The following is a 57,671-nucleotide window of genomic DNA, read 5'->3' on the forward strand; positions in this document are numbered from 1 at the left end:
CTTATTTTCTCATGCATGAATCTAAAAAAATTAGCTAATTGGATGTGGAAAGATACATCCAATAATCTAAGGCTTACGCCTATTTTTAGTATATTATCACTAAAAATCTTTGTAAAAAAGAAAATAGCCATTTTATATAAGTTAAAAATGGCTATTTTGTCTACAATCTGAGAGGCTTTAAAAGCCTCTATAAACTGTAATTTCTATTTTTATTTTTTCGTTTATTCATATGATAATGAGTATGTATTGTAAACAATCCACAAACTACGACTAAAAAATAATAAACATAAATACTATATAAAAATACAGAATATCCTATTATCTTTCCAGGAAATACATTGGAAAATATGGTAAGAAATGCAACTTCATTTGCCCCAACATTTCCAGGTGTCGGAATAGGAGAAACTGACATATATAAAAACACTTGAAGTGCTAAAACATCAAAAAGACTTAATCCATTTAAATTAAATGCTTTATAAACACAATAAGATATACTAAAAAATACTGTAAGTTGTATTATTGTAAGTATTATACTCAAAAATAGTGCTTTTTTATTTTTAATAAATAATTTTATTGAATAACTATATTCATCAATAAATTTATTTATAGTATGTATTTTTTTATTTAGTGATTTAAATATATTTAATCTATATAGTATATTAACTATAACTTTAACTATTATTTTCATAGTATTAGGAGTTAGTAGTATTAACATACCTCCTAATAAAGAAACTATATTCATTATCATACCTATACTCATTAATACTAACATAGAAGGTAATTCATTTTTAAGTACTTCTATATTTAAAAATATTATAACCGCACTATATATTGTTACTACAGTTTGAAATAATACTGTTTTATTTGTAACTATAGCTATAGATTTACTAAGATTTATATCATATTTATTTAATGCGTAAATTTGCATCGGTTGACTACCCGAAGCAAATGGTGTTACTAAGTTATAATAAAATCCCATCATAGCTATTTTAACAGCTAAAAATCTTACTTTTGTTTTTTGTATAGTTTTTATTAATATATTTATTATTGTACATTCTAATATAATATAAAGTACCATTATTAAAAAACCAATAAATATAAACTTTTTATTAACTAACTTCATAATCATAGGTATTAATGTAATATCTAGCGTTGTCGATACTAAATAAACCGTCATACATATTAAAAGTAGTAAAAAACCATACTGTATACATATTTTTTGAGTTTTAGTTAAATTTAGCATACTCTTTCTCCTATTATTTATTAGATACTTAATTATAATATACTAAACTTATAACTTTCGGCAACATATTCACTTCAATGCTATATTTTGTCATATTAATATATTATTTAATATAAATTTCTAAAATAAATTGTTTAATTTTTATGTTCTACTAAATCATTAATTTTTAATTTAGTTTTAGATACTATTTAAAAATTATATCATAGTTAATATATATTTTCCATAATATAGAATATAGATGCTTTTATAAACATTGTGCTATAATACTCTATAATATTTATATATATTTAGAGCTTTAAAAGAAAGGATGTTAAAAATGAAAAAAGTATCACTATTTATAGTTATCAATGCTATATCTTTGTATGTAGTATCAAACTTAATGGATAGTATGTATATAGGGTCTTTTAAATCACTATTAATTCTTACAATAATATTAGGTTTACTTAATTCAACAGTTAAACCAATACTAAAATTCTTATCTTTTCCCATAACATTTTTAACTTTAGGTTTATTTTCTTTAGTTATTAATGCATTAGTTTTAAAACTATCTTTTATGATGGTTTCTAATGTTGCTCTTTATGGATTCTTTAGTGCCATATGGGCATCTATATTACTATCAATAGTTAATGCAGTTCTATATAGTATACTAGATTAAAAAAATACTTGCTCAAATTATAAATTTGAGCAAGTATTTTTTCTATTTATATGATAAACCTTCTTCTATGTTTATTATTTTACTTTCAGTATGAAGTAATTTTTCACATGTCAGATTTATACCGATAGCACCTATAGGTGCTGTAATTAATACACTAAGTATAGCAATAGCTTGCATTACATCTCCTCCTGCTATTCCCATTTGAAGTGGTATAGATGCTTTTGCAGATTGAACCGTTGCCTTTGGAAGATATGCTATAACACAAAATAATTTTTCTTTTTTGCTTAAATTTGTGCCAGTTAATGCCATAATTACTCCTATAGAACGTATAAATAAAGAACATGTTAGTATAACCACACCTATAAAGAAATATTTTCCTACTAATGTTGGATTAACTGCCATTCCAACAAATGTAAATAAATATAATTTACCATATTTCCATATATTATTCATGTTACCTAATATATATTTAGCATCTTCTTTTATATAGTTTCTTATAAAAAATCCATATACCATGATGCTAAGTAGTGAGTTAAGTATCTCTATTTCTAAGTTTTTTTCTATAAATCTTATTGATAAACATATAAAAAAAGCTATCATAGTTTTTAAATGCTTATTATCTGTATTTTGTATTATACTCTTACTTAATTTAAATGCTATAAATCCAAACAATATACTTATTAAAACAGTTATAGGTATTGATATAATATTTGTGGCTATAGAAATATTTTCTCCACTATTACTTTGAATATATATACCTAAAAATGTTGTAAATAATGTTATAGCTATCGTATCATCAGCACTCGCTCCAACTAATAACATTTGTGGTATAGCTTTATCTTGACCAATTTTTCTTTCTATTAAAGATACCATTGATGGTATAAGTACTGCAGGTGATACTGCTGCTATTATAAAGCCTAGTATTGAACCTTGAATAAATGTAAACCCTAAAAACTTCATAGATAAAAATGCTATTGCAAAACCTTCAAGTGTTGCTGGAAGTATACTTAAAAGTATTGCTGGCCTTCCTATTTGTTTTATATTAGATAAGCTAATTCCTAGTCCTGCTATAAATAATACAGTAACTAAAGCTATATCTTTTATAATTGATGCTATTTCTAAAGTGTTATTAGGAACTACATTTAAAAATGAAGGCCCTATAATAATTCCAAGTACCATCATACCTATAAGTGCTGGTAACTTAAACTTTTCTGCTATTTTTCCACTATATGTTGCTATAATCCCTATTATTAATAGGCTTACTAATAAAATCATAATCTCCTCCTTTTTTGCAAATAAATAGACTCCTACCCTTAAATTTAAGAGTAGGAGTCATTAGCTTTCGCATTTAATGGCGAACTCCATCGCCTTTTTATTTATACTTAAATATTACCATGTGCCAATATATTTTGTAAACTTAAAATTTATTATATACTTATATAATTATTTAATATAAAACTATGATATTATTCTATTGTTATATTTTTTTGTGATGTATATATTACACTTTTCCCAGAAAATACATAGCTTATAACACATGCCACAAATATATATTTTATATTTCCTCCTCCAAATATCTCAAGTCCCATAACAAATGATGCCAAAGGTGTTTTTGTTCCACCACAAAACACACCTATCATTCCAATTCCTGCTAAAAATGATATGGGTAGCCCAACTATATTAGCTAAAAAATTACCTAATGTTGCTCCTATTACAAACAATGGAGTTACTTCACCGCCCTGAAATCCCGTAGCAAGTGTAATTGATGTTAATAGTAGCTTTATTATAAATGCATATGGTATAACAGGACTTTCAAATGATTTTTCTAACAATTCTAAGCTAAGACCTAAATACATCCTATTTCCTATTAATAATATTAAAATTATAATTATAATTCCACCAATAAAACTCTTTACAGATGTGTTTTGTATTTTATCTGAGAATACTTTTTTTAAAAAATGAGTAAACTCTGCAAATACTTTACTAACTAATCCAAATAATATAGCACATAATATTACTTTATAAAATATAACTGGATCTTTACTAGATACATCTACCATATGATAATGACTGTGCTGTACATTAAATAAAGTAGCAATATAATTACCTATATAACTAGATATAAGACATGGAATAATAGCTTCATATCTCATTTTACCTACAGAGCTTACCTCTAACCCAAATATAGTTCCTGCAATCGGCGTTCCAAATACAACACCAAAGCCACTACTTACACCACTAGTAATAATAATTGTTAAGTCTAATTTGTTTAATTTTAGTATCTCTCCTATCCTAGCACAAATACTTGCTCCTATTTGTACTCCTGTACCTTCTCGTCCAGCTGAGCCTCCAAATAAATGTGTTATAAATGTTCCAAAGAATACTAAAGGTGCCATTCTAAATGGTATATGTCCCTTACCTTCATTAATTCTTTCTATTATTAAATTATTTCCTTTTGATGAATCTTTTCCATATTTAAAGTATAAATAACTTACTAAAGCGCCTCCAAAAGGGAGTAAATACAACATCCATTCATTATTTTCTCTAACATTAGTTGCATATTGAAGGCTTTTTAAAAATAATGTAATTACAGTTCCAACTCCTATACCTGATATTAATGATAAAACAAACCATTTTAAGAAATTTCTAAATACTAATTTTATATCATTTAAGTTTTCATAAAGTAAATTCATATTTACACCTCATCATATATTATTACGAAATTAGTCTATTTATTTACATCTATAGGTGAATCTAATCAACTATTCTATGTAATTTATGTGATGAATGGAGTTTAACGCAAGACACCCTGAGTAAAAGTTAGGTGCTCTACCTACTAAACTAATTGATAAAAATAAATTAAAACAGTTTAAATCATTATTATAATTATCTTTAATTATATATATTTTATGCGTAGGTATTTTTACTTATATTTTCTCTTTGTAACACCCTTAACTATTTTTCATATTATAAAAATAGTAGTTCTATTATAAATTTTTTATGAGGTGACAATATAATGACTTGGTTTTTATCTCTTAATCCTATACTGCAAGGCCTTTTGGCAACTTTATTTACTTGGTCCATTACTGCATTAGGTGCTAGTGTTGTATTTTTCTTTAAAGATGTAAAAAAAAGTATATTAAATTCTATGTTAGGATTTGGTGCAGGTGTTATGATTGCAGCTAGCTTTTGGTCTTTACTCAGTCCTGCAATAGATCTTTGCGATGATTTAGGGTATAATTCTTGGTTAATACCTTCATTAGGATTTATTCTAGGTGGATTTTTTATAGTTTTATCAGATAAATTTTTAGATAAGTTTACTTTTAAAGATTTAAAGGTAGAAGATGGTATGAGATTTAAGTCTTATAAAAAGAGTATTTTATTAGTTTTAGCAGTTACACTTCACAATATCCCAGAAGGATTAGCTGTTGGAGTAGCTTTTGGTGGTGCTGCACTTGGAATTCCTGGGTGTACAGTTGCCAGTGCAATCCTTTTAGCTATAGGTATAGGTCTTCAAAACTTTCCTGAAGGTGCTGCCGTATCACTACCTTTAAGACGTGAAGGTTTTCCAGTTGTAAAGAGTTTCTTTTACGGTCAAGCATCAGGACTTGTTGAACCTATATCTGGTGTTTTAGGTGTTTTTATGGCTATAGCTATGAGGGCTGTATTACCTATACTTTTAGCATTTTCTGCTGGTGCTATGATTGGCGTTGTTTCATCTGAGCTAATACCTGAAGCCTGCTTAGAAAATAAAAATTTAACAACAGTAGGTATAATAATAGGATTTACACTTATGATGATTTTAGATGTTGCTCTTGGATAAAATAAATAATGGCATAAATTCTATTTATGCCATTATTTATTAATTATCAAATCTATCTACTTTAAATAGTCTCATATCTTTATCTTTTTCTCCATGATATAACTTACTTAACATCATTCCTCCAAGTATTGCAAATAGTATTCCATTTGCACCATAACCTAAATTATACCATAAATTATTATGCTTAGTATCTTCTCCTATAAACCCTAAATTATCTAAAGTTGATGCGAATGTTCCACAATATTTATAATCAACTTCTATATCTTTTATATTTTTAAACATATTTTTTAATCTATTTTCTAGTATATCATACTTTTTATTTGCAAGTTTTTCATCAAATATATCTGGTACAAAGTCTACATCTTCTCCACCAATAATAATTCTATTATCAGATGTTGTTCTTAAATAGTTGTAAGGATCACAATTATCTCTTATTAGTACCTTTTCATACCATCCATCAAAGTTTTTAACTGGCTTTGTAGCTATATTAAATGTTGTTGTTTTAGTTGCAAAATTTCTATTTGTAAATAGCTTTGTGTTATATCCAGTTGCCACTATCACTTTTTTAGCTTTTACGATATTTCCAAATTCAGTTATTACCTCTATATAATCTTTATAGTACTTTAAATCTATTACTTCTGTATTTTCATATACTTTTAGTCCATTATTTTGTGATATATTTAATAATTCATGTGTAAATTTATATGGATCAATTTCTGCTCCACCATTTTTAGATAATATTCCTGCTTTTAAGTCAAAACTGAACTTATTATTATCTTCATTTATGTATTCAACATCAAAATTATTATTCTTTCTATAATCATACTCTATTTTTATAGCATTTATTTCATCTTTTTTTGCTGTATACAATAAAGTATCTCTTTTTTTATAATCACAATTATTTCCATATTCTTTTATAAACTTATCTATCTCATCTAACGCTATAAGCCCTAAATTATATGCTCTTATAGCATCTTCTAAATCAATATATTCTGTCAAATCAGATAAATTATCATCTAATTCATATTGTAATAATGATGTTGTAACACTTGTGCTCAAATGAGCAATTCTTCTTTTTTCTAATAATACACAACTTATATTCTCTTTTGAAAAATAATATGACGTTATAGCACCTGTAATACCTCCTCCTATTATACACACATCTGTATCTATATTTTTTGTAAGATACGGATACTGATTTTTATGTTCATTTATATTAGTAAATATAGGTCTACCCTGTACGTACTGAAGTTTAGCATTTCCCATATATTCTCTCCTTTTTTATTTTATAAATTTATTATTTACATTATTATTTTTGATATACAAAATAGAGGATAACAATATTATTATCCTCTATTTTATATACAATATATTACTCAAATTCTTCTAATTTACTACAAAATTGTCTAAACTCTTCAATACTCCTTATTTCTCTTAAACTTCTAATATCAATAAAGTTTTTGCTTGGTTTATGAAATAAAAATTCCATATCATATATATCACATTTAGAAAATCCGTTTTTAAAAATATATTTATATGATTCATATTTATAAAAATTTTCTTCAAAATACTTAATTTTAGCATAACATAATCTATTTATATAAAAAACTAAAGCCAATGTAGAATGCTTTTTTGCAAACTTATGAGAGAAATATTTTACTGTATGATATTTGCTATGCCTAAACTCCCATATATAATCTTCTGAACAAGTTAAGTTATATTTATTTAAAAGTTTTCTTTTATCTAAACTTAACTCATTTTTTAATATTTCATCATCCATAGTATCCCCCTATAATAATATAAATCTATATATTTATATTATTATAGGTACTTAGTAATCTCTAAAATAGATTTTTTTAATATTAACTAAAATAAATATAGATAATTTTACTATATTAAATTTTATTTTTTTAATTTATTGTATCTATTAATATAAAGTATTTCTTTATCTTTATTTAAACATTTATACTTACACAAATCTATCTAGTTATTGTATATAGATTAGTTCTTTCATTTAAGTAATATTTTTATTTAATTATCAAAAAATATAAATGACATCTAAAAATTCAAATAAATATTAATAATCCTACATATAATAAAAATACCATTAATTTTTATGAATTTTTAATTTATTGCATAAAATATATTTAATTAAATAAATAAAGAGGTTGGTATAATATGAGGTTAAAAAAAATAAATTATTTTGATACAGCTATCTGTATAATATATCTAGCTTCCATAGGATATTTTTTATTTAATAAAGATTATAAAAATGCAGCTCTACCTACAGTTGCATTTATCATCAATTTAATTCTTAGATGGGCTTATTCTAAAAACTTACTTATATTGGATAATAGTCTATATATAGTTGGAAGTTTATTCATACTATTTTGCTTAGTTTTTGGATCTTCATTTAGACTTTACGATAGTATAAAACACTATGATGATTTTTTGCACTTTTGGTCTGGATTTATAACTGTTAAGATTGGCTTTAATATTATTAAAACCATTGAAATAAGTAATTTTAATAGTAAATTATTAGTAATAATTCTACTATTCTTTTTTGCAATGGGATTTGCATCTATTTGTGAAATTGTCGAATATTCATTAGATACAATCTTCAAAATGAATACTCAACAAGGAGGACTTACCGACACTATGAATGATATGATAGATGCTTTATTTGGAAGCATTATCATGATTGTATATTATATAAAAAAAATATAAATATATAATAACCCTATATAGCTTATATATAACTATTATCTATATAGGGTATTTTATACTTATAAATTTATATTTTAATCTCTTATCCCTATCATCGAGAAGATAACGTCTTCCTTATCTGCTAAAAATTCCTTAAATATAACACATCTACCCCCACATTCAAGACATGTATAATCTGGTTCACTATTTTCTGTTATTTGAACTGATACAGATTCACAATTTTTACATTTTAATCTGTATACACTCCCACCATTTAACAATGAGCCTATTAAGCTCTCCTTATTTCCTATCATTTTAGTTCCCCACCTTTTATTATTGTATATTTTACCTTGATAATTATATCAAAATTAGAAAATATAGGCAATTTTGGTATCGTTTTCATAGAGCAAGATATTTTCGACATAAAAATAATCTAGTAATATATCTACTTTTAATTAATATATATTTAAATTAATAGTTTTTATAATTATAATAAAAATAAGAAGTTGAGAATATCTCAACTTCTTATTTTTATTATATATCTAACTTATTTATATTTTCTTTCATTATCTCAATAGATTTATCTAATTTTTCTTTCTCTTCAATATCTAGCGGAAGATGAATAACTTCTCTTACACCATCTTCATTAACTATACTTGGTACGGCAATATATACATCATCATGACCATACTCTCCATTTAAATATGATGATACTGTAAGCACACTATTTTCATTTTCAAGTATTGCCTTAGTTATTCTTGTTAAAGCCATACCTATACCATAATATGTTGATTTTTTACATTCTATTATTTTATAAGCTATATTTCTAACTTCATCTTCAATATTTTCTAAATCTTCAAATTTTATTTTACTATCTTTTCTTGATGCTATTTGATATATTGGTTGAACTCCACATAATGCATAACTCCATGCTACAAATTGAGAATCACCATGCTCTCCCATAACATATGCATTTATATCTTTTGGATTTACATCTAATCGTTCACCTAATGTATATCTAAGTCTTGCTGAGTCTAATGTAGTTCCTGAACCAATTACCTTTGATTTATCATATCCTGATAATTTCCAGCAAACATAAGTCATTATATCAACTGGATTTGAAGCAACTAATATTATACCATCAAATCCTGATTTTTTTATTTCACTCATAATAGATTTCATTATCTTAGTGTTTTTATGAAGTAGATCTAGTCTAGTTTCACCTTCTAGCTGTATAGCTCCTGCTGTTATACATATTAGATATGCATCCTTACAATCACTATAATCTCCAGCATATATATTCATTTTTCTAGGTGCAAAACTAAGACCATGATTTAAGTCTATTGCTTCTCCTTCTGCACGCTTTTTATCTATATCTATTAAAACTAATTCTTCACATGTACCTTGATTTACCATAGAGTAAGCATAACTCATACCTACCATACCTGTTCCAACTATTACAACTTTATTCTTTTTCATTATTGTCCTCCCTATAAAGTGTATTTGAATTAATAATTGTATACATTGTACATTTTACCATATTTTATGAAATTTTTTTATACCTTGTGATATTTTTAATTAAATTTTATCTAAAATTTAATTAAATAATGATATTTAGCCTTTATAGTATTTTGTACAAATTTAAGTTTAATTATTAATAATAATATTAACTATGTACAAAATACTATAGTTAATACTAAGTATAACTTTTCTACATTAAAGATTATTTTTATAATAACTTACTATTATAAAATATTATTTTATCTTTTATTTAGTGTAATTTTTGATGTAATATGTGTATAATTAGATATATATAAATAATTAAGGAGAAATATATGACTACATTTAAAGAATTAAACTTAAATAATAATTTAATTGATGGCTTAAAAAAACAAAATATAACAGAGCCTACTAAGGTTCAAAGCCTTACTATAAACAAAATACTTGATAATAAAGATTTAATAGTAAATGCACAAACTGGAAGTGGTAAAACTCTATCATATTTACTTCCAATGTTTGAAAAAATAGATTCTACAAAAAGAGAAACTCAAGTTTTAATACTTGCTCCAACTCATGAATTAGTTATGCAAATAACAGAGCAAGCAAAACTTTTATCATCTAATTCTAAATTGGACATTACTGCATTTTCCTTAATAGGAGAAGTAAATATTCAAAAGCAAATAAAAAATATAAAAGCTATAAAGCCTCATATAGTAATTGGTACTTCTGGTAGAGTTTTAGATTTAATAAAGCAAAAAAAATTAAAAGCACACACTATAAAAACTATAATACTTGATGAAGTTGATAGCTTACTTAGCGGAAATAATGTATCAGTTGTAAAGGACATAATTAAAACTACATTAAGAGATAGACAGCTTCTAGGATTTTCAGCTAGTTTAAATGAAACCGCTTTAGATATATTAAACAATGTAATGAAAGAGCCTGAAGTTATAAAAATAGATGAAGAGCCTATAAATCCAAATATAAATCATATGTATTTACATGGAGATAGACGTAATAAGTTTACATTACTTAGAAAAGCTATAGCCGCTACTAATCCAAAACGTGCAATAGTTTTTGTTAATGACGAAGATAGTATAGAGGTTATAACTGCAAAATTAAACTATCATAGCTACAAAGCTGTTGGTATATATGGTAGAATGACTAAAGAAGATAGAAAAAATGCTTTAAATAGCTTTAAAATAGGAAAATCTAAAATATTAGTTTCTTCAGATTTATCTGCTCGTGGTCTTGATATAGTTGATGTTACTCATGTATTTAACTTAGATTTCCCACCAGGAAAAAATGAATATGTTCACAGATGTGGTAGAACTGCTAGAGGAAATAGAAAAGGTGATGCTATATCAATCGTTACTAATCAAAATCTATCTACTATAAGAGATTACAAGAGAAACTTTAATATAGATATAAAGAAAAAAGATTTAAGAGAAGGTAAACTTGTTGATGCTGCATTTAAACAAACTAGAAAACCTAAAGATTCTAAAGAAAGTAAATCTGTTAAGAAAGATATAAAAAATAAATCTAATAAAACTAAAAAATCAAACAAGAAGTAATGTTAAAAATCTAATGATACATTAATATATAGAAAGGAACTCTGAATTATTATCAAGAGTTCCTTTTCTTATTATTCTCCTTTACTATTTGTTATAGCTTGTTTAAGTTTTTCACCTTTTTCTTTAGTTATTACATTATCTTTAACCATTTGTTCAACTTGTTCAATAGATTTTTCTTTTTCTTTCTTAATCATCTGTTCTTTACAATACTCTTTTATACTTTTTATATCATCTTGAGTAAGAACACCTTCTACTTCTAATTTTTCTACACTTTCCTCAAATATGCTCCTTCTATGCATCATCTTACCATTTGGATGTTGTTGCTCATATGAATTTTTTGGTTCTGTGCTTAACTCTTGTGCATTGGATAAATTAAAATTAGAGCTTATTAATGTTAATCCTAATATTGATGCTAATATTATGTTTTTCTTATTTAGTTTCATATTGTCCTCCTTAAATTATTTTGTTTATATTAGTATTAGCTTTAACCTTAACTTAACCTTAACTTTTATAATTTTTTTATAAATACAAAATACGCTTAGATTAAGCGATGTATTAGCAAATAATTTCAGATAAATCCATTGCTTAAAATATAATTTTTTACACTTATAAAACTATTGATATATCTATTATACAGAGTCTTTCCATATGTATTTTTATAATATAATTGCCTTGTATATAAAAAACCTATGGGGTAAATTTTCCCCATAGGTTTTAAGTATCTCTTTTAATTAAATGATTATTCAGTACTATACTCTTGCTATATTTATTATTATTTTCTATTTTTTCATTTAATAATATAGCTGAGTTTTTACCTAGTAAAAACATATTTTGATCTATTGTTGTTAATTTTGGCTCTATCATTTCACTAAGTTCAATATTATCATATCCAACTATAGACAGATCTTTTGGAATATTTATATTAAGCTTTTTACATGCATTCATAATACCTATAGCCATAAGATCATTACAAGCAAATACTCCCGTTACATCTTTATTTAAACTTAATAACTTTAAACCCTTTTCCATAGTTTTATTAACTGTTTGTATACTATTTCCATGACCTATATTTACTATAAACTCTTCTTTGAAATTGTTTATATCTTTCATCATTTCTTTATATACTTTTTCTTTTATATCATAAGAATAACTGTTATCTCCACGAATAAATGCAATATTTTTATGACTTTTAGATAGAAGGTAATCAATAGCAAGCCTTGATCCATTTTCCTGATCATTATATACTGATGATATATGTGAACTTTCTGAATATCTATTTACAAATACCATTGGTATGAATCTTGCTATTTTATCAAAATATTTCGATTCTACATTATCTATACCTGGGTCAACAACTATTATACCCGCTACATTTCTTGATATAAGCTCATTTATTCTTGATATTTCTTTATCTTTATCATGTTCAGTTATACATAAAAATATTGAGTAGTCTGATTTTTCAAAATAACTCTCTATTCCATTTATAACATTAGTAAAGAACATATTACTAATACTAGGAACTACTACACCTATAGTACTAGATTGCTTTTTTATTAAATCTCTAGCTTGTGTGTTAGGTTGATATTGTAGTTCTTCAATTACTTTTAATACTTTTTCTTTTGTTTCTTCTTTTACAGGATAATTTCCATTTATAACCCTTGACACTGTGGCTACAGAAACATTACAAGCTTTTGCTACATCTACTATAGTTGTTTTCATAATTAAAATTTCCTTATAATGAGTTTATAAATTTATTAAATGCTTTTATACCTTCTTCATCACGCTTAAATACTCCAGCATGCTCAAGTACTATAGAGAATTTTTTACCAACTTCATCTCTAAGTATTTTATCAACGTTTTCTTTATTTATATTGTCATAATTTTCTACTATATGTTTATACCAATCGCTATGATGATTTAACTCTTTGTTTTCATCTATATCTTTAACTCCTGCAGCTAAAAGTTCACTTAAAGTATTTAATTCTTCCTTAAGTCTAGCAGGAAGTACAGCAAGTCCCATAACTTCTATTAAACCTATATTTTCTTTCTTTATATGATGAACTTCACTATGTGGATGGAATATTCCCATAGGATGAGCTTCATTTGTGCGATTATTTCTAAGTACTAAATCAAGTTCATATTTACCATTTTTCATTCTTGCTATAGGAGTTATAGTATTATGTGGCTCCCCATCTGTTTCATGTAGTATTTCAACACTTTCATCAGAGTAATTTTTCCATTTATCTAATATATGCTCTGCTAAATCTATGATTTCTTCTTTATTTTCTCCATTAAGTCTTATAACAGACATTGGCCATTTAACACGATAAACTTTAGTATTTTCATATCCTTTAACTTCAAAAGTTTCTTCAATTGGTGCAACTTCCATTGCAAATGTGTAGTGTCCACCTTGGTAATGATCATGAGAAAGTATTGATCCTCCAACTATTGGTAAATCTGCATTAGAACCTGCAAAGTAGTGTGGTAATTTTTCTACAAATCCTAATAAGTTTTCAAATGTCTTTCTATATATTTTCATAGGAGTATGTTTTGCATTAAGTATTATACAGTGTTCATTGTAATATACATATGGAGAGTATTGTAAAAACCAATTTTCTCCTGCAAATTCCATAGGTATTATTCTATGATTTTGTCTAGCTGGATGATTTATATTTCCTCTAAATCCTTCATTCTGTTTACATAATAAACATTTAGGATATGAAGTAGATTTCATAAGTTTTGCTTTTGCTATATCTCTTGGATCTTTTTCAGGCTTAGATAAGTTTATAGTTATATCTAAATCACCATATTCTGTTGGAGTTTTCCAAACTATATTTTTATCAGTTCTATCTTTTCTTATATAATTTGAAGCTATACTCATTTTATAGTAGTAATCCGTTGCTTCTTCTTTATTGTTTTTATACTTTTCATTAAAAGTTTTTATTACTTCTGATGGTCTAGGCATTAAAGCATTCATTATTTTTGTATCAAATAAATCTCTTTCAGTTGTTGTATCTTCTATCATACCTTTTTCAACTGCATAGTCTAACATATTTTCAAGTATTGGTGTTGCTGTTTGAAGTTTTTCATCAACTTCAACTTCTTCAAATTCATCTAAGTTTAATACTTCTAGTAATAAGTTAGATGCATAAACTGCATCTAACTCATCTATTAAATTATTTTGAACTGCAAAATTTATTAATCTATTAACTTCGTAATTTATATTCATAATATCCCCCTAGTTGTTAAATCCATTTGGATGGTTTTTGTGCCAATTCCAAGCATCCCCTATCATTTTCTTAACATCATCAAATTCTGGAGTCCATCCAAGTATTTCTTTTGCCTTTTTGCTTGATGCAACAAGTTTTGCTGGATCTCCTAAACGTCTTTCTCCTATAACAACCTTTATTTCTTCACCTGTAGCTTCTTTAGCAGCTTCTATCATTTCTTTTACAGTGAATCCATTTCCACTACCTAAATTAAATATGTTACTTTCATTTCCTTCTCTTAAATAGTTAAGTGCTTTTATATGAGCATTAGCTAGGTCTATAACATGTATATAGTCTCTTATACAAGTACCATCATGAGTATCATAATCATCCCCAAATACAGTTATGTACTCTCTTTTCTTAAGTGGAACTTGAAGTATAAGCGGTATAAGATGAGTTTCTGGAGTATGGTCCTCTCCTATAGCTCCATCTTCTAATGCTCCAGCAACATTAAAGTATCTAAGAGATACATACTTCATGCCATGAGCAAAATCAGTCCATTTCATCATTTTTTCCATAGCTAACTTAGTTTCACCGTAAGTGTTAGTTGGATTAGTTACATCTGTTTCAAGTATTGGTATTTGCTTTGGCTCACCATATACTGCTGCTGTTGATGAAAATACTATTTTTTTAACATCAAATTCAACCATAACTTCAAGTAGTACCTGTGTTCCATATACGTTATTATCAAAGTAACTTAAAGGATCAGTCATACTCACCCCAACTAAAGAGTTTGCAGCAAAATGTATAACTGCTTCTATATCATTTTCTTTAAATACACTTCTTAAAAAATCTTTATCTCTTATATCACCCTTACAAAACTTTGCATCTTTATGAACTGCATCCATATGACCTGTTTGTAAATTATCTACTATTATAACATCTTCACCATTTTTTATAAGTTGGTGTACTGTATGACTTCCTATATATCCTGCTCCACCACAAACTAATACTGACATTTATATCTCCTCCTAATAAGTTATATTTATCCTATTTTTCTAGTTCCGTTTGATATGCTAGCAACATAGAATGTTGGTTCATATCCAATTACTTCTTCATATCCTTTAGTTACATTTTCTATGAAGTTTCCTACACTTTCATTTCTAACTATACTTACTGTACATCCCCCAAATCCTGCACCTGTCATACGAGAACCTATTACACCATCTTGCTTAAGTGCTAAACTAACTAATGTATCTAATTCTATTCCCGTAACTTCATAATCATCTCTTAAAGAAACGTGAGAACCAACCATTAATTGTCCAAATAATTCTAAGTTGTTATCTTCTAATGCTTTAACAGCCTTTAATGTTCTTTGATTTTCATATACAGCATGTTTTGCTCTTTTTCTATCTATTTCATTTTCTATTAATTCTTTATTAGTTTCAAATTCTTCTTCACTTAATTCACCTAATGACTTTATATTTAGTTTAGATTGAAGATTAGATAATGCTCTTTCACATTCACTTCTTCTCTCATTATATTTAGAGTCTGCTAGACCTCTTCTTTTATTAGTGTTTCCTATAACTATAGAGTATCCTTCCATATTTATTTCACTATATCTATAGTTTAATGTATTACAGTCAAGTAATATTGCACATCTATCTTTTCCCATACCTATTGCAAATTGATCCATTATACCACAGTTGACACCTATAAATTTATTTTCAGCTTCTTGAGAGTATTTAACCATATCTACTGTATCTATTCCAAAGTTAAATGTATCATTTAATATAACTGCCATTAATAATTCAAGTGATGCCGAAGATGAAAGACCTGCTCCATTTGGTATGTTTCCATATACTAATATATCAAGACCATGTTCTATGTTATTGCCTTTATCTTGTATAACTTTTGCTACACCTTTTGGATAATTAACCCAATCATGTGTTTCATTATATTCCATAGAATCTAGGTTAAATTCTACTATTCCTATATCTTCAAAGTTTAAAGAATACATTCTAACATTTTTATCATTTCTTTTCGCTACTACTCCATAAGTACCAAATGATAGCGCACAAGGGAATACATGACCTCCATTATAGTCTGTATGCTCTCCTATTAAATTAACTCTACCTGGTGAGAAAAATACTTCTTCACTTTCTCTTTCAAATATTCTTTTAAAATCTGCTTTTAACTTATTTACCATCTCAATACTCCTTTTATTAAATATATTTTTTATTAAATTTATAAGAGTAAATAAACCCTTTTTTAATCTATATATTTTTTATAACCATTATAGTAAACGATTACTATAACCTTATATCTATATAGTAATCGTTTACTATCATTCTGTAAACACTTTCCTATAAAATTTTTTATTTTTATTTTATAAAAAAAGTAGCCATAATTTTGGCTACTTTTTTCAATATATATCCAATGCAATTCTCTTTAACTCGTCTATAAATATTTTTGCTTCCTCCATTGTATTATACAATCCTATACTTAGCCTAACCATGCCAAAATCAGCATCATCTAGATTTTTCTCATATTCTTCGTAACTATTACTTACTTTTAATAATCTTGCTACATATGGATGTGCACAAAACTTACCTGCTCTTAGCGACACTGCACTTTCTTTTGCAAATATATCAGCTACTTTATAACAATCTTTGTTCTTTATATTAAAAGATATAACACCTAATCTATCTTCAGTATTTTCAGTATCTCCATATATTATTACATTATCAATTTTTTTCATTTCTTCAATCAAGTAGTCCTTAATTTTTCTTTCATGATTATATATATTTTCAAATCCTATTTTTTTTAACTCTTCTAATGCTCTAACCATAGCCATTGCTCCTATAAAATTTGGACTTCCAGCTTCATGTAAACTTGGTGGCTCACTCCAAATTACGTTGTCATCAAATACGTAATCTACACATCCTCCACCTTTTACAAAAGGTTCTTTAACATCTAGATCTTTTATAAGACCAACTATTACACCACTTCCAAATGGTGCATATATTTTATGCGCTGAAAATACTAAAAAGTCTATTTGCTCTGAAGGATCTTTACCTTTCATATCAACTTCTTTATGTGCAACTAATTGAGCTCCATCTACTACAATTATTGCTCCATATTTATGTGCAAGTCTTGCTATTTCGTGTATTGGATTTATATACCCTGTTACATTAGATGCACCAGTTACACTAACTATTTTTATATTCCCATTTTCTTTTTTTAGTTTATTTTCTATATCTTCTATTTTTATCCTTCCTAATTCATCTACATCTACATATTCAACTGTAGCATTTTTCCTCCAAGGAAGGTCATTTGCATGATGTTCCATTCTAGTTGTTAGTACTTTATCATTTTTATTTTTTATTAGTATATTAGCTAAGATATTTAAAGATTCAGTTGTAGTCTTTGTATATATAACTGTATGAGTATTTGTGTCTTGTAAATTAAAAAATTTTAACACTTTATCTCTAGACTCTTCATATTTTCTTGTTGATAGTTCGCCTTTTGGACCTTGACCTCTACCTATCGAGCCATATATTAATAAATTATTATATACCTCGTCAAATACGCATTTTAGAGCTGGTGTTGTTGCTCCATTATCAAATCCAATAGGTATAAGTTTTTTACCATTTTCTAGTTTAAATTTAACATCTACTCCTAGAAATATTTTTCTATAGTCTAAGTTCTTTTCACCTATTGTACGCTTTTTATTACTTGAACTTGACAATACAAAAACCTCCTTTTTAGAAGAAAAGTAGACAATACCCTTCTTGTATAATTATATGATTTTTTTTGTAGAAAGTTCTTGCTTTAGTTTATAAATATAAAGAGTGTCTGATTAAAGGACACTCTTTATATATTTAAATCATGTTATTTTTAGGGAGACTATTATCTTTTTTACTATTTCCTTTACTGTTTACAACTTGAACTTGCTCCAGATTTGATACAAGATCTTTATCTCCTTGAGAATGATTTACTATATTTTGTATTGATTGATTTTTATTATCTCTTCTTGCTTTTGATTTATCCAAAATTATCACCCTTTCTTATGTATAAACATAGTTTTTCCTTTATATATTTTTTTAAACTTGTAAATAATTACTTTATAGCATATTTTAAAATTTTACACTTATATACGTTTTATATTAATATTATAGATTCAGTTCCCAAATATATAACCAATAAATAGTATATACTATACTATTTATTTTGGAGGTATGACAATGGGTTTTTTGGACAATTTAATTGCTAATTCATTAGGAGGCTCTTCTTTCTTTAATGCCCCTAAAAAACTTTATAAATTTGAAAAGATTAAACAATTAACTCATGAAACTATAAAGAAAAATCCAAATATTAAACTTATTGATATGGGTGTAGGAGAACCTGATAAAATGGCTGATGAACTTATATGTGATGTGTTAAATAATGAATGTAGAAAGCCAGAAAATAGGTATTATGCTGATAATGGAATCGAAGAATTTCAAGAAGCAGTTTGTAGATATTTAAATAATGTATATGGTATAGAAAATCTTACTATATCTAATGTAATGCACGGAATAGGATCTAAATCTATACTTGCTATGATACCAATATGTTTTATTAATCCCGGTGATATATGTATAATGCCATCACCTGCCTATCCAACTTTAGGAACTTATACGAAGCTTTTAGGAGGAGAAATCTATAACATTCCTCTTTGCAAAGAAAATAACTTCTATATGGATTTAAATAGCATTCCTAATGATATTTTAAAAAGAGCTAAAATGATTTATGTAAACTACCCTAATAACCCTACAGGCCAAGTTGCAACTTATGAATTTTATAAAGATATTGTAGATTTCGCTAAGAAAAATAATATCTTAGTTGTATCAGATTTAGCATATGGTCATCTAACTTATGATGGATATAAACCTCTTAGCATATTATCTGTTGACGGTGCTTTAGATGTTTGTGTAGAAATACACTCCATGTCTAAATCATTCAATATGACTGGTTGGAGACTTGCTTTTGTAGTTGGCTCTGAGAAGTTTATAAAACTATTCTCTTCGGTAAAATCCCATACAGATTCTGGACAATTTAGAGCTATACAAAAAGCAGGTGTATTTGCACTTGATAATTATCATTTAATTGATATTAACAGAGAAAGATATTCTAGAAGACTTAATCTTTTAACTGAAACATTAAAAGAAATTGGCTTTGAAGCAAAAAAACCTAAAGCTGGATTTTATATTTATGTCCCTATTCCTAAAGGTGTAAAGGATGGAATTAAATTTAAAACAGCAGAAGATGCTACCTTATATCTTTTATCAAATGCATTAATATCTACAGTTCCTTGGGATGATTGTGGATCTTTCTTAAGATTTTCAGTAACTTATAATGCTGATACAATTGAAGAGGAAATTAATATAATGAATGACTTAAAAAATAGATTGCTATCTTTAAATTTAGAGTTTTAAACTTACTTTAATCAATGTTTATATAAGTTAAAAACAAGAGAAATTTCCCTCATTTTTTAATAATTTTTAATTTATATATTCTTAGTTATAAATTTAAATTCTATTAAATAATAAAAATCAAAGCCCAGATTTTAACTTGGGCTTTGATTTTTATTATTTAAGCTTTTCTATTAATTTTTCTAATAATACTTGTTTTAATTTTTCATTCATTTCATTTTTATTGTTAGTTGCTTTATTCTTGTTATTCTTTTTATTATTTTTAGATTTATTATTTTGATTATTTTGATTAGATGTTCCATTAGGTCTTTTTCTTTTTTTATTAGCCATATATAATTCCCCCATTACTTTTTTATATAATAGAATATGAAAAATTATATTAAAAAGTTACATAATAGGTTAAATTATTTTATTTTATGCTAAATTTTCCTTTAACTTAACTAAAAAGTCTTGTATATTTGTGACTATAGTTGTAACTTCCAAACTTCCTCGATCTCTTAATTTATTTACAGCAAATTCAGATACATCTACACTATAAAAATAAATAGGCCTTATTTTATCATCTATAACTCTGTAAGATGGGGTCATATTTCCAGTAGCAATAGAATGTAATTGTGTGGCTAGACATATAACTGTAGTTGCTTTTTTAATATGACTTCTCATCATATCCTGTGCTTTATATACATCTGATATCACAATAGGAAGAGGTCCATCATCTCTTATAGAACCTGCTAAAACTATAGGTACATTATTTTTTACACATGCATGAATTATTCCGCTATTTATATTTTCACTTTCTATAAGTTTTTCTATGGAGCTTGCTTTTCTTGCCTTATTTAGTAAATCTAAGTGATGATAATGTCCATTATGTTTAGGTTCTAGAGTGTATATATCTTGGCCTAAAGCAGTATTGAACATTCCTGCTTCTAAATCGTGAGTAGCCACTGCATTTCCCCCAAGCAATGCATCAACATATCCCTCTTCTATAAGTTTTGCCATCGCATCTCTAGATCCTTTTGAAAATACAGCTGCTGGGCCTAATACCCATACTACATATCCATTTTCTTTTTCATATTTAAGTAATTCATATAATTGTTCATAATCCTTAGTGTAAGATGTTTCCCTAGATCTTTCACCTCTAAATGCAAAAATATCCTTTTCATAGTCTATTTGAGAAAAACCATTTGCATGTAAATAAATTCCCTCACTAGCATCTTCAGTTCTTCCTACTATAACTTTATCCCCCATTTTTAAGTTTCTAAATTCTTTAACTTCTAATTCTAAATTATCATTTATTACTACTACTCCATCCATTCTGCTTTCTTTTGCTAATATCCATTTTCCATCAATTTTAAAATATTCTGGATATATAGACATTGCATGATAATTATCTGGTGCCACACCTTCAATTTTAACTTCTTCATATGATACATTAGGTGCATTTAAGAATTTTTCTTCATTAAAATTAGGACCCATGTACTTTCTTAATTTAAAATTCATTCCTTATTTCCCCCCTTTATATACTTTTATATTCATATAATCATATATTTAAACTAAAAAAATAATAGGTGCATCATATTGATACACCTCAGAGCGTAGACAAAGTCTACGCTCTTTTATTTTTGTCAATACTCTTTATGAGGTGATAAATATGTTAACTATAAGAAAAGAAAATTTTAGAGATGATGAAATAAATGTTATATTAGATGGATTGGTTCCTGAAAACCATTTAGTAAGAAAAATAGAAAATGCAATAGATTTTAGTTTTATTTATGATAAAGTAAAAGATTTATACTCTCCGTTAGGAGCTCCAAGTATAGATCCTGTTGTTTTAATAAAAATAGTTTTAATTCAATATTTATTTGGCATACCTTCAATGAGGCAAACAATTAGAGAAATAGAAGTAAATGTAGCGTATAGATGGTTTTTAGGTTACTCATTAACTGAAAAAATTCCTCATTTCTCAACTTTTAATAAAAACTATGAAAGACGATTTAAAAATACAGATTTATTTGAATCAATATTTAAAGAAATTTTAGCGAGAGCTACAAAATGTGGATTTGTAGATTCTTCTAATATCTATATAGATTCAACACATATAAAAGCTAGTGCTAATAAGAAAAAATATACTAAAGTAGAGGTAGATATTCAAGCTAAGCATTATCAAGAAAAACTAGAAAAAGAGATAAATGAAGATAGATTAAAACATGGAAAAAGTCCATTATGTGAAGTGAAAAATGAAGAGGTAAAAAAAAAGGAAAAAATAGAGAGTAATACAGATAAGGATAGTGGCATGTTCTTCAAAAATGAAAAAGAAAAATGCTTCGCATATCTAGCGCATACAGCTTGTGATAACAATAATTTCATATTAGATTTTCATATTACATCTGGTAACATACATGATAGCGTAGCTTTTTCCGATTTATATCAAAAGATAAAAAATAATAGTAAACAACATACAACAGCGATAGCTATAGATGCTGGATATATAACTCCTTATATTTGTAAAACTATTTTAGATGATGGTATAATTCCTGCTATTCCATATAAAAGACCTATGACTAAAAAAGGATTTTTTAAGAAATATGAATATGTATATGATGAGTATTATGACTGTTATATTTGTCCTAATAATAAAATTTTAAAATATTCAACTACCAATAGAGATGGGTATAGAGAGTATAAATCTAATCCAAGTGATTGCAAATCTTGTGAACACTTAAATATTTGCACTAATAGTAAAAATAAACAAAAGTTAGTTACAAGGCATATATGGCAAAATTATTTAGAAGAAGCTGATCATCTTAGACATAAGCCATATGTAAAAAAAGTTTACAGTAAACGTAAAGAAACAATTGAACGAGTTTTTGCAGATGCAAAAGAGAAACATGGTATGAGATATACAAAATTAAGAGGCTTGTCGAAAATTGAGATGGAGGTGAGTCTTATTTTCTCATGCATGAATCTAAAAAAATTAGCTAATTGGATGTGGAAAGATACATCCAATAATCTAAGGCTCACGCCTATTTTTAGTATATTATCACTAAAAATCTTTATAAAAAAGAAAATAGCCATTTTATATAAGTTAAAAATGGCTATTTTGTCTACAATCTGAGGTGCATCATATTGATACACCTATTATTACTACTTCATTTCATTTTTCATTTGTTTTTTTATATCGTGTGCAAATTTCTTTTGTTCGTACATATCAACCAATTCATCTTTTTTAGACTCCATTATATTCATTGCACCTTCAAAATTATCTTTTACATCTTCTGCTACTTCTTTTGCCATGTATTTAGCTTTATTAGCTGTTTTTTTAACTTCTCTTTTCATATCATTCATATCATTTATATGGCTCATATCAAACCCTCCTTTTAATTTTTATTTTTCCCAAAATAAATAATTTTATTTTATAATATAAACCTTTAACTATTATTTCTGAGTTTTCATACTATGAGTATAAAGGGAGGGATAATTTTAATGACTTACATTCTTTACGGACTTTGTATAGTGCTTACTTTAGTATCATTTCTTAAAAACAAAGAAAAAACTAAAAAAGCAGTTATTAACGGTATTAAATCTTTCGAAAAGATAATGCCTCAATTTTTATCTATAGTAATAGTTATCGCTATAACATTAACTATTTTAAAACCAGAAACAATATCAAAGCTTATCGGTAAAGATTCTGGAATTTTGGGAGTCTTATTATCTTCTATAGTTGGCTCTATTGCTATGATGCCAACTTTTGTTGCATTTTCAACTGGTAATACTTTACTTCAAAATGGAGCAGGTTATGCTCAAGTTTCTGCTTTAATTACTACGCTTACCATGGTTGGAATGTTGACTTTTCCGTTAGAGGCTGAATATATAGGTAAAAAATCTGCTTTTTATAGAAACTTTTTTGCTTTTTTGTTTTCATTTATTGTTGCTATTTTTATGGGAGGTGTGCTTAAGTGAATATCTCAAAAATAATTAAAAGATATAAATATTTTCTAATATTTTCATTTGTTCTTATATTAGTTTCAATATACAATAATGAATTTGGAGTTTATGCATTTAAAAATATTAAATCTAGTTTAATTCAAATGTTATGTGTCTTACCTCCAGTTATGATATTACTCGGACTTATGGATGAATGGATTCCTCGAGAATATTTTATGAAATATATGGGAGATGGTTCTAAAATTCTTGGAATACTTTTATCATTTATATTTGCATTCTTTGCTGCTGGACCTATGTATGCTGGATTTCCATTTGCTGCTGTTTTATTAAAAAAAGGAGTTAAGTTTTCAAATATAATTATCTTTTTAAATGCATGGTGTGTAACTAAATTTTCTACACTCTTATTTGAAATTGGAGCTCTTGGATATAAGTTTACATTATATAGGTTAATTATAAATATACCAGGTATTATAGTTATGGGATATATAATTGACCTCTTAGTAAATAAAAAACCCCATAAAATTTAATTATGGGGCTTTCTTGCAAAATAAACATTGTGGAGGATGTTCGTGGGGTTTATTTTACAATAGGGTATTATATTATGGTTTTTAAGTTAGTTCTTTCTTTAGTTATATAATAACTCTTTTATATGAATTTAATATGAGTTTTTTGTGAATAGTTTTTGAAATCTAATTTTTAAATTCAATAGTAAATACTACAGAGTTCTCTTTATTTTTTAAACTATGGTAATATCCATGTGATTTAAGTATTTGACTTACTAGATATAATCCTAAACCACTTCCTCCAGTTTTTCTTGACCTGGATTTTTCTATTCTAAAGAATGGATTAAATATTTCACCTAAGTATTTTTTATCTATAGTAACACCAGTATTCTCTATTTCTAAATATGCTCTATACTGATTATTTTTTTTGCTATTTTTATAGCCTTTCTTATAAAGCCTTACTATTAGATTTTCATCTTTTGGAGAATACTTTATTCCATTTATTATTATATTATTTATAGCTTTTTCAATTCTTGTTTCATCACACTTTACATAAACATCACTTTCTATTTTAAGTACAACATTCATATTCTTTTCATCTATTAAGAATTGATGTTTTTTTATAAGCTTTTCTAAAATATTGCTAAGATTAACTGTACTTAAAGATAAGTCAGTTTCTAATATTTCATTTTTTGATACTTCTATCATTTCATTAACTAAATCTCTTAATTCTTGTGTGGATTCATAGGATTTTTTTAAATATGTATCCCTATCTTTATATTTTCCAATATTATACATCATACCTTCAAGTTGACCACTTATTATAGTTATAGGAGTTTTTAACTCATGAGATATTGTAGCTACAAAATCTTTTCTTCTATTTTCTGCTTCTCTTTCACTTTCTATAATTTGTATAAGTGGTTTAGTTATCACCTTTGAATAAATATATGCACCTATTGCTCCTATCAAAAGTGCAACTATTAATATAAACGGCATTAATCTTCTTATGACTTGATTAGCCTCATCTATAGGTTGTAGAGGCATTACTATATCTAGTGTATAAGGAGTTATAGAGTCATTAGTATATATAGGAACTGTTACATGGTATTCATCATCTGGAGTTTTTCCTAATATATACTTACTATATCTTGATAACACAATTTCATTTTTCCCATATAGTATTTTACCATTATGATTTTTTAATATAATCGATAAATTTTGATTTTTAGACATATAATATAATCTTTCTTGTAAATGATTTGTATTATGTCTAGGTGAATTTTCACATAATGTACTTACACTTTTATCCAAAAGATCTATTTTGTACTGATGATAGTATGTAGGTAGTAGAAAATATAAAATCATATATATTATTATAGCAAGTGCTACTAAAAGTCCTGTAGTTATAAAAAAAAGCTTATACTTTATGTTTATATTTTCTAGTTTATTAAATACTCTTCTCAAGTGTATATCCTATCCCCTTTACAGTTTTTATATATTGTAACTTTATTTTCTTTCTTAGATTCTTTATATGTGCATCAACTATTCTAGTATCTCCATAATAATCATATCCCCAGATTGAATCAAGTAAGTTTTCTCTAGTTATAACTTGTGGATATTTTTCTATTAAAGTTTTTAATATATTAAATTCTTTTAAAGTCAGTTCTATTGTTTCACCATCAACTTCAACTGTATATGTATTTAAATTAAGATTTAAATCTTCAAATTGTAATAACTCTTCACTATTTGATTTAGTACTCCTTCTTAAAACAGCTTCTACCCTTTTTATTAAAAGGTTAAATGAGAATGGCTTAGTTATATAATCATCACATTCTAGTTCAAATCCCTTAACCTGGTTTTCTTCTTCATTTAATGCACTTAAGAATATTATTGGCACTATAGAATTTTTTCTAATCATTTTGCAAACTGAGTATCCATCTAAATTCGGCATCATTATATCTAATATTATTAAATCATAATTTCCTTGTTTGAATTTTGATATTCCTTCTAATCCATCACTTGCAAAGTCTACATTGTATCCTTGTGAACTTAAAAACTCAACTATAAGTTCTTGTATACTGCTATCATCTTCTATTACTAATATAGATGCATTCATTTTTTCATCTCCCTTTTCTTTAGTTATATAAATATTGTATCCTATTTTTATGAATTTAGTGTGAACTAATAATATAAACAATTTATAATAAAAAATAGGTATTATCATGAACATATAATAATACCTATTTTTCTCTTAATTATTAAAATTTGTATTTAGCTTTTATTGTCTATAACCTTTAAAGTTTTTAAGTCTAAGTGCATTAGTAACAACTGAAACAGAACTTAAACTCATAGCAGCTGCTGCAAACATTGGGTTTAAAAGAGGCCCACCAAATATATATAAAAGTCCTGCTGCTATCGGTATTCCTATAGTATTATATCCAAATGCCCAGAATAAGTTTTGCTTAATATTTTTTATAGTTTCATTACTTAACTTTATAGAAGTTGGTACATCCATTAAATCACTCTTCATTAATACAATGTCTGCTGATTCCATTGCAACATCTGTACCACTTCCTATAGCTATACCAATATCAGCTTGAGCTAGTGCTGGTGCATCATTTATACCATCTCCAACCATTGCAACAAATTTGCCTTGTTCTTGAAGCTTTTTAACTTCATTAGATTTATCTTTTGGTAAAACCTCTGATACTACTATATCTATTCCAACTTCCTTTGCTATAGCATCTGCAGTTTTTTTATTATCACCTGTAACCATAGCTACTTTTATTCCCATTTCATGAAGCTTTTCTATAGATTTTTTACTATTTTCTTTAACAGTATCTGCTACTGCTATTATTCCACCTAAGGTGTTATCTATTGATATATACATAGGAGTTTTTCCAACATATGCTAACTCATCAGATTTATCCTCTAAGCTTCCTAAAGCTATATTTTTATCATTCATAAGCTTTTTATTTCCAAGTAATATTACCTTACTATCTATTGTAACCTCTATACCATGTCCTGGTATAGCTTTAAATTCTTCTACTTTCTTAAATTCAATATTATTTTCTTCTCCGTATTTTACTATAGCTTCTCCAAGTGGATGTTCTGAATTTTTTTCAGCACTTACTGCTAATTGAATTAAGTATCTTTCATCTATATCATTAGTAGTTATTATATCTGTAACAGTTGGTTTTCCTTCTGTTATTGTACCTGTCTTATCAAATATTACAGTATCTACTTTATGTGCAAGTTCTAAAGCCTCTCCACTTTTTATAAGTATCCCATTTTCTGCACCTTTACCAGTCCCAACCATTATTGCTGTTGGTGTAGCAAGTCCAAGTGCACAAGGACATGCTATTACAAGTACTGATATAAATATTGTAAGAACAAATTCTAAATCCTTATTTCCAACTATAAACCAAAGTGTTGCTGATACTAAAGCTATTATTATAACTGTTGGTACAAAGTATCCAGATACAGTATCTGCAAGTGCTGCTATTGGAGCTTTTTTACCTTGTGCATCTTCAACAAGTTTTATGATTTGAGCAAGTACAGTATCTGAACCTACTTTTTCTGCTCTAAACTTAATAACACCATTTTTATTTATACTTGCTCCAGTTACATTATCTCCAACATTTTTTTCAACAGGTATACTCTCTCCAGTAAGCATTGATTCATCAACTGATGTATGGCCTTCTACGACAACGCCATCAACTGGTATTTTACTACCTGGTTTTACTATTATTATATCTCCTACTTCAACTTCATCTATTGGTATTTCTATTTCTTGATTACCTTTTACTATTAAGGCAGTTTTAGGCTGAAGCCCCATAAGTTTTTTGATAGCTTCTCCTGTTTTACCTTTAGATCTTGATTCTAAATATTTCCCAAGTAATATTAAAGCAATTATTATACCTGCACTTTCAAAGTATAATTGGTGATGCCCATGATTTACTTCCATAGTAGTAGTTGCTATTTTAAATGTTGTATACGCACTGTATAAAAATGCTGCTGATGTTCCGATTGCAACTAGTGTATCCATATTTGGATTTCTATTTATAAGCGATTTAAATCCATTGACATAAAACTTATAACCAGCTATCATTACTGGTATTACTAATATCATTTGTATAAGTGCATAATTTAATGGATTTATCATTGGGTCTATAATACTTGGGACTGGCCAAGGACCAAAAGGCTTTGATATCATAGGACCCATAGCTATATAAAATAGTGGAACTGAAAATCCTACTGCTATTATAAATTTAGTAAATAAAGTTTTCATCTCTTTCTCTTTTCTTAATTTATCTTCATCTACTAGTGATTCTTTTTTTTCTTCAATTATTGAATATCCTGCTTTTTCTATTGCTGATTTTATCTGTGATAATTTAATCTTAGATGAATCATACTCTATATTTGCTTTTTCTGTTGCAATATTTACACTTGAGTTTTCTACTCCATCTAATTTTTTCGTAACTCTTTCTACAGCTTTAGCACATGCTGCACATGTCATTCCACCAATCTTTAACTCTAAAGTCTTTTTATTTTCTTCAATTATTGAATACCCAGCTTTCTCTATTACCGACTTTATATCACTTACTTTAACCTTAGATGAATCATATTCTATACTTGCTTTTTCTGTTGCAATATTTACATTTGATTTTTCTACTCCATCTAATTTTTTTGTTACTCTTTCTACTGCTTTAGCACAGGCTGCACATGTCATGCCTCCTATTTTTAATTCTAAGCTTTTAGTATTATTTTCTTTTATAACTTTATATCCAGCTTTTTCTATTGCTAACTTTATATCATCAAAACTTACTTTTTGCTTATCATACTCTATATTAAGCTTTTCAGTTGCTATATTTACACTTGAGCTTTCTACTCCATCTAATTTTTTTGTTACTCTTTCTACTGCCTTTGCACAAGATGCACATGTCATGCCACCTATTTTATACGTTTCTTTATTATTTAGCATAAGGTATCTCCTTTCATTATTTTTATATCTCACATATACCCCATATAGGTATGTTACATTATTTATTTTATTTTTTCAATAACTTTTTATTAATTTATTTAGATATAGTTTTACATTTTTTCTAAAATTATATCTAAATTTATTGATTTAATATAATATATTGAAATATATATTGCCGATATATATAATATATTATGGAATATTTTACACATACAGGAGGGATATTTTGACAAATAAAAAATTAAAAAAAGTTGCACTAACATCTATACTGACAGCAATGTTAGCATCAAGTTTTACAATATCAAATGCAGAAAGCTATAAAGTATTTATAGATGCTGGCCATGGTGGTAAAGACAATGGAAGTTCTCATAATGGATATTTAGAAGATGTTCTTAATTTACAAATTGCACAAAAACTAAAAAATAAATTAATAAATGAAGGTTTTGAAGTTGAAATGAGCAGAAATAACGATACATACCTATCATTATCAGATCGAACAATTAAATCAAATAATTCAGATGCAAATATATTTATTTCAATACATCAAAATGCAGCTTCTACTACAAGTGCAAATGGTATCTAAACATATTATCTTGGAGATAAAAATAAAAAGCTAGCTAATGCTATACATAAAAGTATTATAAATTCTACAAATGCAAATGATAGAAATGTAAGAGAAGCAAACTTCCAAGTGTTAAGAGATAATAAAAAAACATCTATTCTTTTAGAATGTGGTTTTATATCAAATCCATCAGAAGCATACAAATTAAATACTGCTGAATATCAAAATAAATTAGTAGATGGGATAGTGTTAGGTGTGAAAAAATATTTTAATATAAATAATAAAAATAATGTAAATACATCAAATTCAACTAATTCTACACAAAATGATAATTCTAAATTGGCTACTGCTTTAAATACTGTAGATATAATGAGTGATAGAGGTAAAAACTTTAGTATTATAGGTACTTTACCTCAAGGAACTAAAGTTAAAGTTATAGATACAAAATTTGATTGGCATAAAATAGAATACAATGGTAGATATGGCTATGTATCAGGAGTTTATGTTAAATAAATTCATATTAAATAAATAAGTAGGTATAATTTTATATTATTATCCTACTTATTTTTATTATACAAATATTAAACTTTAATCTCTTTTACTTCTTATATAATCAATTATAATGTATATAACTACTATTACAGTTATAAGCATTACTAGTTTCATAATCCAAGAACTTATTCCATATCCAAAATAGACTCTTCTAAATGGACTATATCCTCCGTAGTAACTTCCTCCAAATATAGATTTCTTAGAGGTTCTACCTCCATAGTCATCATAATCATTATTAGTGTTAGTATTGTTATTACTACTATTACTATTATTATTTTTAGGAGTCGTAGAAAAACTTCCTGAATCTGGTTTTATAGTACTTGATGAGCCTGAATTGTTGGTACTAGTATTTGGCTTTGTAGAAAAACTTCCCGAATCTGGCTTTATTGTGCTTTTTTGCTTTGTGGAATAATTTTTTGTTGAGCTTTTTGTTGAACTTTTAAAACTTCCAGAGCTAGGTTTAGTTGTAGAAACTAATGCTACATAAGTAGCATCATATGCATAAGATTTTATATTTCCTAATACTCCCCCTATGTAAGTAAATAAAAATATAAATGTCGTTAAAAGATAAGCTATTTTTATTTTCTTATTTTTCATACTATACTCTTAACCCCATTTCTATAAATTTATCATTTATTCTAATTAACTCATCTTGAGTACCATCAGTTATAACTGAATCATATGATTCTTCTCCTTTAAACTTTGAGTACTTTAATATATGCTGGTTATCATAATCTTTGCTATCTATTAAATATACATATCTACTAAAGTTTCCATTATCATCTTTTTCTACTAAATAACCTGCTACATTGAATACAAACTTTTCATCACCTTGGTAAAGCTCTACTGTATCAGTAGTTTTTGTAAGTAATGCAGTGTCTTTATCGCATTTTACTATATACTCTTTTTCTCTACAGTTAAAGCAATGATTCATATTACAAATACTTACACAGTTTCTACATTCACACTTACTGCATTTATCAATCTTTTCTAAATCTCTACGCTTATCAAGTGTAAGATACTTACTTATTTTTTGATTTGAGTCATTTTCTATTTTAAATAGTTTTTTAAATAATCCCTTATCCTTTTTACTTTCTTTTTCTAAGTTATCTAAAAACTCAATATAATCTTTTAGCGTATCAACTTTACTTATAAAACTTCTTTTTTCTAGTTCCTCAGTATCTAACATTTTTCTTAAATCATCTACACAAAACATTAATTCAGTATATGCTTTATTGTATTTATTTTTTTCATTTACTATTGTATCTTCCATATTTACCACCTCTAAAACCAAACTATTAATGACATACATTATTAAAGGTAGATAGCTTTAAACCATCTACCTTTAATATACTATTTTTTCATTTGTTCTTTTATTCTTTCTAATTCTTCAGCTACTTTAGAATCAACTGATGGCGAACTTTTTATATATTCATCTAATAACTCATCTTCATTTTTAGGCTTTAATTCATCTAAAGCCTTTCCATAGTTTTCTTTTTGAGAAACTTTCTTTTCAAGCTCATCTAAATTTATACCATGGTCATCATTAAGACCTGCTAAAGTTTCATTTATTTCATTATTTATCTGTGCAACATCAAGTCTTGTTGCTAACTCTTGTTTTTTAGACTTCATTTTAGATATTTCTATTTCTAACTCTTCTATCTTAACTTTTATAGCAGATATTTTATCGTCTTGTTCTTTTATTCTAGAATTAGTTTGATTTAACTTTTCTTGTAAATCTAGCTTTTGTTTAACAAATGATTGTGCTTTTTCAGTGTCTTCTTTTAATATCGCTGCTTTAGTAGCTTCTTCATATTTATTTATTTTTTCTTCTAGTTCATTTTTCTCATCTCTTATGCTATCTACTGTAGCTATAAAGTTTGCACATTGCTTTTTAGCATTTGTAAGTAATTCTTCTTTTTTCTTTATAGAAAGTTCTAACATTTCTATTGGATCTTCATGTTTATCTAATACCTTATTAGCCTTTGCTTCTATAACATTTTTTAATCTTTTAATAAAGCTCATTTTATCATCTCCAAAATATTGAAATTAATTTTAAGATAATTATACACTAATTTTCCTAAAATTTGATTACTATTTTGTTACTAAATAGTTTATATTTAACTATATTTTACTTTTTGTATTTATAAATCTTCATATTTTCACTTATTTATATCATATTATAAGTATATAATATTTATGTATATGGTATAAATTTTAATATGATAATTTATACTATGTACATAAAATTAAATACAAAGGAGTACTTTATGAGATATGTTGTTGTAAGTGTAGTTAAAGGAGAAGCAGGTAATTTTAATAATAATTTAAGAAAAGAAGTGTACGAGAAATTTAATGCTAAATCATCTAAACTTCCTGCACATTTTACTATCAAGTCTCCATTTGAAACCGATAATATAGTACAATTAGAAAATACCTTAGATAAATTTAGTAAAGAAAACTATTCTGCACCTTATAAAATAAAAGGATATGACCATTTTGATGATAGGGTTATATTTATGAAAGTAATTATGAGTAAAGAAGGCAAAATTCTTCATGATAATCTAATAGATTCTATGAGTAGTATTGATTATATAAACTTTGATAAACTAGATGGTAAAAATAAAATATTTCATATTACTATAAGTTCAAAAAAAATAAAAAATATATTTAATGATTTATTAAACTATGTAAGTTATATACCTTGTGATTTTAATTGTAACTTTGATAATATTTGTATATATAAATGGGAAAATAATACTTGGGTACTTCATAAAGAATATCTATTAAAAAAGTAGTAGCAAAATTGCTACTACTTTTTATACGTATCATTTTTAAATGGTTAACATCTTGATCTCTTAATTCATTTTCTCTTTTTACCAAATTATTCACCACACCTTTATATATGAAATTAAATACTTTGGTTAAATTCCCTTTTTATTTGTTATTTTTTGCAGCTTCTAAAAATTCATCTTCTGTTTGCTTTATAACAAGTTCTCCATTTATTTTTCCTACAGCTTCCTTAGAAAATGATCTACATGCACCTATACATCCAGTTTTAACATTTTCTTCTCCTATAGTCTTTTTTAACTTGTCTACATTTATATTTGAACAATATGGGCATACTCTTATCATTGTTTTAATCTCCTTTAAATTATTATACTTTTATTTATTTTTATACCCCATATGTTAGTTTATAAACATAAGTAATTGCTTTTGTAATCATAATAACTTATTAGAGTTTAATTTAAAATCAATTATAAATAAAAATAAAGTAAAACTATCTTCTACTATTCTTAAATATATTAGATTATCTTCCCTTTAACTATTAAAATTAACATTAATATATATGTATTATCAAATTAAAATAGCAAATGCACTTAATTTAAGGTTTATAAACTTAAATTAAGTGCATTTATTATTTCATTACATATATTTAGTTCATTCTATATTGAATACAATATTGCCCCTCCTGGTCCTAGAGGTATATTAAATATCATAAATGCTAAAAGAAGTATTATCCAAGCAATAGCAAAAACTATTGAGTATGGAAGCATATTAGCTATTATAGTACCCATACCTATATTTTTATCATATTTTTTAGCAAATGCTAATATTACTGGAAAGTATGGGAAAAGTGGGCTTAATGGATTAGTTATAGAGTCCCCTATACGATAAGCAACTTGAGTTAATGCTGGGTCATATCCTAATAATAAAAACATTGGTACAAATATAGGTCCCATTATTGCCCATTTTGCAGATGCACTTCCTACAAATATATTTATAAATGCTGCAAATAATACAAATGCTACTATAAGCCCTTTACCTGTCATACCTGCATTTTGAAGCCACTGCGCTCCTTTTATAGATAATATAGTACCCAAATTACTTGCATTAAATAAGTATAAAAATTGTCCTGCTGCAAATGCTAAAACTATATACATTCCCATATCACTCATAGAGCTACCCATCATAGAAACTAAGTCTTTATCATTTTTTATACTCTTAGTAACTTTACCATATACAAATCCTGGAACTAGAAATACTGCTGTTATTATCGGAACTATACCTTTCATTAAAGTTGAACTATTAGAAAGTAATGATCCTGTTTCGCTATCTCTTAAGAATGCATCATTACCTATAGATAACCCAACTATTATAATTACTACTAATAATAATGAATATAGTGCATATTTAAGACCTTTAGCTTGAAGTGGCGTAACTTCTTTTGATGTTGATGTATCCTCTGCTAAGCCTTCGTATTTTCCAAAACGAGGAGCTACATATTTTTCAGTTACAATCGACCCAAGTATAGTTAATACTACTGCAGATACAGCTAAGAAATACATATTCATTGCTGGATTTACTACATAATTTGGATCTACCATTTGTGCAGATTGACCTGTAAATCCTGCCAATAATACATCTATCATACTAACTATTATATTTGCAGAAAATCCTGCTGCAACTCCTGCATACCCTGCAAACATACCTATTAATGGATGTCTTCCTATACCTATAAACACAAGTACAGCCAACGGTGGAAGCACTATAAACCCTGCATCAGCTGCTGCATTTGCTACTATCCCAACAAATATTATAGTTCCAGTAACTAATTTTTTAGGAACTTTGTTTCATTAATACTTCCATAAGACCTGTTTTTTCTGCTATTCCTGCACCAAGCATTGTAACAAGTACAAGTCCTAATGGTGCAAATGATTGGAAATTTGAAACTATGCTACCTAAGAATATCTTAAGTTGCTCTTTAGTTAATAAGTTTATAGCTATTATTTTCTCTCCAGTTGATGGATGAATTGCACTAACATCTTGACTTGATATAATTGCTGATAATACAAATATTACTCCACATAATATAAAAAATATTGTAACTGGATCTGGTAGTTTATTTCCTACTCTTTCTACTGAATTTAATACCCTATCTAATAAACCAACTTTTTTATTTTCTGTTTTTACTTTTCCCAATTATATCGCCCCCTAATAGAATTTACTTTAAATAATCAATTGCTATTTGAGACAAGCTTTGAGCTAATATGCCTACATTTTTGCTGTCCCATTTAAAGTATGGGTTATGGTGAATAACTGGCTCAATTTTATTATTCGCTATTCCAACAAATATAAATGCTGATGGAACTTTCTGTGCAAAGTAAGCAAAATCTTCTCCACCCATATTAGGTTCTTTTAAATCAAATACATTTTCTTCTCCAACTACTTTTTTTAATGATTCTTTAGCAAAGCTAGTCATATATTTATCATTTATTAATGCTGGATACTTAGGTTCATATTTAAATTCATAAGCTGCTCCTTGAGAGGTTGTTATCCCCCTTATTAAATCTTCCATAACTTTTGGCACCCAGTTTCTAGTTTCCTCATTAAATGTTCTTATAGTTCCTTCTAACTCAACTTCATTAGGTATTACATTATGACAATCTCCACCTTGTATTCTTCCGCAAGTTATAACTACTGGGTCTAGCGGATTTATTTTCCTACTTACTATAGTTTGTAATGAATTTACAATTTGGCAAGTTATAACTATTGGGTCTATTGCTTCTTGAGGAACTGCTCCATGCCCACCTTTTCCTATAACTTTTATATTAAATATGTCTGGTGATGCCATCATAGCGCCTTCTTTTAAATGTACTTCTCCTTCATTTAAATATCCCCATAAGTGTGCTGCAAATGCTGCATCTACTTTTGGATTTTCAAGTACTCCCTCTTCAATCATAGGAAGAGCACCACCATCTCTTTCTTCTGCTGGTTGAAATACTAGTTTTACGTTACCATGTAAGTTATCTTTTAGTTCATTAAGTATCATCGCTGCACCTAAAAGACCTGCAACATGACCATCATGACCACAAGCATGCATCATTCCATCTATCTTTGATTTATACTCTACGTCTGCCTGCTCTTGTATCTTTAATGCATCCATATCAGCTCTAAGAAGTACTGTTTTTCCTTGATATTTACCTTCTATTAATCCAACTACGCCTGTCTTAGCTACATTTTTTTGAACTTTTATACCTAGTTTTTCTAGTTCTTCGATTATTATTTTTGATGTTGTAAATTCACTAAAACCATCTTCTGGATACATGTGTATCGTTTCTCTTAAATTAATCATATGTTGTAAATATTTTTCACCTAGTCTTTTAACTTCGCTCATTTTTCATCCCCACTCTAAATTTATTTAGGTCTATTCTAATCTATATATATTTTATTTTCCATAATTTAGACTATATTAATTAATTTTATAATAAAAAAAGAGGTTCATCTATATACTTCTCTGATAACCTCTCTATACTTTTTAATATTATTTACCTAATCCAAAAGGTAAGTGAGATATTATATATCTTCTATTTAAATACGGTTTTAAAAATATTGTTGTGCAAGTTAACGTTGATGATAAAACTCCTGATACTAATATGCATATCTTACTTGCATCTATTATATCTTGATTCCCTGAAAATGCTATTTCTGTAACAAATATAGACATTGTAAATCCTATACCTGCAAGTATTGCAACTTGAAGAAGAGATGACCATGTAGTATCTTTGGGTTTTTCTATTAAGTGTAATTTTACTCCTATATAACTAAACAGCATTATTCCAAGTGGTTTTCCTATTATAAGACCACCCATTATACCTTTTATAAGTGTTTTAAGTTCCGAGTAATTTACGTTTGCTGATAAATTTATTCCAGTATTTGAAAATGCAAATAACGGAAGTATTAAATAATTGCATAATGGTGATAAATTGTCATTTACATTCTCTAATACACTTTTATCACTATTATCACTATTTGCTGGTAAACACATTGCTAATAATACACCACTTATTGTTGAGTGTATCTTGCTTATATAAACAAAAAACCAAAGTGCTATTCCTACAACCATATATGGCATTGCTTTTTTTACTTTTAATATTTTGTTCATATAAATCAAGATACACATTACACCTATAGCACCTATTATTCCTACTAAATTTATATCTGAAGAATATGCTATACCTATAACTAATATGGATATTAAATCATCAACCACTGCAAGAGATAGTAAAAATACTTTTAAACTAGGATCTAATTTATTTTTTAATACCATAAATACTCCTACTGCAAAAGCTATATCAGTAGATATTGGTATTCCTATACCATTAGAAAATCTTGTATTATAATTTGACATTAGAAATATGATTGCTGGTAATGCTACTCCACCACATGCTGCTATAACTGGAAATGCAGCTTTTTTTACACTCGATAAATGACCATGTAATATTTCATATTTTATCTCACACCCTACTACTAAGAAAAATATTGCCATTAAAAAATCATTTATTAGTAGATGTAAATTAAATTCACCAAATATTTTAATATCATTAAATACATAATGATATTCTTCTCTTAAACCTGTATTTGACATTATTAAAGCTAATATTGTAGCACTTACTAATAATATACTTGTTAATATTTCTGGATTAACTTGCTTTAATCTTCTCTCTGTAACCTTTCCTTCTAACTTCATCTCAATATCCTCCATTCTTTTTATGTTCCTAATATATTATTGTCAATTTTACATATATTAGCAACTTTTTGGATGAAGTCATACAGTATATAAACTAACTTTTTTTTAATTTTAGTTTATTAAAGTTTTATTCGTATCAAAATTTTAATGAAATAAGTATATAAATTTATTTCGAAATCATTTTCCTTTTTATTTTTGAAAAAGTTTTTGTTTCTTGTATACATAAAATATATTAATAAGTTAAATTAATTACTATATACCTTTAATATTTAATAAAAAATTCGCTTCGCTCATATCCGTTGCTTGAGCCACTGCATGGGCGAAGCATTTCAAAATATAATTTTTTACGTCTCTAAGGTTATTGATATTATTTATATTTATAGGTTACCCACAAAAAATTTCATATAATAATTTTCTTGTACATAAAAAATAGACTCTATCATTAGAGTCTATCAGATTGTAGACAAAATAGCCATTTTTAACTTATATAAAATGGCTATTTTCTTTTTTATAAAGATTTTTAGTGATAATATACTAAAAATAGGCGTGAGCCTTAGATTATTGGATGTATCTTTCCACATCCAATTAGCTAATTTTTTTAGATTCATGCATGAGAAAATAAGACTCACCTCCATCTCAATTTTCGACAAGCCTCTTAATTTTGTATATCTCATACCATGTTTCTCTTTTGCATCTGCAAAAACTCGTTCAATTGTTTCTTTACGTTTACTGTAAACTTTTTTTACATATGGCTTATGTCTAAGATGATCAGCTTCTTCTAAATAATTTTGCCATATATGCCTTGTAACTAACTTTTGTTTATTTTTACTATTAGTGCAAATATTTAAGTGTTCACAAGATTTGCAATCACTTGGATTAGATTTATACTCTCTATACCCATCTCTATTGGTAGTTGAATATTTTAAAATTTTATTATTAGGACAAATATAACAGTCATAATACTCATCATATACATATTCATATTTCTTAAAAAATCCTTTTTTAGTCATAGGTCTTTTATATGGAATAGCAGGAATTATACCATCATCTAAAATAGTTTTACAAATATAAGGAGTTATATATCCAGCATCTATAGCTATCGCTGTTGTATGTTGTTTACTNCTCATTGAAGGTATGCCAAATAAATATTGAATTAAAACTATTTTTATTAAAACAACAGGATCTATACTTGGAGCTCCTAACGGAGAGTATAAATCTTTTACTTTATCATAAATAAAACTAAAATCTATTGCATTTTCTATTTTTCTTACTAAATGGTTTTCAGGAACCAATCCATCTAATATAACATTTATTTCATCATCTCTAAAATTTTCTTTTCTTATAGTTAACATATTTATCACCTCATAAAGAGTATTGACAAAAATAAAAGAGCGTAGACTTTGTCTACGCTCTGATAGACTCTATCATTAGAGTCTATTTTAATAAGTTTATATTATGCAACTCCCATAAGTTTTGGAATAAATAAACTTAATTGAGGTATAAATGTAACTAACATAAGAACTACGAATATTGCTATATAGAATGGTAATATCTTCTTTATAACACCTTCTACCTTAGTTTTAGCTACTCTACAACCTACAAACAGTGTATTTCCAACTGGAGGTGTTATTGTACCTATACATAAGTTAAATACTAGCATTATACCAAATTGTATTGAGTCCATACCTAAACTTTGAGCTATTGGTAAGAATATTGGAGTAAATATTAATATAGCTGGAGTTGCATCCATAAATGTACCTACTATTAGTAATAATACATTCATTATCAATAATATAACTATTGGATTATTAGATATACCTAATATTAAGTTAGTTATATATGTTGGAACATTAGTAAATGCTAATACCCAAGACATTATAGATGATGCCCCTATTAAGAATACTATCATAGCTGTCATATTCACTGCTTCTAATAATATTCTTGGTAAATCTTTTATCTTTATAGATTTATATAATAACATTGATAATAATAAAGAGTATACAACTGCTATTGCCGCACCTTCTGTAGCTGTAAATATACCACCTGTTATACCACCTATTATTATTACTATTAACGATAAACTTGGTATTGCATCTAAAATTACTTTTAAAGCTTGCGATAATGTTATTTTTTCTTTAGTTACTGTTTTATATCCTTTTTTCTTCGCTATAAAGAATGCAACAGCCATAATAGCTATTCCCCAAAGTATTCCTGGTATATATCCTGCCATAAATAATGCTGTTACTGATGTACCACCACTAACTAGTGAATATATTATTAACGAGTTACTTGGAGGTATTAATAATCCAGTAGGTGCTGACGCTACATTTACTGCAGCAGCAAAATCTTTATCATAACCTGCTTCTTCTTGTAGCGGTGTCATAATTCCACCCATAGCAGCAGCTGCTGCTGTTCCTGATCCACTTATTGAACCAAATAACATATTTCCGATAACATTTGTATGAGCTAATGATCCTGGTAATTTACCAGCTAATAAATTTGCAAAGTTTACTAATTTTATTGCTATACCACCATTATTCATTATAATACCAGCTAATATGAAAAATGGTATTGCTAATAATGAGAATGAGTTAATTCCTGTAAATATACGTTGTGCAGCTGTAAAAACTGCATTTTCCCATGGTAATGCAGATAATATTGCTAAAACTGAAGATATCCCTATTGTAACCGCTATTGGTATCCCTATTAATAGTAATATTGGAAATACAGCTAATAAAGTTAATCCTGTTTGTAATGCTAATTCCATTAAATTTCCTCCTTTAAAATATAAACCATTATTCCCTAATTTATTATTACACTATTTTTGACCCTTGTTTATTTTTATCCCCAGACAATTCCTTGATAATATCAGATATATTTAAAGCATTGTATATCATTGTTGTAATACCTGATAAAGGTAATGCTAGGTATATATATCCCATTGGTATTTGTAAAGATGAAGATAGTTGTCCCATTGATAATTTTGACATATTCCATCCACCGAAAACTAATATGAATACTGCAAATGCCATTATTACTAATTCAAAAAATATTCTTACTTTAATTTGATTTTTTTCACTTAATTTATCAAATAAAAATGTCATCGCCATATGTTCGTTCTTTCCAAATAAATATGCTCCACCTAATAATCCCATCCATACAAAAGAAAATAATACTAATTCTTCCGTTACCGTACTTGGATTATTAAGTACATATCTTGATACAACTTGCCATGTTACCAATATAGTCATTAATGCCAATAGTGTACAGCATATAAATTCTAACACTTTATCTAAACGTTTTCTAAGAGTTTCCATCTATATTCTCCTTTTATAATATTTTATTACCTTTATAATTAATTAACTTTTATTTCAGAGCTATCTTTAGAATTCTCTTTATTTTCATTTCTTGCTAATATTTCATCACCTTTTGCTCTTATCTTATCGAAAATTGCCTTCATATTAGCATCTTGAGTATATTCATTATGTAAATCTTTCATTTTTTCTTGGAATGGCTTTATATCTGGATAATAAAATTGAACTCCCATCTCTTCAGCCTTTTCCTTAGCTTCTGTTGCTGCTGCATCCCAAGCTTCTACTTCAAATTCATTTGCAATTTTTGCTCCATCTATTATTGCTTGAGATTGCTCTTTAGTTAACTCATCTAATAATCTTGCATTAACTATTAATAAGTCAGGTAACATTGCATGCATATTATAAGAGTAGTGCTTTGCAACTTCACCATGTTTATTATTTACAAGTGCTAATTCATTATTTTCTGCTCCATCTATAACACTTTGTTGTAATCCTGTATAAACTTCACCAAATGACATTGGTGTTGCAGATGCACCTAATGCTTGAAGCATTTTTACATTTGTTGGACTTGTTTGAACTCTTATTTTTAGCCCCTTTAAATCATCTGGTGTATTTATTACTTTTTTTGTAGTATATATATTTCTTACACCAGCATCAAACCATGTTAATCCTATAAATCCACTTTCTCTAGTTGATTCATATATAGGTCCCATTATAGATTCATCATTCATCACTTCATGATAATGTTCTTTACTATCCATTATGTACGGTAGGTTAAGAACAGTATATGAATCTTCAAAAGCTTCTAAGTTTCCAAGACCTGCAACAACTAAATCTATAGCTCCTGTTTGACATAACTCCACTGCTTGAGATGTTGCTCCTAATAGCTCATTTGGAAATATTTGAACGTCAAGTTCATTATTTGTTTTTTCTTCAACATACTTTTCAAATTCAAGTAAAGCTTTATGTTGAGGATGCTCTTCATTTTGACCATGAGCAACTCTTATAACTCTTGCAGATTTTCCTTCCCCATTAGCACTGCTACAACCTACACCTACTAATGACATTGCTGCTATTAACATTAAAGCAGTTATACGTTTTCCTATCTTCATCAAAAATCCCCTTTCAATATAACATATAAATGAATTCTAGTATACAAGTTAGAATCCACTTAACGTATATTTTTTATTATAATACTTTTTATTTTCTAAATAGTTATTCACTATTTATTAACACTTATAAATATATTTCAATATTTAGATTATGTATATATTTATTTTTCCCCTAACATATACATAACCTAAATATTATTATTTTACTCTCATGTTTATTGTACTTTTATTGTACTTTTTGTTATGTTTTTATTTTAACAACTATTTCCATAATAATCAATATTTTTTTATTATATTTTTTATTATATTTTTACTGACCTTTACAATATCTGACAGCATTATTATAGCATATGTTTTCTATTATTTCTCCTAGTATATCCATATCTGCTGGGTATTCTCCATTTTCTACTAAACCACCTATGTAGTTACATAATATTCTTCTAAAGTATTCATGTCTTGTGTAAGATAAGAAGCTTCTTGAATCTGTTAGCATTCCAACAAATTGACTTAATAATCCTAATTGAGATAAAGCCATCATTTGTCTTTCCATTCCATCTTTTTGATCGTTAAACCACCATCCAGAACCGAATTGGATTTTACCAGCTATCCCTCCACCTTGGAAGTTTCCAAGCATAGTTCCTAGTACTTCATTGTCCTTTGGATTTAAACAATATAATATAGTTTTTGGAAGTTTATCTTCTCCATCTAATGTGTCTAATAACCTAGATAGTGGTTGAGCTACTTCACCATCATCTATACTATCAAATCCAACATCTGGACCTAGCTTTTTAAACATTCTAGTATTATTATTTCTAAGTGCTCCTATATGTAACTGCATAACCATGTTGTGCTTGTGATATATTCTACCTAAGTTCATCATTGTTAAAGTTGCATATTTTTCTATTTCATCTTGAGCTAATGTTTCTCCATTTATAGCCTTTATAAATATTTCATTAACTTCTTCTTCATTTGTATTTTTGAAGTAAACTCTATCTAAAGCATGGTCTGTTATTGTACATCCATTTTCAACAAAGAATTCTACTCTTTTTTCTAAAACTTCCATAAGTTCTTTATAGTTAGTTATAGTTGTATTTTCTGTTTGGCCTAAAACTTTTATATATTCTGCAAAACCTTCATTTCCTATTTTTACAGCTTTATCAGGTCTTAAAGTAGGTCTAACTTCACAGTCAAAGTTTTCATCTTTAGCTATTTTTATATGATGCTCTAAATTATCTGCTGGGTCATCAGTAGTTGCGATGTATTTAACATTTGATTTTGTTATAATAGCTCTTGCACTGAAATCTGTTTTTTGTATTACTTCATTACATTTGTTCCATATTTCTTCTGCATTATTTTCATTTAAAGTTTCATCTACTCCAAAGTATCTTTTAAGTTCTAAATGAGACCAATGATATATTGGATTTCCTATTAAATAAGGCATAGTTTTTGCAAATGCTTTAAATTTTTCAAAGTCAGTTGCTTCACCTGTTATATAGTATTCATCTATACCAAAACTTCTCATAGCTCTCCACTTATAGTGGTCTCCATATAACCATATTTCTGTTATATTGTTATATTTTTTATCTTCTGCTATTTCACTTGGTATTAAGTGGCAGTGGTAATCAAATATAGGCATATTTTTAGCATGATTATGGTATAAAACCTTTGCTGTTTCATTACTTAATAAAAAATCTTCACACATAAACTTTTTCATTTTATATTCCCCCTCTATAATGTAACTCCATCTTTTAATATTGCTATTTCTTTGTATCCGTTTACTTCATTGTGAGCAAAGTAATTACCTGATGCAGTATTTACTATTAAGTTAAAGAACTCTTCATCAACTTTTCTAGCATCTTTATTTTCTAATATTTGACCTGCATTAAAGTCTATCCAATGTTTTTTATTGTTATATAAATCAGAGTTAGTTGATATTTTTAAAGTAGGTACTACTCCTCCAAACGGAGTTCCTCTACCAGTTGTAAATAACACCATATGAGCTCCTGATGCAGCAAGTACTGTAACTGCTATTTGGTCATTTCCTGGACCTGATATTAAGTTAAGGCCATTTTTAGTAGATTTTTCTCCATACTTTAATACATCTGTAACTATGGCACTTCCACCTTTTTGAACACAACCTAAAGATTTTTCTTCTAAAGTTGTTATTCCACCTTTTTTGTTCCCTGGAGATGGATTTTCATATATAACTTGGTCATATCTTATAAAGTATTTTTTGAAATCATTTATTAAATCAACACTATTATTAAATACTTCTTCAGTTAAAGATCTTTCAAATAATATTGTTTCTGCACCAAACATTTCTGGAACTTCAGTTTGTATACTTGTTCCACCTAATGAAACTAACTCGTCTGATAATCTTCCTAAAAGTGGGTTTGCCGTTATTCCAGAGAATGCATCTGACCCTCCACATTTAAGACCTATCTTTAATTTAGATATATGCACATCTTCTCTTTCAAACTTAGATGCATATTCTACTAGTTCGCTTATTAGTTTTTTACCTTCTTCTATTTCATTTTCAACATCTTGTATATTTAAGAATTTAACTCTATTGTTATTGATTGGTTCAAGTATAGCCTTAAAACTTTCTAGTGTATTATTTTCACACCCTAATCCTACAACTAAAACCCCCGCTGCATTAGGATGATTTACTAATCCAGATAATATTTTTCTTGTATTATCTAAATCATCACCTAATTGAGAGCATCCATGAGGGTGCTCAAAATGATGAACACCATCTACTTTATCATTTATTAGCTTATTTCCTTCTCTTGCTAATATTGCACAAGTTTTATTTATACAACCTACAGTATTTATAATCCATATTTCATTTCTTATACCGATATCTCCATTTTCACGGACATATCCTTTAAAATATATATCATTTTCTTTTACATTATTTTCTAACTTATTTGATTCAAATTTATATTCTAATATACCATCTAAGCCTGTTTTTATATTATGACTATGTACCCACTGTCCTACTTTTATATCTTCTTTAGCTTTACCTATACTGTATCCGTACTTTAATACATCATTATCTTTGTCTATATTTTTAATAGCTATTTTATGTCCTTTAGGAGTATCTTGTAAAATTTGAATTGCTTTATCATCAACTTTTATTGTATCTCCCATTTTACTATCGTCTAGTAATACTACTACATCATCTTTAACATTTATTTTTATAAATTCACACATACTATATTCCCCATATTCTTTAAGTTTTGACATACCTCATCTACCATGCCAGTATATACTGATAGATCTTCTCCCCAAAGCTTTGTTTCTGATAAAATTTCTCTCACATACTCTTCGTTTTTAACTTCGTATTTCTTATTTACGTTATACATAAATTCTAATACTTCTGGAGTATCAAATACCTTGTATTCAAATCCTTTAAAGTCTTTTCCTACATATCCATTTTCAGTTTTTTCAATTTGATAAAATCTTATAAGACCTGCTAAACCTACCATTATATTTTTAGGTGCTTTATTGTTATCTTCTATGTAAGTTTTAACTGTTGGCCATAATCTATTTGCAAACTTAGAAACTGAGTTCATAGATATAGATTCTAATTTATGCATTATATGTGGATTTCTAAATCTAGATAGTACTGTGCTTGCAAATTCTTCTTTATTTCCTGTTTTATTTTTTATTGAAGGTAGTATTTCATTTTCTAAAGTTTCATTTAAAAATGCCTTCATTTCATCATTTTCAACAACTTCATCAACTTGCTTAAATCCTTTTAATATACTTAAAGGAGTTATTAATGTATGAGAACCATTTAATATTCTAACCTTTAATAATTGAGTATCAGAAAGTGATTCTAACCACTGAACATTAAGTCCTGATGCATTAAGAGGTAATATATTATCTAATTCTTTATCTCCCTCTATTGCCCATAAGAAATATGGTTCACACATAGAAAGTGCTCCATCTTTATATCCTAAGTTTTCAAAGTATTCATCTGCATTTGCTGATGGGAATCCTGGTACTATTCTATCAACTAAGTTGTTTAAGAATACACAATTTTCATTTACCCAAGTTTTAAATTCTTCAGATGCACCAAAGTCATTTGAGTGTTTTTCAACAAACCCTTTTAATACTTTTCCATTTTCAGCAACTAACTCACAAGGAAATATAAGTAGTTTTTTAGATATATTTCCAAGGACATTAAATCTGTGCATCAAGAATGCTGTTAATTTTGCAGGGTATAATCCTTCAGTTGAAACCTCTTCTAATTTAACTTCTTTATATGCTAAACCTGCTTCAGTTGTGTTAGATATTACAACTTCTAAGCTTTCTTGCTCAGCTATATTCATAAAAGCATCCCATTCTTTATTGTAGTTAAATACTTTTGAAAATACTGATACTATATCTTTTTCATAAACTTCAGTATCTCCCTTAAATCCTCTTTGAATTACTGTATATAGCATATCTTGTTCTTTTAATAAATCTATTTTTTTGTCATAATCTAAAGGACAAGTTAAAGCTATTGAACCATCATATTTTCCTGCTTTTATAGCTTGATATACCATCCAATCAAAGAATGACATTAAGAAGTTTCCTTCTCCAACTTGCATTATTTTTACTGGACTATTTGTAACTTTGTCATATATTTTTCTTTGTTCCTCATTTAAACAATCTAAATTTAAATTTTTTAACTCTTTACTCATTTTTTACTCCTTTGATTATCTATTTATATTTCCTACTCCATTTTTCATAAGAGTAGTTACATCTTTTTCATCAACCATATTTATATCCCCTATGATGCTATGTTTTAATACACTTGCACAAGTTGCAAATTCTATAGCATCACTACATTTCATATCTGATATAAGACCGTGTAATACACCTGCTGTAAAGGAATCTCCTCCACCTACTCGGTCTAATATGTCAAATGTATATACTTTGGACTTTTCTAACTTTTCCCCATTAAATAAAAATCCTTGTAATGAATTATTATTAGCAGAATTAACAGTTCGTTTTGTAGATGCCATATATTTTAAATTTGAGTAATTTTTACATAATTCTTTATATAATCTTTCAAGTTCTGATTCTATATCATTTTCCATATTTACATCATACTTTAATATATTTTTAAAATCTAATATTCCTAAAAATGCTATATCAACAAATGGTAAAACTTCTTTCATAAACTTACTAGCTTCATCTAAGCTCCAAAGTTTTGCTCTATAGTTAGAATCATAAGAAACAATTATATTTCTCTTTTTAGCTTCTTTTACAAGCTCTAAACTAAATTCATATAAGTTTTTACTAAGTGCTGGAGTTATTCCAGATATATGAACTAATTTTACATCATTAAGTATTTTATCTATATCAAATTCATCTTTACTTGCCATTGATATTGCTGAATATTTTCTATCATATATAACTTCTGAGTTTCTAGCACCATGACCTGTTTCTAAAAAATATATACCTAATCTACCTTCACCTTTTACTATATCTTTAGTATCTACTCCAAAAGCTCTCATATCTCTTATAACTTTTTCTCCTAAAGAATTTTCTGGTAATTTGGTAACTATTTTAGTATCATGATTAAATGAACTTAAGCTACAGATAACATTTGCCTCTCCACCAGCATAAGTTGCATCAAAACTATTTGATTGTATTATTTTATTAAAATTAGTAGGAGTTAATCTTAGCATTATTTCACCAAATCCTAATATTTTATTACTTGAATTAATTTCTAATCTTTTCAATTTTACTTACAAACTCCTTAGCTAAGTTTTCTATTTCTTTTACATCCCTTGACCCTAATAATGAGCTTCCAACCCCTACACATGAAACGCCCATTTTAAACCATTCATCTATGTTATCAATATTAACTCCACCTGTAGGCATTATTTCTACATTTGGTATAGGTGCTTTTACTGCTTTTATATATTTTGCCCCAAACACTTCACCTGGGAATAACTTTACCATAGGATTTCCCTTTGATAATGCATTCATTATTTCTGTAACAGTCATACAACCTGGTAAATATAATATATTTAATTCCTTACATACATCATTTACTTCATCAGAAAACCCTGGACTTACTACATATAAAGTTCCTGCCTCTATTGCATCTTTAGCCATTTTTTTATTTAAAACACTACCAACTCCAACTAGTGCTTCTGGGTAATTTTCTGATACATACTTTATAAGCTCTACTACATTTGGTATTGTATATGTAAGCTCTACAGCTTTTATCCCACCTGAAATACATGCTTTTATATAACCTAATGCTTCTTCATGACTATTAGCTCTTATTACGGCTACTATTCCTTCTTCCTTTAATTTTTTTAATATCATTTCTTGATTATTTCCTCCTAATAAAGTAAGAATTGGTATACAAGTCATCCTTTATTACTCCCTTTATTTGTATACTAATAATTTTATTTTTAACAATTTTCTTATTAATTTGTATATTATCATAATAAGATAACATTTTCAACATACTTTTTTTAATTTCATATTAAATCTATATTTAAACACCTTGTATACAACATATATTTAATGTTCCTTAAAACTATATTGTATACAAGTTCACTTTTATAATTTATTCATATGTTTTTATATAAAAAATAAAAATCACTAAATTCAATAATATAAGATTGATTTTAGTGATTTTTATTTTATACATCTTTATTTTTCTTCATTTCTTTTAAAATACTTAGAATTCTCTTCATCTAATTTAGTTAAGTATTCCCAACTTTTTCTAGAATCTCTCATATGATAATTTATTACATTCTCTACTTTATCTTTTTCCTTATTTTTTATTATATTTAAAATTTCTTCATGTTGTTTAACTACTAATTCTTTTGAGTCTTTCTTTTGAGATAATAATCTCATCCTATTATAATGAGTGCTTATTTTTAAAATACTTTCCCATATAGCTTTCTTTTTTACGCCTAAGAATAACGTTTCATGGAAACTAGTATCTAGCTTATGAAATTCATGTTCTCCACCATCCATACTAGCAATTATATTTTGAGCAAATAGATTTTTTTCAAGTTCTATTATTTTATCTTCGGGGAAATAGTTACACGCTTCTTTTAAAACTTTTTCTTCTAATGCAAATCTCATAAAAATTGCTTCTTCAATTAAATCTAGGTCTATTAAAGATACATAAGTTCCCGATTGTGGTTTTACCTCTATTAGGTGTTCATTTTTTAATCTCATTAAAACTTCTCTAATTGGTGTTCTTGATATATTTAATTTTTCAGATAATTCTACTTCACTTAATAATTCACCTGGCTTTAATTCTAATGACATTATATTTTCTTTTAATATCCTATAGGCATATTCTTTTCTCGATTCTTTTTCTTTTTTTTCATATAGTATCAAATATGTACCCCCCATCTTACTCACATCCTATGTTATCGTATATTTATATTAACAGTATACTAAATGTTTTTTATTATTCAATATATATTTTTACATTCTTAAATTAGCACTACTTATTTATAGTGATTATAGGCAATAATTGAATTAATATACTTTCTTAACAACAAAAAAGCTAACTTAAAAATATGTAAGTTAGCTTTTTTATATTATATAGCATTAATTTCTTCTAATTTATCTTCTGTTTTTTCATAACTTCTAAATTCTTTAAATATTACTATAGCTGTTAAAATTGATGATATTGCATCTGCAGTTGGTTGTGCAAACCAAACTCCATCTAAACCAAGGAATTTAGGTAGTATTAATATCATAGGAATTAGTATTATAACCTGTCTTAATAAACTTAATACCATTGCCATTTTTGCCCTTCCAGTTGATTGAATATAGTTAGTACCTACTATAGATATACCTATCATAGGAAGCGCTAAAGTATATTTTCTTAAACCATTTATAGTTATATTCATAAGCTCTGCATCTTTATTAAACATACCAACTAAAACTTGTGGTGCAATTTGTATTACTAATGCCCCTACAACAAAGAATGATGTAGATGCTAATACAGATATTATAAATGTCTTTTTAGCTCTATCATAATTTTTAGCACCATAGTTAAACCCTACTATAGGTTGCATTCCTTGAACTAATCCAAATGATGGCATTAAAAATATCATTGCTATAGAACTTATCGTAGCCATAGCCCCTATAGATAAATCCCCACCATAAGTGCTTAATGCTTGATTATTTAATACTTGAATCATGCTTGCAGCTATTTGCATTGCAAATGGTGCTGAGCCTATAGCACATATAGCTTTTATGATATTTTTATTTAATTTTAAACTTGATTTTCTAAACTTAAGATTAGATTTTCCTCTTAAATAATAGCTAATTCCCCATAAAGCCGTTACTGCTTGAGATATAACAGTTGCAAAAGCAGCACCTTGTATCCCCATATTAAATCCAAATATGAAAAGTGCATCTAATACTATATTAGTAGCACATCCTACAGTCATTATTATAGCTGATAACTTTGGATTTCCATCTCCTCTTATTATATTATTAAACATCATACCTAATATATTAAATACTGATCCAAATAATATAATACTTATATATGCTTTTGCATAAACCAATGTTGCATCACTTGCTCCAAAAACTTTTAATATGCTATTTGAAAATAATATTCCTATTACTGTTATTAAAATACCTATTATTACGGATAAAGAAATCGCATTTCCTATTATACTTTCAGCTTCTTCTTTTCTTTTTTGACCTAATTTTATAGATATATTAGTTGCAGAACCTACACCTATTAACATACCAAATGCTAATATTATTGTCATTATAGGCATTGTTACACCAAGACCTGTAATTGCTAGTGGTCCAACTCCTGGTATATTTCCGATAAACATTCTATCTACAACATTATAAAGTGCATTTACCATCATACCAATTATTGCTGGTACTGAATATTTTAGTAGTAATTTACCAATCGACTCTGTTCCTAAAACTTGTTGACTATTATTCATTGTCTACCTCCTATACATTTATATTCTTACATACTTTTTCAAGCAAACTTTTAAGCATTTCTTCTTCTTCTTCTGTTAAACTCTTAGTTATTTCTTTATTCCAATCATTTAAAACATCTAATACACCTTCTCTAACATCTTTTGCCTTATCATTTAGATATATCTTATTAGACCTTTTATCATTTTCATCTTTTATTCTTGTTACAAATCCTTGTTCTTCTAATTTTTTTAAAGCTCTTGCTGTTGTTCCCTTATCTATTTTTAAAGTTTCAGCTATTTCTTCTTGATTTTTTCCATCATTTATATATAACTCAAGTAAGAACATAAATTGTCCTGACCCTATTCCATACTCAGAAACTTCTTTATTTATAAATACACTTCCCTTTCTATAAAGCTGAGATATGTATTTACCTATATGTTTATTTCCTTTACATTTTTCTGCATTCATATTAAATCCCACTTTCTATTAGTTGTTTGCGCAACTATTATAGTATATCACAATTAATTGCTATTGCAACTATATTTTAATTTTTATTCATTTAAATATATGTTAATTATAAAATAAGTTATTTATTTTTATAAACATATATCAGTATTTTTCTATACTATTCTTTAATTATATCTTAGAAAATAATATTAATTTTAAAACCACGCACATAAACATAGCTACCTTAAGTTATAATGTTTATAACTTAAGATAGCTTTTTAACTTTGACTTTTAATTTATCTAAAATCATTTATATTATTTTCTAAGTTTATATATTTAAGTATATTTGGAAGAGGTAATTGTCTAGTTTCTATTCCTTTACCAAAGTCTTCAAAGGCTTCTTTTGTTTCTTTATTATATGTGTTAACTATTCCATCTTCTAATTCAGATAATCCTTTGTATATGTAATCTTTTATATCATCTATAGATTTTAAATTAGCTATTTCTTCGCCTCTTAAAACATGTCTAAATATTTCAAAACCTTCACCTTTTGATCCCCATATATATATTTTAAACATGACTAAAGTCATATCTAAATATAATCCACCACTTATCGAGTTCATATGGTTTATATCTTCATATAGATGTTGGTTAAAATCTATAAACCCAGCCCCTGCTATTTCATAATTTTTACTTTCTTCACATACTATATTATTTTTTACTATATTATTATGAAAATCTTCATACCCATTGCTGTTTATAAGTATTTCTGCTAATTGGTTAGTTTGTACAAAAACTTTTTCTTTAGTTATTAATCTGTCCATATTTATCTCCTTTAGAATTATATATTAATCTGTTGGTTAGTTAAAACTATTTTCCTAACTCATAACTTTCTGGTAATTTTTAACCTTTGCTTTTTAAATATTCTACTTAGATTAGACTGATATAATCTATTATCAATATTTATTTCGGAAAACTTATAATATCTTATGAATTCCCATTACATAAAGAACTAAATATAAAAATAGCTGTAATAAATAAAACATTATTAGTTTTAAATATTTTTGTCTAATCCTATATGTATTACTAGAATTAGGTATCCACATTCATATTTATTATTATATATTTACAGTAATTTTATCATAAAACTTCATTTTGTAAAATATCTATAAGTAGTTAGTAAGTTTATTGTAAAAATATAACTAATATATTTCGGAGGTAAATAAATGTGTTTACAAATGCAAAGTACTTTAAATAATATAATAGATAAAGACCAACCTATTATATTTAATAAATGTATAATAGATACTGATCCAAGTATAACTTATAACTACAGTACGGGTCATTTTACTATAAATTCTAATGGTATTTACTATATAAGATGGTGGGCTAATATACATACTTGTAATGATAGTGATTATGTATCCCTTTCTATTAAATCTTGTAAAGGACATAATATAGAAAGTTGTACTACTAAAAAAGAACAACTTTGCGGAGATGCAATTGTATCTGTTTATGATTCACATTTAAATTTTTCCTTAACTAATAATTCAAATTCAAGTGTAGGTCTATGTCCTTATACTAATATAAAAGCTAATCTATCTATATTTAAGATATCTAAATCTTATATTAAAAATGATAGTCTATTGTAAAAATCTATTTGTCTATAGATATTTAATTATATTTGTCAATAAAAAAGGAGATATTTAATTTTTTTAAATATCTCCTTTTTTATTTTCTAATCTATCTTTAACTTTTTCTAGTTGATATTTTATTTTAGGCATATCTTCTTTACCATTTATAGATATAGCCTTATCATTTTCTAAAAGAAATTTATTACCACTTTTATCAATATTAAAACAAGCTAACACTCTTTCTTGTTCTAATGTAAAGTTTGCAGTATGCATAGTACCAGATTTAATATTTGCCTCTATTACTATAGTTCCCAAACTAAGACCACTTTCTATTCTATCTCTTTCTATAAAATTATTTTTAAATGAAGTAAATCCTATTGGGTATTCACTTAACAAACAACCGTTATTTTCTATTATTCTTTCTGCTAATTCTCTATTTTGAATTGGATACATTGTATCTAATCCACTAGATAATACCCCTACTGTCATACCATTAGCATCTAGGCATCCCTTATGAGCATAAGTGTCACAACCCATAGCTAAACCACTTATTATTGAATAATTTTCTTTTGCAAATAAGTATGCCATTTCATATGCATTTTTTTGACCTTCTTTACTAGCTTCTCGACTCCCTATTATAGCTAAAGTATTTTCATTTATTATTGCATTATAGTTTCCTTTATAAAATAATACTTGAGGAGCATTTTCTATAAGTTTTAATTTTTTAGGGAAATCTTTATGTAATATATCTATAGTTTCAATGTTTTGTTTCTTTGATAAACTTACTATTTTTTCAGCCCTTTCATAAGCTAATTTAACTTCTTCTAAAGTCGGTACTTTTATTCTCTTATTATCATTTTTAATATCTATAAATATATCTATTATATCATTTTCATTTTTAGGAATTTCTTGCATGTATTTTATAAAATAACCAACACTTTTCTTTCCTACTTTTGGTATAGATAGTAAAGTTAATATTATATTTTTCATATGACATTTCTCCTTATAATATAAGGTTTCCCAATTACAATTACTTTATGAGAAAATATATTTAAATTAACTCGTTGTGCTAATTAAATATATTTACTAGAAATATTAGATTCTAGCAAGCTAAATTTTGATAATAAAAAGTTTATATAGCAATTTCAATATGTATCATAAGATAATTAGTACAAAAGATTTAAGATATTTTTATAAGATTCTATTAAACCTAAATAATAATTTGTGATAATAAACTTTATAAGACTTTTTATATTAGTAAGTATATTTTTTATTGAATTTATAATATATATGTACCTTTATATAGTTTATTTTATAATAAAATTTATCACTATAAATTAAATGTAAATCAAAATTATAATATTTTTGTGTCATTGTGTTAATTTTAGACTATAATATTTTATATACAACAGAGAGTAAGGTGATATTTTGAACTTTAATAATATACAAAATTTAGTTATGAATAATACTGTACCCTCTAGATGGAATAGAGGGATTAAGTATTTTAATAGAAAACTAGTAGACCATATAACAGTAAATATAAATGATGGTATAGTTACTTTTGATGCAATAGCTGAATCTGAGTTTTTTAATGATGTTTATACCACATCAATTTCTATAGATACAATAAATAATAAAATACTTGGTTGTAGTTGTACTTGTGAGGACTATCTTTCAAGACATAATCAAAGCAATATATTTATTTGTAAACATATTGCTGCAACTAGTATAACTGGAATTAGACAACTAAAAAAGGAAGCTTCTTTAAAAGTAGTAAATAATGTATTAAATAAAAATAATAATTCAAATGTTTATAATACGCCTACTACACCTAATAAAAAACTTCTATCTTATTTTAATAATGATAAAAAAGAAAAGGTTAATTTAGAGGTAAATATAGATATAAGTGATAATGGTGTATTTGCAGATTTTAAAATAGGAACCGATAAAATGTATGTCCTTAAAAGTTTAAAGGACTTTTCATTTGCTCGAATTAATAATGATTTATTAGAATATGGAAAAAACTTCATATACAATCCTAATATTCATTACTTTGAAGGTGTAGATGAAGAGTTAGTTGATATAATAGAAGACTTTGGACGTAAAAATACTATGGCTTTAAATAGTTTTAACGCTAAATTTTTAGATGTTGGAAGTAGTGGATTAAAAAGATTTTTAAAAACCTTGGGAGATAAAGAATTTACACTTACTTATAATAAGGAATTTTACCTTCCTAAAGTTGTAAATGAAAAATTACCTATAAATCTAGATTTAGAAAAATGTGATGAAAATATAGAATTAAAATGCAATAATAATTTACCTATGCCCCTTACTCATAAAGGGGATGTTGTTTTGTATGATGAGAATATATATTTATTATCTAATGAAGATGCTAGAAATTATAAAACACTTTATTCTATATTAAAAGATCACAATAATATAGAATTTACCAAAGAGGAAATAGATCCTCTTTTAACTAATTTAGTTCCTAAAGTTAAAAGTTTTTCTAAAAATATAAATATTGATAATGAAATAAAAGATAATATAGTAAATGATTTTAATACTAAATTTTACTTTGACTTGAAAAATAGTAATGTCATATGCGAACTTAAATTTGAGTATGATGATGAAAATAAAACAAAATATGTTGTTAGAAATTTAGAAAAAGAAAAAATATTTAAAGATAAACTTTTATCTCTTAACTTTATAAATAATGATTCATACTATGTATTTAATGGAAGTGATGAAGAATTATTTAACTTTTTAGATATAGAGATAATGAACCTTAAAAGTTTAGGTGATGTCTATTATTCTGATAAATTTAAAAATAGAAAAATTATAAAATCAACTTCTATTCATGCATCTATAAGAGATAGCTTAGATGGTTATTTGAATTTTTCATTTAATATTGACGATATAAATCAAAATGAATATAAAGATATGTTCCTTGCCTTTAAAGAAAAAAAGAAATTTTACAAATTAAAAAATGGAAGTTTCTTAGATTTAGAAGATAGTGAAACTAAGGATTTATTTGAGCTTGTTGAAAACTTAAATGTATCAAGCTTTGATGACTCTAAAGTTCATTTTAGTAAGGCCTTATATATTAATGATATGTTTAAAAGTAAAAATTTAAATTTTATAGAAGGTAAGCAATTTGTTAATCGTATTTGTGATGACTTTGATAATATAGAAAACTTAGATTTAAGTATCCCTAAAAATTTAAAAGCTAATCTTCGTGATTACCAAGTAGCAGGTCTTAATTACTTTAAAACTTTAGACCACTATAAATTTGGTGGAATACTTGCTGATGAAATGGGTCTTGGTAAAACCCTTCAGACTATATCATTCTTACTTTATAAAAAAGAAAATGTTAAAAATACTAAAAGTTTAATAGTTACTCCAACTTCTTTAATATATAACTGGAAAAGCGAATTTGAAAACTTTGCACCAGATATTAAAGTACTTTTAATTCATGGTAATAAAAAAGAAAGGGAAAAATTATTAAATACTATTGATGAATATGATGTAGTTATAACTACTTATGCTACCCTTAGAAATGATTTAGATTTTTATGAAACTAAAGTATTTGATTACTTTATAATAGATGAGGCACAAAATATAAAAAATCCTATATCTTTAAGTACAAATGCTGTAAAAAGTATAAACTCTAAAGTTAGATTTGCACTTACTGGTACACCTATTGAAAATAACTTACTTGAGCTTTGGTCTATATTTGATTTTGTTATGCCTGGATATTTATATAGCAGAAATAAGTTCCAAGATTTGTTTATATATGATGAATATAATGCTAATAATCTTAGAAAACTTATAAAACCATTTATACTTAGAAGAACTAAATCTCAAGTTATGACTGAACTTCCTGATAAAATAGAGAATAAGTTTTTCGTTGAGCTTAATAAAGATCAACGAAAAGTATATAGTGCTTATGTGGAAGAAATTAAAGAA

Annotated in this window: 51 protein-coding genes, 3 pseudogenes and 1 riboswitch (1 of these 55 only partly in view); of the genes and pseudogenes, 13 read left to right on the forward strand and 41 right to left on the reverse strand. The window is 26.6% G+C overall.

Going from position 1 to position 57,671, the window contains the following annotated elements; genetic code table 11:
• Positions 1-187: 187 nt before the first annotated feature.
• A complete protein-coding gene (locus BN7997_RS11770) occupies positions 188-1,243 on the reverse strand; it encodes a lysylphosphatidylglycerol synthase transmembrane domain-containing protein (RefSeq protein WP_071120963.1) in 1,056 nt (351 codons plus the stop codon).
• Positions 1,244-1,559: 316 nt separating this feature from the next.
• Between BN7997_RS11770 and BN7997_RS11775 the strand changes: the two genes are divergently transcribed.
• Positions 1,560-1,898, forward strand: a complete 339-nt coding sequence (locus BN7997_RS11775; RefSeq protein ID WP_071120964.1) for a phage holin family protein — start codon at positions 1,560-1,562, stop codon at positions 1,896-1,898.
• A 42-nt stretch (positions 1,899-1,940) separates the two neighbouring features.
• Here BN7997_RS11775 and BN7997_RS11780 read toward each other — a convergent pair whose 3' ends face one another.
• A complete protein-coding gene (locus tag BN7997_RS11780; protein WP_071120965.1) occupies positions 1,941-3,173 on the reverse strand; it encodes a cation:proton antiporter in 1,233 nt (410 codons plus the stop codon).
• Between the two features lie 44 nt (positions 3,174-3,217).
• Positions 3,218-3,276, reverse strand: a riboswitch (Fluoride riboswitch).
• Positions 3,277-3,364: 88 nt separating this feature from the next.
• Positions 3,365-4,591 (reverse strand): voltage-gated chloride channel family protein, encoded by a 1,227-nt coding sequence (locus BN7997_RS11785; RefSeq protein WP_071120966.1) that lies wholly within the window; start codon positions 4,589-4,591, stop codon positions 3,365-3,367.
• 323 nt (positions 4,592-4,914) lie between these two features.
• Here BN7997_RS11785 and BN7997_RS11790 point away from each other — a divergent pair, with 323 nt between their 5' ends.
• Positions 4,915-5,721, forward strand: a complete 807-nt coding sequence (locus BN7997_RS11790; protein WP_071120967.1) for a ZIP family metal transporter — start codon at positions 4,915-4,917, stop codon at positions 5,719-5,721.
• Between the two features lie 39 nt (positions 5,722-5,760).
• Here BN7997_RS11790 and BN7997_RS11795 read toward each other — a convergent pair whose 3' ends face one another.
• Both BN7997_RS11795 and BN7997_RS11800 read right to left on the reverse strand, forming a co-directional pair.
• A complete protein-coding gene (locus tag BN7997_RS11795; RefSeq protein WP_071120968.1) occupies positions 5,761-6,987 on the reverse strand; it encodes an NAD(P)/FAD-dependent oxidoreductase in 1,227 nt (408 codons plus the stop codon).
• 106 nt (positions 6,988-7,093) lie between these two features.
• Complete coding sequence (locus tag BN7997_RS11800) at positions 7,094-7,501, reverse strand: hypothetical protein (protein ID WP_071120969.1); 408 nt, start codon at positions 7,499-7,501, stop codon at positions 7,094-7,096.
• A 398-nt stretch (positions 7,502-7,899) separates the two neighbouring features.
• Here BN7997_RS11800 and BN7997_RS11805 point away from each other — a divergent pair, with 398 nt between their 5' ends.
• Positions 7,900-8,448 carry a DUF2238 domain-containing protein gene (locus BN7997_RS11805; protein WP_071120970.1) on the forward strand — a complete coding sequence of 183 codons (549 nt, stop codon included), beginning with the start codon at positions 7,900-7,902 and terminating at the stop codon, positions 8,446-8,448.
• 74 nt (positions 8,449-8,522) lie between these two features.
• On the opposite strand, the gene BN7997_RS11810 is transcribed toward BN7997_RS11805, so the two are convergent.
• Positions 8,523-8,741, reverse strand: coding sequence for a hypothetical protein (locus BN7997_RS11810; protein WP_071120971.1), 219 nt, complete (start codon positions 8,739-8,741; stop codon positions 8,523-8,525).
• 220 nt (positions 8,742-8,961) lie between these two features.
• Positions 8,962-9,906: an L-lactate dehydrogenase gene (locus BN7997_RS11815; RefSeq protein ID WP_071120972.1), complete on the reverse strand. Its 945-nt coding sequence runs from the start codon at positions 9,904-9,906 to the stop codon at positions 8,962-8,964.
• A 356-nt stretch (positions 9,907-10,262) separates the two neighbouring features.
• Here BN7997_RS11815 and BN7997_RS11820 point away from each other — a divergent pair, with 356 nt between their 5' ends.
• Entirely contained in the window at positions 10,263-11,501 is a 1,239-nt protein-coding gene (locus tag BN7997_RS11820) for a DEAD/DEAH box helicase (RefSeq protein WP_071120973.1), read from the forward strand.
• 71 nt (positions 11,502-11,572) lie between these two features.
• On the opposite strand, the gene BN7997_RS11825 is transcribed toward BN7997_RS11820, so the two are convergent.
• The 7 genes from BN7997_RS11825 to BN7997_RS15645 form a co-directional block, all read right to left on the reverse strand.
• On the reverse strand, positions 11,573-11,944 hold the full coding sequence (locus BN7997_RS11825; protein ID WP_071120974.1) for a hypothetical protein: 372 nt from the start codon (positions 11,942-11,944) through the stop codon (positions 11,573-11,575).
• Positions 11,945-12,215: 271 nt separating this feature from the next.
• Complete coding sequence (locus BN7997_RS11830) at positions 12,216-13,220, reverse strand: LacI family DNA-binding transcriptional regulator (RefSeq protein WP_071120975.1); 1,005 nt, start codon at positions 13,218-13,220, stop codon at positions 12,216-12,218.
• Between the two features lie 13 nt (positions 13,221-13,233).
• Positions 13,234-14,730 carry a UDP-glucose--hexose-1-phosphate uridylyltransferase gene (gene galT / locus BN7997_RS11835; protein WP_143023204.1) on the reverse strand — a complete coding sequence of 499 codons (1,497 nt, stop codon included), beginning with the start codon at positions 14,728-14,730 and terminating at the stop codon, positions 13,234-13,236.
• 9 nt (positions 14,731-14,739) lie between these two features.
• The gene (gene galE, locus BN7997_RS11840; protein WP_071120977.1) at positions 14,740-15,729 is read right to left on the reverse strand and encodes a UDP-glucose 4-epimerase GalE; all 990 of its coding nucleotides are present in this window, start codon (positions 15,727-15,729) and stop codon (positions 14,740-14,742) included.
• Positions 15,730-15,755: 26 nt separating this feature from the next.
• Positions 15,756-16,919 (reverse strand): galactokinase, encoded by a 1,164-nt coding sequence (locus BN7997_RS11845; RefSeq protein WP_330385880.1) that lies wholly within the window; start codon positions 16,917-16,919, stop codon positions 15,756-15,758.
• Between the two features lie 216 nt (positions 16,920-17,135).
• Entirely contained in the window at positions 17,136-18,461 is a 1,326-nt protein-coding gene (locus tag BN7997_RS11850; RefSeq protein WP_242873414.1) for an aminotransferase class V-fold PLP-dependent enzyme, read from the reverse strand.
• Positions 18,462-18,594: 133 nt separating this feature from the next.
• Positions 18,595-18,765, reverse strand: coding sequence for a hypothetical protein (locus tag BN7997_RS15645; RefSeq protein ID WP_154665255.1), 171 nt, complete (start codon positions 18,763-18,765; stop codon positions 18,595-18,597).
• A 192-nt stretch (positions 18,766-18,957) separates the two neighbouring features.
• On the opposite strand from BN7997_RS15645, the gene BN7997_RS11855 reads away from it, so the two are divergent.
• Positions 18,958-20,190 carry an LL-diaminopimelate aminotransferase gene (locus tag BN7997_RS11855; protein WP_071120979.1) on the forward strand — a complete coding sequence of 411 codons (1,233 nt, stop codon included), beginning with the start codon at positions 18,958-18,960 and terminating at the stop codon, positions 20,188-20,190.
• Between the two features lie 153 nt (positions 20,191-20,343).
• Here BN7997_RS11855 and BN7997_RS15650 read toward each other — a convergent pair whose 3' ends face one another.
• Both BN7997_RS15650 and BN7997_RS11860 read right to left on the reverse strand, forming a co-directional pair.
• On the reverse strand, positions 20,344-20,517 hold the full coding sequence (locus tag BN7997_RS15650) for a hypothetical protein (protein ID WP_154665256.1): 174 nt from the start codon (positions 20,515-20,517) through the stop codon (positions 20,344-20,346).
• Positions 20,518-20,601: 84 nt separating this feature from the next.
• On the reverse strand, positions 20,602-21,687 hold the full coding sequence (locus BN7997_RS11860) for a putative NPN-dependent ornithine cyclodeaminase (RefSeq protein WP_071120980.1): 1,086 nt from the start codon (positions 21,685-21,687) through the stop codon (positions 20,602-20,604).
• Positions 21,688-21,838: 151 nt separating this feature from the next.
• Between BN7997_RS11860 and BN7997_RS11865 the strand changes: the two genes are divergently transcribed.
• Complete coding sequence (locus tag BN7997_RS11865) at positions 21,839-23,302, forward strand: IS1182 family transposase (RefSeq protein WP_071119372.1); 1,464 nt, start codon at positions 21,839-21,841, stop codon at positions 23,300-23,302.
• A gap of 29 nt (positions 23,303-23,331) precedes the next feature.
• On the opposite strand, the gene BN7997_RS11870 is transcribed toward BN7997_RS11865, so the two are convergent.
• A complete protein-coding gene (locus BN7997_RS11870; RefSeq protein WP_071120981.1) occupies positions 23,332-23,550 on the reverse strand; it encodes a hypothetical protein in 219 nt (72 codons plus the stop codon).
• 120 nt (positions 23,551-23,670) lie between these two features.
• Here BN7997_RS11870 and BN7997_RS11875 point away from each other — a divergent pair, with 120 nt between their 5' ends.
• Entirely contained in the window at positions 23,671-24,147 is a 477-nt protein-coding gene (locus BN7997_RS11875) for a permease (RefSeq protein WP_242873415.1), read from the forward strand.
• Positions 24,144-24,659, forward strand: a complete 516-nt coding sequence (locus BN7997_RS11880) for a permease (protein WP_083335105.1) — start codon at positions 24,144-24,146, stop codon at positions 24,657-24,659. The genes BN7997_RS11875 and BN7997_RS11880 overlap by 4 nt, the downstream gene beginning before the upstream one ends.
• A gap of 162 nt (positions 24,660-24,821) precedes the next feature.
• Here the strand turns inward: BN7997_RS11880 and BN7997_RS11885 are convergent, their stop codons facing one another.
• The 3 genes from BN7997_RS11885 to BN7997_RS11895 form a co-directional block, all read right to left on the reverse strand.
• Positions 24,822-26,099, reverse strand: coding sequence for a sensor histidine kinase (locus BN7997_RS11885; RefSeq protein ID WP_071120983.1), 1,278 nt, complete (start codon positions 26,097-26,099; stop codon positions 24,822-24,824).
• A complete protein-coding gene (locus tag BN7997_RS11890) occupies positions 26,083-26,751 on the reverse strand; it encodes a response regulator transcription factor (RefSeq protein ID WP_071121421.1) in 669 nt (222 codons plus the stop codon). Before BN7997_RS11890 ends, BN7997_RS11885 begins: the two co-directional genes overlap by 17 nt.
• 162 nt (positions 26,752-26,913) lie before the next feature.
• Positions 26,914-29,619 carry a heavy metal translocating P-type ATPase gene (locus BN7997_RS11895; protein ID WP_074010979.1) on the reverse strand — a complete coding sequence of 902 codons (2,706 nt, stop codon included), beginning with the start codon at positions 29,617-29,619 and terminating at the stop codon, positions 26,914-26,916.
• Between the two features lie 277 nt (positions 29,620-29,896).
• On the opposite strand from BN7997_RS11895, the pseudogene BN7997_RS16080 reads away from it, so the two are divergent.
• Positions 29,897-30,430 (forward strand): annotated as a pseudogene (locus tag BN7997_RS16080) (N-acetylmuramoyl-L-alanine amidase family protein); the annotation flags it as partial.
• A 120-nt stretch (positions 30,431-30,550) separates the two neighbouring features.
• The gene (locus BN7997_RS16085) at positions 30,551-30,694 is read left to right on the forward strand and encodes an SH3 domain-containing protein (RefSeq protein ID WP_242873452.1); all 144 of its coding nucleotides are present in this window, start codon (positions 30,551-30,553) and stop codon (positions 30,692-30,694) included.
• A 75-nt stretch (positions 30,695-30,769) separates the two neighbouring features.
• On the opposite strand, the gene BN7997_RS11910 is transcribed toward BN7997_RS16085, so the two are convergent.
• From BN7997_RS11910 to BN7997_RS11920, 3 genes are all read right to left on the reverse strand, one after another.
• Positions 30,770-31,330, reverse strand: coding sequence for a hypothetical protein (locus BN7997_RS11910; RefSeq protein WP_071120986.1), 561 nt, complete (start codon positions 31,328-31,330; stop codon positions 30,770-30,772).
• Position 31,331: 1 nt separating this feature from the next.
• Positions 31,332-32,006, reverse strand: a complete 675-nt coding sequence (locus BN7997_RS11915; RefSeq protein ID WP_071120987.1) for a hypothetical protein — start codon at positions 32,004-32,006, stop codon at positions 31,332-31,334.
• An 80-nt stretch (positions 32,007-32,086) separates the two neighbouring features.
• On the reverse strand, positions 32,087-32,758 hold the full coding sequence (locus BN7997_RS11920) for a PspA/IM30 family protein (RefSeq protein WP_071120988.1): 672 nt from the start codon (positions 32,756-32,758) through the stop codon (positions 32,087-32,089).
• Between the two features lie 245 nt (positions 32,759-33,003).
• Here BN7997_RS11920 and BN7997_RS11925 point away from each other — a divergent pair, with 245 nt between their 5' ends.
• Entirely contained in the window at positions 33,004-33,531 is a 528-nt protein-coding gene (locus BN7997_RS11925) for a 2'-5' RNA ligase family protein (protein WP_071120989.1), read from the forward strand.
• A 139-nt stretch (positions 33,532-33,670) separates the two neighbouring features.
• Here BN7997_RS11925 and BN7997_RS11930 read toward each other — a convergent pair whose 3' ends face one another.
• From BN7997_RS11930 to BN7997_RS12010, 17 genes and pseudogenes are all read right to left on the reverse strand, one after another.
• A complete protein-coding gene (locus tag BN7997_RS11930; RefSeq protein ID WP_071120990.1) occupies positions 33,671-33,868 on the reverse strand; it encodes a DUF1450 domain-containing protein in 198 nt (65 codons plus the stop codon).
• Between the two features lie 311 nt (positions 33,869-34,179).
• A pseudogene (locus BN7997_RS11935) lies at positions 34,180-35,716 on the reverse strand (AbgT family transporter).
• Between the two features lie 22 nt (positions 35,717-35,738).
• A complete protein-coding gene (locus tag BN7997_RS11940; RefSeq protein WP_071120991.1) occupies positions 35,739-36,911 on the reverse strand; it encodes a M20 metallopeptidase family protein in 1,173 nt (390 codons plus the stop codon).
• Positions 36,912-37,058: 147 nt separating this feature from the next.
• The gene (nhaA, locus tag BN7997_RS11945; protein WP_071120992.1) at positions 37,059-38,264 is read right to left on the reverse strand and encodes a Na+/H+ antiporter NhaA; all 1,206 of its coding nucleotides are present in this window, start codon (positions 38,262-38,264) and stop codon (positions 37,059-37,061) included.
• A 452-nt stretch (positions 38,265-38,716) separates the two neighbouring features.
• Positions 38,717-39,364, reverse strand: a pseudogene (locus BN7997_RS11950) (transposase); the annotation flags it as partial.
• A gap of 353 nt (positions 39,365-39,717) precedes the next feature.
• Positions 39,718-41,031 carry a TRAP transporter large permease gene (locus BN7997_RS11955; RefSeq protein WP_071120994.1) on the reverse strand — a complete coding sequence of 438 codons (1,314 nt, stop codon included), beginning with the start codon at positions 41,029-41,031 and terminating at the stop codon, positions 39,718-39,720.
• 46 nt (positions 41,032-41,077) lie between these two features.
• Entirely contained in the window at positions 41,078-41,581 is a 504-nt protein-coding gene (locus BN7997_RS11960; RefSeq protein WP_071120995.1) for a TRAP transporter small permease, read from the reverse strand.
• 38 nt (positions 41,582-41,619) lie between these two features.
• Complete coding sequence (locus BN7997_RS11965) at positions 41,620-42,690, reverse strand: TRAP transporter substrate-binding protein (RefSeq protein ID WP_242873416.1); 1,071 nt, start codon at positions 42,688-42,690, stop codon at positions 41,620-41,622.
• A gap of 310 nt (positions 42,691-43,000) precedes the next feature.
• Positions 43,001-44,404 (reverse strand): glucuronate isomerase, encoded by a 1,404-nt coding sequence (uxaC, locus tag BN7997_RS11970; RefSeq protein ID WP_071120996.1) that lies wholly within the window; start codon positions 44,402-44,404, stop codon positions 43,001-43,003.
• Between the two features lie 14 nt (positions 44,405-44,418).
• Positions 44,419-45,906, reverse strand: coding sequence for a UxaA family hydrolase (locus BN7997_RS11975; protein WP_071121424.1), 1,488 nt, complete (start codon positions 45,904-45,906; stop codon positions 44,419-44,421).
• Positions 45,891-47,384, reverse strand: coding sequence for a tagaturonate reductase (locus tag BN7997_RS11980; RefSeq protein WP_071120997.1), 1,494 nt, complete (start codon positions 47,382-47,384; stop codon positions 45,891-45,893). Before BN7997_RS11980 ends, BN7997_RS11975 begins: the two co-directional genes overlap by 16 nt.
• 15 nt (positions 47,385-47,399) lie before the next feature.
• Positions 47,400-48,431, reverse strand: coding sequence for a sugar kinase (locus BN7997_RS11985; RefSeq protein ID WP_074010981.1), 1,032 nt, complete (start codon positions 48,429-48,431; stop codon positions 47,400-47,402).
• Positions 48,412-49,074, reverse strand: a complete 663-nt coding sequence (locus BN7997_RS11990) for a bifunctional 4-hydroxy-2-oxoglutarate aldolase/2-dehydro-3-deoxy-phosphogluconate aldolase (RefSeq protein ID WP_242873417.1) — start codon at positions 49,072-49,074, stop codon at positions 48,412-48,414. Before BN7997_RS11990 ends, BN7997_RS11985 begins: the two co-directional genes overlap by 20 nt.
• 285 nt (positions 49,075-49,359) lie before the next feature.
• A complete protein-coding gene (locus tag BN7997_RS11995) occupies positions 49,360-50,061 on the reverse strand; it encodes a GntR family transcriptional regulator (protein WP_071120998.1) in 702 nt (233 codons plus the stop codon).
• Positions 50,062-50,267: 206 nt separating this feature from the next.
• Positions 50,268-51,644, reverse strand: coding sequence for an MATE family efflux transporter (locus tag BN7997_RS12000; protein ID WP_071120999.1), 1,377 nt, complete (start codon positions 51,642-51,644; stop codon positions 50,268-50,270).
• A gap of 10 nt (positions 51,645-51,654) precedes the next feature.
• Entirely contained in the window at positions 51,655-52,092 is a 438-nt protein-coding gene (locus tag BN7997_RS12005) for a MarR family winged helix-turn-helix transcriptional regulator (protein ID WP_071121000.1), read from the reverse strand.
• Positions 52,093-52,367: 275 nt separating this feature from the next.
• Positions 52,368-52,895: a hypothetical protein gene (locus BN7997_RS12010; protein WP_071121001.1), complete on the reverse strand. Its 528-nt coding sequence runs from the start codon at positions 52,893-52,895 to the stop codon at positions 52,368-52,370.
• A gap of 402 nt (positions 52,896-53,297) precedes the next feature.
• Between BN7997_RS12010 and BN7997_RS12015 the strand changes: the two genes are divergently transcribed.
• Positions 53,298-53,723 carry a C1q-like domain-containing protein gene (locus BN7997_RS12015; protein ID WP_071121002.1) on the forward strand — a complete coding sequence of 142 codons (426 nt, stop codon included), beginning with the start codon at positions 53,298-53,300 and terminating at the stop codon, positions 53,721-53,723.
• Positions 53,724-53,786: 63 nt separating this feature from the next.
• Here BN7997_RS12015 and BN7997_RS12020 read toward each other — a convergent pair whose 3' ends face one another.
• On the reverse strand, positions 53,787-54,695 hold the full coding sequence (locus BN7997_RS12020; protein WP_071121003.1) for a DNA-processing protein DprA: 909 nt from the start codon (positions 54,693-54,695) through the stop codon (positions 53,787-53,789).
• 438 nt (positions 54,696-55,133) lie between these two features.
• On the opposite strand from BN7997_RS12020, the gene BN7997_RS12025 reads away from it, so the two are divergent.
• Positions 55,134-57,671, forward strand: the 5' portion of a protein-coding gene (locus tag BN7997_RS12025; protein ID WP_242873418.1) for a DEAD/DEAH box helicase. It continues 636 nt past the right edge of the window; only the first 2,538 of its 3,174 coding nucleotides appear in the window; it begins with the start codon at positions 55,134-55,136; the stop codon falls past the right edge of the window.

Origin of the sequence: Romboutsia timonensis (genome assembly GCF_900106845.1) — a bacterium.
GTDB classification, from domain to species: Bacteria; Bacillota; Clostridia; order Peptostreptococcales; family Peptostreptococcaceae; genus Romboutsia; species Romboutsia timonensis.

Bases quoted from the DNA above. Each gene is read 5' to 3' on its own strand.
- BN7997_RS11770 (WP_071120963.1), bottom strand. From the start codon at position 1,243: ATGCTAAATTTAACTAAAACTCAAAAAATATGTATACAGTATGGTTTT.
- BN7997_RS11775 (WP_071120964.1), top strand. From the start codon at position 1,560: ATGAAAAAAGTATCACTATTTATAGTTATCAATGCTATATCTTTGTAT.
- BN7997_RS11780 (WP_071120965.1), bottom strand. From the start codon at position 3,173: ATGATTTTATTAGTAAGCCTATTAATAATAGGGATTATAGCAACATAT.
- BN7997_RS11785 (WP_071120966.1), bottom strand. From the start codon at position 4,591: ATGAATTTACTTTATGAAAACTTAAATGATATAAAATTAGTATTTAGA.
- BN7997_RS11790 (WP_071120967.1), top strand. From the start codon at position 4,915: ATGACTTGGTTTTTATCTCTTAATCCTATACTGCAAGGCCTTTTGGCA.
- BN7997_RS11795 (WP_071120968.1), bottom strand. From the start codon at position 6,987: ATGGGAAATGCTAAACTTCAGTACGTACAGGGTAGACCTATATTTACT.
- BN7997_RS11800 (WP_071120969.1), bottom strand. From the start codon at position 7,501: ATGGATGATGAAATATTAAAAAATGAGTTAAGTTTAGATAAAAGAAAA.
- BN7997_RS11805 (WP_071120970.1), top strand. From the start codon at position 7,900: ATGAGGTTAAAAAAAATAAATTATTTTGATACAGCTATCTGTATAATA.
- BN7997_RS11810 (WP_071120971.1), bottom strand. From the start codon at position 8,741: ATGATAGGAAATAAGGAGAGCTTAATAGGCTCATTGTTAAATGGTGGG.
- BN7997_RS11815 (WP_071120972.1), bottom strand. From the start codon at position 9,906: ATGAAAAAGAATAAAGTTGTAATAGTTGGAACAGGTATGGTAGGTATG.
- BN7997_RS11820 (WP_071120973.1), top strand. From the start codon at position 10,263: ATGACTACATTTAAAGAATTAAACTTAAATAATAATTTAATTGATGGC.
- BN7997_RS11825 (WP_071120974.1), bottom strand. From the start codon at position 11,944: ATGAAACTAAATAAGAAAAACATAATATTAGCATCAATATTAGGATTA.
- BN7997_RS11830 (WP_071120975.1), bottom strand. From the start codon at position 13,220: ATGAAAACAACTATAGTAGATGTAGCAAAAGCTTGTAATGTTTCTGTA.
- galT (WP_143023204.1), bottom strand. From the start codon at position 14,730: ATGAATATAAATTACGAAGTTAATAGATTAATAAATTTTGCAGTTCAA.
- galE (WP_071120977.1), bottom strand. From the start codon at position 15,729: ATGTCAGTATTAGTTTGTGGTGGAGCAGGATATATAGGAAGTCATACA.
- BN7997_RS11845 (WP_330385880.1), bottom strand. From the start codon at position 16,919: ATGGTAAATAAGTTAAAAGCAGATTTTAAAAGAATATTTGAAAGAGAA.
- BN7997_RS11855 (WP_071120979.1), top strand. From the start codon at position 18,958: ATGGGTTTTTTGGACAATTTAATTGCTAATTCATTAGGAGGCTCTTCT.
- BN7997_RS15650 (WP_154665256.1), bottom strand. From the start codon at position 20,517: ATGGCTAATAAAAAAAGAAAAAGACCTAATGGAACATCTAATCAAAAT.
- BN7997_RS11860 (WP_071120980.1), bottom strand. From the start codon at position 21,687: ATGAATTTTAAATTAAGAAAGTACATGGGTCCTAATTTTAATGAAGAA.
- BN7997_RS11865 (WP_071119372.1), top strand. From the start codon at position 21,839: ATGTTAACTATAAGAAAAGAAAATTTTAGAGATGATGAAATAAATGTT.
- BN7997_RS11870 (WP_071120981.1), bottom strand. From the start codon at position 23,550: ATGAGCCATATAAATGATATGAATGATATGAAAAGAGAAGTTAAAAAA.
- BN7997_RS11875 (WP_242873415.1), top strand. From the start codon at position 23,671: ATGACTTACATTCTTTACGGACTTTGTATAGTGCTTACTTTAGTATCA.
- BN7997_RS11890 (WP_071121421.1), bottom strand. From the start codon at position 26,751: ATGAATGCATCTATATTAGTAATAGAAGATGATAGCAGTATACAAGAA.
- BN7997_RS11895 (WP_074010979.1), bottom strand. From the start codon at position 29,619: ATGCTAAATAATAAAGAAACGTATAAAATAGGTGGCATGACATGTGCA.
- BN7997_RS16085 (WP_242873452.1), top strand. From the start codon at position 30,551: ATGAGTGATAGAGGTAAAAACTTTAGTATTATAGGTACTTTACCTCAA.
- BN7997_RS11910 (WP_071120986.1), bottom strand. From the start codon at position 31,330: ATGAAAAATAAGAAAATAAAAATAGCTTATCTTTTAACGACATTTATA.
- BN7997_RS11915 (WP_071120987.1), bottom strand. From the start codon at position 32,006: ATGGAAGATACAATAGTAAATGAAAAAAATAAATACAATAAAGCATAT.
- BN7997_RS11920 (WP_071120988.1), bottom strand. From the start codon at position 32,758: ATGAGCTTTATTAAAAGATTAAAAAATGTTATAGAAGCAAAGGCTAAT.
- BN7997_RS11925 (WP_071120989.1), top strand. From the start codon at position 33,004: ATGAGATATGTTGTTGTAAGTGTAGTTAAAGGAGAAGCAGGTAATTTT.
- BN7997_RS11930 (WP_071120990.1), bottom strand. From the start codon at position 33,868: ATGATAAGAGTATGCCCATATTGTTCAAATATAAATGTAGACAAGTTA.
- BN7997_RS11940 (WP_071120991.1), bottom strand. From the start codon at position 36,911: ATGAGCGAAGTTAAAAGACTAGGTGAAAAATATTTACAACATATGATT.
- nhaA (WP_071120992.1), bottom strand. From the start codon at position 38,264: ATGAAGTTAGAAGGAAAGGTTACAGAGAGAAGATTAAAGCAAGTTAAT.
- BN7997_RS11955 (WP_071120994.1), bottom strand. From the start codon at position 41,031: ATGGAATTAGCATTACAAACAGGATTAACTTTATTAGCTGTATTTCCA.
- BN7997_RS11960 (WP_071120995.1), bottom strand. From the start codon at position 41,581: ATGGAAACTCTTAGAAAACGTTTAGATAAAGTGTTAGAATTTATATGC.
- BN7997_RS11965 (WP_242873416.1), bottom strand. From the start codon at position 42,690: ATGAAGATAGGAAAACGTATAACTGCTTTAATGTTAATAGCAGCAATG.
- uxaC (WP_071120996.1), bottom strand. From the start codon at position 44,404: ATGAAAAAGTTTATGTGTGAAGATTTTTTATTAAGTAATGAAACAGCA.
- BN7997_RS11975 (WP_071121424.1), bottom strand. From the start codon at position 45,906: ATGTGTGAATTTATAAAAATAAATGTTAAAGATGATGTAGTAGTATTA.
- BN7997_RS11980 (WP_071120997.1), bottom strand. From the start codon at position 47,384: ATGAGTAAAGAGTTAAAAAATTTAAATTTAGATTGTTTAAATGAGGAA.
- BN7997_RS11990 (WP_242873417.1), bottom strand. From the start codon at position 49,074: ATGACTTGTATACCAATTCTTACTTTATTAGGAGGAAATAATCAAGAA.
- BN7997_RS12000 (WP_071120999.1), bottom strand. From the start codon at position 51,644: ATGAATAATAGTCAACAAGTTTTAGGAACAGAGTCGATTGGTAAATTA.
- BN7997_RS12005 (WP_071121000.1), bottom strand. From the start codon at position 52,092: ATGAATGCAGAAAAATGTAAAGGAAATAAACATATAGGTAAATACATA.
- BN7997_RS12010 (WP_071121001.1), bottom strand. From the start codon at position 52,895: ATGGACAGATTAATAACTAAAGAAAAAGTTTTTGTACAAACTAACCAA.
- BN7997_RS12015 (WP_071121002.1), top strand. From the start codon at position 53,298: ATGTGTTTACAAATGCAAAGTACTTTAAATAATATAATAGATAAAGAC.
- BN7997_RS12020 (WP_071121003.1), bottom strand. From the start codon at position 54,695: ATGAAAAATATAATATTAACTTTACTATCTATACCAAAAGTAGGAAAG.